This window comes from Alkalibaculum sporogenes (assembly GCF_009362815.1).
GTDB lineage: Bacteria > Bacillota > Clostridia > Eubacteriales > Alkalibacteraceae > Alkalibaculum_A > Alkalibaculum_A sporogenes.
The window spans coordinates 57,672-115,342 of record NZ_WHNX01000007.1; the positions used below are offsets into that span (position 1 = coordinate 57,672).

The 57,671-nt window shown below is 30.8% G+C and carries 63 protein-coding genes (1 of these 63 only partly in view); 46 read left to right on the forward strand and 17 right to left on the reverse strand.

Annotated features, from left to right (window positions below; translation table 11 throughout):
• From dnaA to gyrA, 6 genes are all read left to right on the forward strand, one after another.
• A protein-coding gene (gene dnaA / locus GC105_RS05940; RefSeq protein ID WP_152802709.1) for a chromosomal replication initiator protein DnaA crosses the window boundary here: on the forward strand, positions 1 to 615 show its 3' portion. It extends 729 nt beyond the left edge of the window; 615 of the gene's 1,344 nt are visible here — the last part of the coding sequence; its start codon lies beyond the left edge, outside the window; it ends in the stop codon at positions 613 to 615.
• Positions 616 to 837: 222 nt separating this feature from the next.
• The gene (gene dnaN, locus GC105_RS05945; RefSeq protein ID WP_152802711.1) at positions 838 to 1,944 is read left to right on the forward strand and encodes a DNA polymerase III subunit beta; all 1,107 of its coding nucleotides are present in this window, start codon (positions 838 to 840) and stop codon (positions 1,942 to 1,944) included.
• A gap of 37 nt (positions 1,945 to 1,981) precedes the next feature.
• Positions 1,982 to 2,197 (forward strand): RNA-binding S4 domain-containing protein, encoded by a 216-nt coding sequence (locus GC105_RS05950; RefSeq protein ID WP_152802713.1) that lies wholly within the window; start codon positions 1,982 to 1,984, stop codon positions 2,195 to 2,197.
• Positions 2,198 to 2,404: 207 nt separating this feature from the next.
• A complete protein-coding gene (gene recF / locus GC105_RS05955; RefSeq protein ID WP_193708301.1) occupies positions 2,405 to 3,517 on the forward strand; it encodes a DNA replication/repair protein RecF in 1,113 nt (370 codons plus the stop codon).
• A gap of 61 nt (positions 3,518 to 3,578) precedes the next feature.
• The gene (gyrB, locus tag GC105_RS05960; RefSeq protein WP_152802717.1) at positions 3,579 to 5,483 is read left to right on the forward strand and encodes a DNA topoisomerase (ATP-hydrolyzing) subunit B; all 1,905 of its coding nucleotides are present in this window, start codon (positions 3,579 to 3,581) and stop codon (positions 5,481 to 5,483) included.
• Positions 5,484 to 5,494: 11 nt separating this feature from the next.
• Complete coding sequence (gene gyrA, locus GC105_RS05965) at positions 5,495 to 7,945, forward strand: DNA gyrase subunit A (RefSeq protein WP_152802719.1); 2,451 nt, start codon at positions 5,495 to 5,497, stop codon at positions 7,943 to 7,945.
• Between the two features lie 131 nt (positions 7,946 to 8,076).
• Here the strand turns inward: gyrA and GC105_RS05970 are convergent, their stop codons facing one another.
• Positions 8,077 to 8,550: a cupin domain-containing protein gene (locus tag GC105_RS05970; protein ID WP_193708302.1), complete on the reverse strand. Its 474-nt coding sequence runs from the start codon at positions 8,548 to 8,550 to the stop codon at positions 8,077 to 8,079.
• Positions 8,551 to 8,891: 341 nt separating this feature from the next.
• Between GC105_RS05970 and GC105_RS05975 the strand changes: the two genes are divergently transcribed.
• The 13 genes from GC105_RS05975 (at position 8,892) to GC105_RS06035 (ending at position 18,527) form a co-directional block, all read left to right on the forward strand.
• On the forward strand, positions 8,892 to 9,371 hold the full coding sequence (locus tag GC105_RS05975; protein ID WP_152802723.1) for a PTS sugar transporter subunit IIA: 480 nt from the start codon (positions 8,892 to 8,894) through the stop codon (positions 9,369 to 9,371).
• Positions 9,372 to 9,385: 14 nt separating this feature from the next.
• Positions 9,386 to 9,802: a hypothetical protein gene (locus GC105_RS05980; protein ID WP_152802725.1), complete on the forward strand. Its 417-nt coding sequence runs from the start codon at positions 9,386 to 9,388 to the stop codon at positions 9,800 to 9,802.
• Entirely contained in the window at positions 9,795 to 10,415 is a 621-nt protein-coding gene (locus tag GC105_RS05985) for an SIS domain-containing protein (protein ID WP_152802727.1), read from the forward strand. Before GC105_RS05980 ends, GC105_RS05985 begins: the two co-directional genes overlap by 8 nt.
• 14 nt (positions 10,416 to 10,429) lie before the next feature.
• Complete coding sequence (gene rpe / locus GC105_RS05990) at positions 10,430 to 11,083, forward strand: ribulose-phosphate 3-epimerase (RefSeq protein WP_152802729.1); 654 nt, start codon at positions 10,430 to 10,432, stop codon at positions 11,081 to 11,083.
• A gap of 14 nt (positions 11,084 to 11,097) precedes the next feature.
• Positions 11,098 to 12,159 (forward strand): galactitol-1-phosphate 5-dehydrogenase, encoded by a 1,062-nt coding sequence (locus tag GC105_RS05995; protein WP_152802731.1) that lies wholly within the window; start codon positions 11,098 to 11,100, stop codon positions 12,157 to 12,159.
• Positions 12,159 to 12,626, forward strand: coding sequence for an RpiB/LacA/LacB family sugar-phosphate isomerase (locus GC105_RS06000; protein WP_152802733.1), 468 nt, complete (start codon positions 12,159 to 12,161; stop codon positions 12,624 to 12,626). The genes GC105_RS05995 and GC105_RS06000 overlap by 1 nt, the downstream gene beginning before the upstream one ends.
• A complete protein-coding gene (gene rpe / locus GC105_RS06005) occupies positions 12,626 to 13,297 on the forward strand; it encodes a ribulose-phosphate 3-epimerase (RefSeq protein WP_152802734.1) in 672 nt (223 codons plus the stop codon). The genes GC105_RS06000 and rpe (GC105_RS06005) overlap by 1 nt, the downstream gene beginning before the upstream one ends.
• Before the next feature lies 1 nt (position 13,298).
• Positions 13,299 to 14,339 (forward strand): zinc-dependent alcohol dehydrogenase, encoded by a 1,041-nt coding sequence (locus GC105_RS06010; protein ID WP_152802736.1) that lies wholly within the window; start codon positions 13,299 to 13,301, stop codon positions 14,337 to 14,339.
• Positions 14,340 to 14,493: 154 nt separating this feature from the next.
• Entirely contained in the window at positions 14,494 to 14,781 is a 288-nt protein-coding gene (locus tag GC105_RS06015; RefSeq protein WP_152802738.1) for a hypothetical protein, read from the forward strand.
• A 186-nt stretch (positions 14,782 to 14,967) separates the two neighbouring features.
• Complete coding sequence (locus tag GC105_RS06020) at positions 14,968 to 15,255, forward strand: PTS sugar transporter subunit IIB (RefSeq protein ID WP_152802740.1); 288 nt, start codon at positions 14,968 to 14,970, stop codon at positions 15,253 to 15,255.
• A 59-nt stretch (positions 15,256 to 15,314) separates the two neighbouring features.
• Entirely contained in the window at positions 15,315 to 16,589 is a 1,275-nt protein-coding gene (locus GC105_RS06025) for a PTS galactitol transporter subunit IIC (protein WP_152802741.1), read from the forward strand.
• A 204-nt stretch (positions 16,590 to 16,793) separates the two neighbouring features.
• On the forward strand, positions 16,794 to 17,549 hold the full coding sequence (locus tag GC105_RS06030; RefSeq protein ID WP_152802743.1) for an SDR family NAD(P)-dependent oxidoreductase: 756 nt from the start codon (positions 16,794 to 16,796) through the stop codon (positions 17,547 to 17,549).
• 36 nt (positions 17,550 to 17,585) lie between these two features.
• A complete protein-coding gene (locus tag GC105_RS06035) occupies positions 17,586 to 18,527 on the forward strand; it encodes a sugar-binding transcriptional regulator (protein WP_152802745.1) in 942 nt (313 codons plus the stop codon).
• Between the two features lie 82 nt (positions 18,528 to 18,609).
• Here GC105_RS06035 and GC105_RS06040 read toward each other — a convergent pair whose 3' ends face one another.
• Positions 18,610 to 18,888 carry a hypothetical protein gene (locus GC105_RS06040; protein WP_152802747.1) on the reverse strand — a complete coding sequence of 93 codons (279 nt, stop codon included), beginning with the start codon at positions 18,886 to 18,888 and terminating at the stop codon, positions 18,610 to 18,612.
• A gap of 267 nt (positions 18,889 to 19,155) precedes the next feature.
• Here GC105_RS06040 and rd point away from each other — a divergent pair, with 267 nt between their 5' ends.
• Positions 19,156 to 19,317, forward strand: a complete 162-nt coding sequence (gene rd, locus GC105_RS06045; protein WP_152802749.1) for a rubredoxin — start codon at positions 19,156 to 19,158, stop codon at positions 19,315 to 19,317.
• Between the two features lie 94 nt (positions 19,318 to 19,411).
• Positions 19,412 to 19,912 carry a hypothetical protein gene (locus GC105_RS06050; protein ID WP_152802758.1) on the forward strand — a complete coding sequence of 167 codons (501 nt, stop codon included), beginning with the start codon at positions 19,412 to 19,414 and terminating at the stop codon, positions 19,910 to 19,912.
• A gap of 63 nt (positions 19,913 to 19,975) precedes the next feature.
• Here GC105_RS06050 and trxA read toward each other — a convergent pair whose 3' ends face one another.
• Positions 19,976 to 20,305, reverse strand: a complete 330-nt coding sequence (gene trxA / locus GC105_RS06055) for a thioredoxin (protein WP_152802760.1) — start codon at positions 20,303 to 20,305, stop codon at positions 19,976 to 19,978.
• A gap of 284 nt (positions 20,306 to 20,589) precedes the next feature.
• Between trxA and GC105_RS06060 the strand changes: the two genes are divergently transcribed.
• The 6 genes from GC105_RS06060 to GC105_RS06085 all read left to right on the forward strand — a co-directional run bounded on the left by GC105_RS06060 (position 20,590) and on the right by GC105_RS06085 (position 25,803).
• Positions 20,590 to 21,987 (forward strand): aminotransferase class I/II-fold pyridoxal phosphate-dependent enzyme, encoded by a 1,398-nt coding sequence (locus tag GC105_RS06060; protein WP_152802762.1) that lies wholly within the window; start codon positions 20,590 to 20,592, stop codon positions 21,985 to 21,987.
• Positions 21,988 to 21,998: 11 nt separating this feature from the next.
• Positions 21,999 to 22,586 (forward strand): nucleoside/nucleotide kinase family protein, encoded by a 588-nt coding sequence (locus tag GC105_RS06065; protein WP_152802764.1) that lies wholly within the window; start codon positions 21,999 to 22,001, stop codon positions 22,584 to 22,586.
• Positions 22,587 to 22,694: 108 nt separating this feature from the next.
• Positions 22,695 to 23,642, forward strand: coding sequence for a DNA polymerase III subunit (locus GC105_RS06070; protein ID WP_152802766.1), 948 nt, complete (start codon positions 22,695 to 22,697; stop codon positions 23,640 to 23,642).
• Positions 23,643 to 23,646: 4 nt separating this feature from the next.
• Positions 23,647 to 24,552 carry a PSP1 domain-containing protein gene (locus tag GC105_RS06075; protein WP_152802768.1) on the forward strand — a complete coding sequence of 302 codons (906 nt, stop codon included), beginning with the start codon at positions 23,647 to 23,649 and terminating at the stop codon, positions 24,550 to 24,552.
• An 85-nt stretch (positions 24,553 to 24,637) separates the two neighbouring features.
• The gene (locus GC105_RS06080; RefSeq protein WP_152802770.1) at positions 24,638 to 24,808 is read left to right on the forward strand and encodes a DUF362 domain-containing protein; all 171 of its coding nucleotides are present in this window, start codon (positions 24,638 to 24,640) and stop codon (positions 24,806 to 24,808) included.
• 233 nt (positions 24,809 to 25,041) lie between these two features.
• Positions 25,042 to 25,803 carry a methyltransferase gene (locus tag GC105_RS06085; protein WP_152802772.1) on the forward strand — a complete coding sequence of 254 codons (762 nt, stop codon included), beginning with the start codon at positions 25,042 to 25,044 and terminating at the stop codon, positions 25,801 to 25,803.
• A gap of 196 nt (positions 25,804 to 25,999) precedes the next feature.
• Here GC105_RS06085 and hisIE read toward each other — a convergent pair whose 3' ends face one another.
• The 8 genes from hisIE to hisZ are packed head-to-tail and all read right to left on the reverse strand — an operon-like array spanning position 26,000 to position 32,465.
• Complete coding sequence (gene hisIE / locus GC105_RS06090; RefSeq protein ID WP_343029974.1) at positions 26,000 to 26,623, reverse strand: bifunctional phosphoribosyl-AMP cyclohydrolase/phosphoribosyl-ATP diphosphatase HisIE; 624 nt, start codon at positions 26,621 to 26,623, stop codon at positions 26,000 to 26,002.
• Positions 26,623 to 27,387, reverse strand: a complete 765-nt coding sequence (gene hisF / locus GC105_RS06095; RefSeq protein ID WP_152802776.1) for an imidazole glycerol phosphate synthase subunit HisF — start codon at positions 27,385 to 27,387, stop codon at positions 26,623 to 26,625. The genes hisIE and hisF overlap by 1 nt, the downstream gene beginning before the upstream one ends.
• A gap of 1 nt (position 27,388) precedes the next feature.
• Entirely contained in the window at positions 27,389 to 28,114 is a 726-nt protein-coding gene (hisA, locus tag GC105_RS06100; RefSeq protein WP_152802778.1) for a 1-(5-phosphoribosyl)-5-[(5-phosphoribosylamino)methylideneamino]imidazole-4-carboxamide isomerase, read from the reverse strand.
• Positions 28,111 to 28,716 (reverse strand): imidazole glycerol phosphate synthase subunit HisH, encoded by a 606-nt coding sequence (hisH, locus tag GC105_RS06105; protein WP_152802780.1) that lies wholly within the window; start codon positions 28,714 to 28,716, stop codon positions 28,111 to 28,113. Before hisH ends, hisA begins: the two co-directional genes overlap by 4 nt.
• Before the next feature lie 10 nt (positions 28,717 to 28,726).
• The gene (hisB, locus tag GC105_RS06110) at positions 28,727 to 29,311 is read right to left on the reverse strand and encodes an imidazoleglycerol-phosphate dehydratase HisB (RefSeq protein ID WP_152802782.1); all 585 of its coding nucleotides are present in this window, start codon (positions 29,309 to 29,311) and stop codon (positions 28,727 to 28,729) included.
• Entirely contained in the window at positions 29,301 to 30,596 is a 1,296-nt protein-coding gene (gene hisD, locus GC105_RS06115) for a histidinol dehydrogenase (RefSeq protein WP_152802784.1), read from the reverse strand. The genes hisB and hisD overlap by 11 nt, the downstream gene beginning before the upstream one ends.
• Positions 30,577 to 31,233 (reverse strand): ATP phosphoribosyltransferase, encoded by a 657-nt coding sequence (gene hisG / locus GC105_RS06120; RefSeq protein ID WP_152802786.1) that lies wholly within the window; start codon positions 31,231 to 31,233, stop codon positions 30,577 to 30,579. Before hisG ends, hisD begins: the two co-directional genes overlap by 20 nt.
• A complete protein-coding gene (gene hisZ / locus GC105_RS06125; protein ID WP_152802788.1) occupies positions 31,230 to 32,465 on the reverse strand; it encodes an ATP phosphoribosyltransferase regulatory subunit in 1,236 nt (411 codons plus the stop codon). The genes hisG and hisZ overlap by 4 nt, the downstream gene beginning before the upstream one ends.
• A gap of 394 nt (positions 32,466 to 32,859) precedes the next feature.
• On the opposite strand from hisZ, the gene GC105_RS06130 reads away from it, so the two are divergent.
• From GC105_RS06130 to rsmA, 4 genes are read left to right on the forward strand one after another with little or no spacing between them, the layout of a single operon-like run.
• On the forward strand, positions 32,860 to 33,495 hold the full coding sequence (locus tag GC105_RS06130; RefSeq protein ID WP_152802790.1) for an HAD-IA family hydrolase: 636 nt from the start codon (positions 32,860 to 32,862) through the stop codon (positions 33,493 to 33,495).
• Positions 33,496 to 33,513: 18 nt separating this feature from the next.
• The gene (locus tag GC105_RS06135; protein WP_152802792.1) at positions 33,514 to 34,071 is read left to right on the forward strand and encodes a manganese efflux pump MntP; all 558 of its coding nucleotides are present in this window, start codon (positions 33,514 to 33,516) and stop codon (positions 34,069 to 34,071) included.
• A 58-nt stretch (positions 34,072 to 34,129) separates the two neighbouring features.
• Positions 34,130 to 34,669: a ribonuclease M5 gene (rnmV, locus tag GC105_RS06140; RefSeq protein WP_152802794.1), complete on the forward strand. Its 540-nt coding sequence runs from the start codon at positions 34,130 to 34,132 to the stop codon at positions 34,667 to 34,669.
• 2 nt (positions 34,670 to 34,671) lie between these two features.
• Positions 34,672 to 35,535 carry a 16S rRNA (adenine(1518)-N(6)/adenine(1519)-N(6))-dimethyltransferase RsmA gene (gene rsmA, locus GC105_RS06145; RefSeq protein WP_152802796.1) on the forward strand — a complete coding sequence of 288 codons (864 nt, stop codon included), beginning with the start codon at positions 34,672 to 34,674 and terminating at the stop codon, positions 35,533 to 35,535.
• Between the two features lie 159 nt (positions 35,536 to 35,694).
• On the opposite strand, the gene GC105_RS06150 is transcribed toward rsmA, so the two are convergent.
• The gene (locus GC105_RS06150) at positions 35,695 to 36,600 is read right to left on the reverse strand and encodes a fumarylacetoacetate hydrolase family protein (protein ID WP_246169741.1); all 906 of its coding nucleotides are present in this window, start codon (positions 36,598 to 36,600) and stop codon (positions 35,695 to 35,697) included.
• A gap of 323 nt (positions 36,601 to 36,923) precedes the next feature.
• Between GC105_RS06150 and asnS the strand changes: the two genes are divergently transcribed.
• From asnS to GC105_RS06190, 8 genes are all read left to right on the forward strand, one after another.
• Entirely contained in the window at positions 36,924 to 38,315 is a 1,392-nt protein-coding gene (gene asnS, locus GC105_RS06155; RefSeq protein WP_343029975.1) for an asparagine--tRNA ligase, read from the forward strand.
• A gap of 199 nt (positions 38,316 to 38,514) precedes the next feature.
• Positions 38,515 to 40,614 carry a BglG family transcription antiterminator gene (locus GC105_RS06160; RefSeq protein WP_152802801.1) on the forward strand — a complete coding sequence of 700 codons (2,100 nt, stop codon included), beginning with the start codon at positions 38,515 to 38,517 and terminating at the stop codon, positions 40,612 to 40,614.
• Positions 40,586 to 41,035 carry a PTS sugar transporter subunit IIA gene (locus GC105_RS06165; protein ID WP_207706947.1) on the forward strand — a complete coding sequence of 150 codons (450 nt, stop codon included), beginning with the start codon at positions 40,586 to 40,588 and terminating at the stop codon, positions 41,033 to 41,035. Before GC105_RS06160 ends, GC105_RS06165 begins: the two co-directional genes overlap by 29 nt.
• Before the next feature lie 85 nt (positions 41,036 to 41,120).
• Entirely contained in the window at positions 41,121 to 41,426 is a 306-nt protein-coding gene (locus tag GC105_RS06170; RefSeq protein ID WP_152802803.1) for a PTS sugar transporter subunit IIB, read from the forward strand.
• Positions 41,427 to 41,447: 21 nt separating this feature from the next.
• On the forward strand, positions 41,448 to 42,854 hold the full coding sequence (locus GC105_RS06175) for a PTS galactitol transporter subunit IIC (protein ID WP_152802804.1): 1,407 nt from the start codon (positions 41,448 to 41,450) through the stop codon (positions 42,852 to 42,854).
• A gap of 33 nt (positions 42,855 to 42,887) precedes the next feature.
• Entirely contained in the window at positions 42,888 to 43,955 is a 1,068-nt protein-coding gene (locus GC105_RS06180; protein WP_152802806.1) for a galactitol-1-phosphate 5-dehydrogenase, read from the forward strand.
• 13 nt (positions 43,956 to 43,968) lie between these two features.
• Positions 43,969 to 44,676, forward strand: coding sequence for an L-ribulose-5-phosphate 4-epimerase (locus tag GC105_RS06185; protein WP_152802809.1), 708 nt, complete (start codon positions 43,969 to 43,971; stop codon positions 44,674 to 44,676).
• Between the two features lie 67 nt (positions 44,677 to 44,743).
• Positions 44,744 to 44,950 (forward strand): hypothetical protein, encoded by a 207-nt coding sequence (locus tag GC105_RS06190; RefSeq protein ID WP_152802811.1) that lies wholly within the window; start codon positions 44,744 to 44,746, stop codon positions 44,948 to 44,950.
• Between the two features lie 112 nt (positions 44,951 to 45,062).
• On the opposite strand, the gene GC105_RS06195 is transcribed toward GC105_RS06190, so the two are convergent.
• Entirely contained in the window at positions 45,063 to 45,548 is a 486-nt protein-coding gene (locus tag GC105_RS06195; RefSeq protein ID WP_152802813.1) for an ECF transporter S component, read from the reverse strand.
• Between the two features lie 98 nt (positions 45,549 to 45,646).
• On the opposite strand from GC105_RS06195, the gene pdxR reads away from it, so the two are divergent.
• The 4 genes from pdxR (at position 45,647) to GC105_RS06215 (ending at position 52,934) form a co-directional block, all read left to right on the forward strand.
• Positions 45,647 to 47,020, forward strand: a complete 1,374-nt coding sequence (gene pdxR, locus GC105_RS06200; protein ID WP_152802815.1) for a MocR-like pyridoxine biosynthesis transcription factor PdxR — start codon at positions 45,647 to 45,649, stop codon at positions 47,018 to 47,020.
• Positions 47,021 to 47,176: 156 nt separating this feature from the next.
• Positions 47,177 to 47,764 (forward strand): flavodoxin family protein, encoded by a 588-nt coding sequence (locus GC105_RS06205; protein ID WP_152802817.1) that lies wholly within the window; start codon positions 47,177 to 47,179, stop codon positions 47,762 to 47,764.
• Positions 47,765 to 48,347: 583 nt separating this feature from the next.
• Positions 48,348 to 51,443: an isoleucine--tRNA ligase gene (gene ileS, locus GC105_RS06210; protein WP_152802819.1), complete on the forward strand. Its 3,096-nt coding sequence runs from the start codon at positions 48,348 to 48,350 to the stop codon at positions 51,441 to 51,443.
• A gap of 12 nt (positions 51,444 to 51,455) precedes the next feature.
• A complete protein-coding gene (locus GC105_RS06215) occupies positions 51,456 to 52,934 on the forward strand; it encodes a phosphohexomutase domain-containing protein (RefSeq protein WP_343029968.1) in 1,479 nt (492 codons plus the stop codon).
• 85 nt (positions 52,935 to 53,019) lie between these two features.
• On the opposite strand, the gene GC105_RS06220 is transcribed toward GC105_RS06215, so the two are convergent.
• The 3 genes from GC105_RS06220 to deoD form a co-directional block, all read right to left on the reverse strand.
• Positions 53,020 to 53,790 (reverse strand): MBL fold metallo-hydrolase, encoded by a 771-nt coding sequence (locus GC105_RS06220; protein ID WP_193708305.1) that lies wholly within the window; start codon positions 53,788 to 53,790, stop codon positions 53,020 to 53,022.
• Between the two features lie 84 nt (positions 53,791 to 53,874).
• On the reverse strand, positions 53,875 to 54,096 hold the full coding sequence (locus GC105_RS06225; protein ID WP_152802823.1) for a PspC domain-containing protein: 222 nt from the start codon (positions 54,094 to 54,096) through the stop codon (positions 53,875 to 53,877).
• A gap of 103 nt (positions 54,097 to 54,199) precedes the next feature.
• On the reverse strand, positions 54,200 to 54,898 hold the full coding sequence (gene deoD, locus GC105_RS06230; RefSeq protein ID WP_152802825.1) for a purine-nucleoside phosphorylase: 699 nt from the start codon (positions 54,896 to 54,898) through the stop codon (positions 54,200 to 54,202).
• A 294-nt stretch (positions 54,899 to 55,192) separates the two neighbouring features.
• Between deoD and GC105_RS06235 the strand changes: the two genes are divergently transcribed.
• Both GC105_RS06235 and GC105_RS06240 read left to right on the forward strand, forming a co-directional pair.
• Positions 55,193 to 55,636, forward strand: coding sequence for a cell wall hydrolase (locus GC105_RS06235; protein ID WP_152802827.1), 444 nt, complete (start codon positions 55,193 to 55,195; stop codon positions 55,634 to 55,636).
• Between the two features lie 18 nt (positions 55,637 to 55,654).
• Positions 55,655 to 56,125: a hypothetical protein gene (locus GC105_RS06240; protein ID WP_152802829.1), complete on the forward strand. Its 471-nt coding sequence runs from the start codon at positions 55,655 to 55,657 to the stop codon at positions 56,123 to 56,125.
• 24 nt (positions 56,126 to 56,149) lie between these two features.
• Here the strand turns inward: GC105_RS06240 and GC105_RS06245 are convergent, their stop codons facing one another.
• A complete protein-coding gene (locus GC105_RS06245) occupies positions 56,150 to 56,719 on the reverse strand; it encodes a hypothetical protein (protein ID WP_152802831.1) in 570 nt (189 codons plus the stop codon).
• Between the two features lie 196 nt (positions 56,720 to 56,915).
• Between GC105_RS06245 and rbr the strand changes: the two genes are divergently transcribed.
• Positions 56,916 to 57,497 (forward strand): rubrerythrin, encoded by a 582-nt coding sequence (gene rbr / locus GC105_RS06250; protein ID WP_152802833.1) that lies wholly within the window; start codon positions 56,916 to 56,918, stop codon positions 57,495 to 57,497.
• Positions 57,498 to 57,671: the final 174 nt, after the last annotated feature.

Genomic DNA, 57,671 nt, shown 5'->3' on the forward strand with positions numbered 1-57,671 from the left:
TCTAGTGATCGTCCACCAAAAGAAATACCAACTCTTGAAGATCGACTGCGTTCTCGATTTGAATGGGGCTTAATCACAGACATTCAGGCGCCAAATTTAGAAACTAGAATTGCAATTCTGAAAAAGAAAGCAAATACAGAAGGAATTGATATACCAAATGATGTCTTAGAATTTATTGCAAGTAAAATTCACTCAAATATTAGAGAATTAGAAGGTGCTTTAATCCGTGTAAATGCTTTTTCAAGATTGACTAATCAAACAATGTCACTTGATTTAGCAAATGAGGCATTAAAAGATATTCTCTCTAATAATAAACCAGAAATTATTACTGTAGATCTTATTAAAGAAATTACTGCAAAATACTATAATATTGAAATTGAAGATTTTAATCTTAAAAAAAGGACAAAATCTATTTCATATCCTCGGCAAGTAGCAATGTATCTGAGTAGAGAGCTCACTGACTTGTCATTGCCTAAGATTGGAGAAGAATTTGGTGGAAGAGACCATTCAACTGTGATCCATGGATATGATAAAATTGCTAAAGATATTGATAATAATTTTGATTTCAAAAACCTTATTCAAAGAATTAGCAAAGAAATTCAAGGAAATAAGTAATTAACTACATATTTTTTATCTTTACTTTAGCACTTCACTTATTTAAACCTGTTGATAAATACTAATAACTTCACTTAATCATCTCTATTTATCCACAGGTTGTTACCATAGAATCTTTTTGCACTTAAAGTATTACTTTAACTTATCAACAAATCCACAGCACCTACTACTATTATTACTATATAAATAACAATATATATATATTATAGGGAGGCCCTAATTATGAATTTTATAACTACTAAAGATGATCTGCTTCACTCAGTAAATATTGTTCAAAAAGCAGTATCAAACAAAACTACTTTGCCTATACTTGAAGGAATTCTTTTCAAAGTTATGGATAATACTATATATCTAATGGGCACTGATTTAGAAATTGGAATTAAAACAGAACTACCAGGTAAAATAAATAGTCAAGGCAGTGTCGTAATATCTGCAAAACTTATATCGGAACTTGTAAGAAAATTACCAGATGATGATGTCTTTCTAGAACTAAATGAAAACTATATTCTTAACATTAAGTGTCTTAATTCAGAATTTAATATCCAAGGTCAAAATGGCAACGAGTTTCCTCAACTACCTGAAGTACACTCAGATAAAGAAATATCAATTAATAAAGAATTATTTAAGAGCATGATTAAAGAAACTATATTTTCTGTAGCGAAAAATGAAAATATACCAATACTTACAGGAGAATTGATTGAAATTAATGATGGTATAATAAAGTTTGTTGCATTAGATGGATATAGATTAGCATTAAGACAAGGCAAAATTAATGACAATATTGAATTAAGTGAAGTTGTACCAGAGAGAACATTATCAGAATTATACAGAATTGCATCTTTAAGTACTTTAGATAGTGTACAAATTTCTCATACTAAAAACCAAATTCTTTTTAGATTAGGTCAAACACATATAGTATCTAGGCTATTAGAGGGTGAATTTATGAATTATAATCAGATAATTCCTCAAAATAGTACTACAAAAGTAAAAGTCAACGTAGCAGAACTATTGTCTAGTTGTGAAAGAGCATCGTTGATGGTTAGAGACGGTAAAAGTAATTTAATTAAGATGAACTTTATTAATAATATATTAGAAATAAAATCTAACTCAGAAATGGGTACAGTAAATGAACAAATAGATGTGGAGATTGAAGGAGAATCTATAAAAATAGCTTTTAACTCTACCTACTTTATTGATGTACTTAAAATTATAAGTGATGAAGAAATACTACTTGAATTTACTACTTCAGTTAGTCCTTGTGTAATAAAACCAAATCAAGGAAGTAATTATACCTACTTAATACTTCCAGTACGTTATATTGATCATTAATAAATAATGTTTTAGTACTAAAATTGGAGGAAAAAAATTGGAGATAATAATAATTAATACGGATTATATTAAACTTGATCAACTTCTAAAATTTGCAGGAGTTGTTGAAAGTGGTGCTGTAGCAAAACATACGATACTAGAGGGACTTGTTAAAGTAAATGACGAATTATGTTTACAAAGAGGAAAGAAAGTATACCCAGATGATACGGTATTTTTAAAAGATTATGGTTCTTTTATAGTTAAAAAAGAATAACTTGTATAGCTAAAATACAGGTTTAATTTTAGTAATTGAAGAAATACTTCATCCTCATCAAAAATTAAAAGGTAGACAGTATGCAATCAATATTAATTGAGTTCTTAAATTTATATATTCAAAATGCCTTGTGCTTTTAGTAGAGGTTCGTCTTTAAATATCTAATTATATAGTAACTATATTAATATGCATGAAAAAGGTGAATTAATGTTCGTATCGAATATAAAGTTAAGTAACTTTAGAAATTACAATGATTTAGAACTGAATTTAAATAAAAATATAAATATACTGGTAGGAGATAATGCACAAGGTAAGACTAGTTTACTAGAATCAGTATACGTATTAGCACGGGGAAATTCATACAAAAATAGCAATAGCGAACTTATTTTATGGGGTAAAGAAACTAGTGCAATAGAGGGTACTTTTCACAAGAAAAATATTGATGACAATATAAAGATCACTTTAAATAAACCCAATAAGACTAATATTTATATAAATAACAAAAAAACTAATAAAAAAAGCACATTATTGGAAAAAATCCATATTGTTCTTTTTAGTCCAGAAGACCTAAAAATGATAAAAGAGGGTCCAGATCTAAGGAGAAGATTTATTGATAATGAATTAAATAATATAAGACCTAGTTATGGTAAACTTCTAAAAGACTATACAAGGGTATTATATCAAAGAAATAATCTTTTAAAGGTATTAAGATATGATAATAAAAATATAAATACTCTTGAAATATGGGATGAACAATTAATTGCATTAGGTAAGAAAATTATAATATCAAGAATTAATTTTTTAAAAAAAGTTAATAGTATTACAAAAATAATTCACAGTAAATTAACAAATGATCAAGAAGAGATTAAACTATTTTACATATCTAATATTGTTAAAAATAATGATGATCTAGAAAAAATAGAATCTATTTATAGAAATTTATTAAACATAAATATCAAAGAAGATATACAGAAAGGTTATACTAGTATAGGACCTCATATCGATGATATCAGAGTAATCATAAACGATTTTGATGCAAAATTGTACGGATCTCAAGGTCAACAAAGAACAGCTGCACTTTCACTGAAACTTTCAGAAATTGAAATTATAAAATCTCATATTGAAGAAAATCCAATCATTTTATTAGATGATGTAATGTCAGAACTCGATAGTAAAAGACAGGAAAAAATTATAGAGTTTTTCCATGATTCACAGGTATTTATAACATGTACAGAAATAAATTTTGAAAATTTCTTACAAAATTTTAATAAAAAAATATATAATATAGAACGAGGAACTATTACAGATATGAAAAGATAATTGTTTTAATATAAAAACTATATTATAATATATGTTTGATAGATGAACAGGAGGATTATAAATGCCACAAAATATATATGGTGCAGAGCAAATACAAGTACTTGAAGGTTTAGAAGCTGTTAGAAAAAGGCCTGGAATGTACATTGGTAGCACAGGAAGTAGTGGTCTTCATCATTTAGTTTATGAAATTGTAGATAATAGTATTGATGAAGCATTACAAGGTCACTGTGACAAAATCAATGTTTTTATTCATGAGGATAATTCAATAACAGTAGTGGATAATGGTAGAGGAATTCCTACAGGAATACACCCTAAATTAAAAAAATCTGCTGTTGAAGTAGCTTTAACTATCCTACATGCTGGAGGTAAATTTGGCGGTGGCGGTTATAAGGTATCTGGTGGTCTTCACGGAGTAGGGGTTTCTGTAGTTAATGCTTTATCTGAATTGCTAATAGTTGAAGTTAAACAAAATGGACAAATCTATAATCAGACTTACTCAAGAGGTAAAGCCAAAACAGAGCTAGAAGTAGTTGGAAATACAAATAGAAGTGGTACAAAAATTACTTTTAAACCTGATCATGAGATATTTGAAGAATTAGAATTTGAATTTGATATTTTAGAGAATAGATTAAGGGAACTTGCATTTTTAAATAAGGGATTAACGATTGTACTAGAGGATCAACGTGAAGAAAAGCAAACTGTAAAGTATTATTACGAAGGTGGTATTACTTCTTTTGTTGAATATTTAAATAAAAACAAAGATGCTTTACATGAAAAAGTAATTGGTTTTGAGAAAAGCAAAGAGGATGTAATTATAGATGTTGCTATGCAGTATACAGATAACTATACAGAGAGTATTCATGCCTTTGCAAATAACATCAATACTATTGAGGGAGGAACCCATCTCAATGGTTTTAAATCTGCGCTTACAAGGTGTATAAATAATTATGTAAGAAAATATAATTTTATAAAAGATAGTGATAAAAATTTATCTGGTGAAGATGTTCGTGAAGGGTTAACTGCAATCATTAGTGTTAAACTAACTGATCCTCAATTTGAAGGTCAAACTAAGACTAAATTAGGTAACACTGAGATTAAAGGTATTGTAGAAACAATAACAAATGATACCGTATCTGCATTTCTGGAAGAAAACCCTAGTGTATCTAAAATTATTGTAGAAAAAGGCTTAACAGCTGCTAGAGCAAGACAAGCTGCTAAAAAAGCTAGAGAATTAACCAGAAGAAAAAGTGTTTTAGATAGCACTGCATTGCCAGGAAAATTAGCAGATTGCAGAGAAAAGGATCCAGCTCTATCTGAAATATATATAGTAGAGGGCGATTCTGCCGGCGGTTCAGCAAAGCAAGGTAGGGACTCAAAAACACAGGCAATTCTTCCCTTAAGAGGTAAGATTCTTAATGTGGAAAAGGCAAGACTAGATAGAATTTTAAATACTGATACTATACGTTCTATGATTACGGCATTTGGAACAAATATTAGTGAAGAATTTAATTTAGAATCTGCAAGATATCATAAAGTAGTAATCATGACCGATGCAGATGTAGATGGTGCTCATATAAGAACTCTCTTACTTACCTTCTTCTTTAGGTATATGAGAGGACTCATTGATGCAGGTTATGTTTATATAGCACAACCACCTTTATACAAAGTTCAAAAAGGAAAACGAATAGAATACTGTTATAGCGATAAAGAATTGAATGAAATTATGGAAGATATGGGAAAAGATAATACTATTAACCTTCAAAGGTATAAAGGTTTAGGAGAAATGAATCCAGAACAATTATGGGAAACAACAATGGATCCTAATACTAGAACACTTCTTAAAGTAACGATTGACGATGCAATAAAGGCTGATGAAATCTTTAATATACTTATGGGTGATAAGGTTCAACCTAGAAAAGAATTTATTGAAAAAAATGCAAAAAAAGTTAAAAATTTAGATATATAGGGGGTGCTTGAATGGACACTGAAAAGAAAGATCACGTATTACCGATTGATATTGCATATGAAATGAAAAAATCATATATAGATTATGCTATGAGTGTAATAGTGGGAAGGGCACTTCCCGATGTTAGAGATGGATTAAAACCAGTTCATAGAAGAATTATATATGCTATGAGTGAACTAGGATTAAATCCAGAAAAATCATTTAGAAAATGTGCTAGGATCGTCGGGGACGTACTAGGTAAGTATCATCCTCATGGAGATACTTCCGTTTACGACGCATTAGTTAGACTAGCACAAGAGTTCTCTACTAGATATCTACTTGTTAATGGTCATGGTAACTTTGGATCAATTGATGGTGATAGTGCTGCTGCAATGAGATATACAGAAGCAAAAATGGCGAGAATAACAGTTGAATTACTTAGAGATATTAATAAAGATACTGTTGACTATATGCCTAACTTTGATGAAACTCTGAAGGAGCCTATAGTATTACCTTCTAAATACCCAAATCTTTTAGTAAATGGTTCATCGGGTATAGCAGTGGGCATGGCGACAAATATTCCTCCACATAATTTAAGAGAAGTTGTTGATGCAACAGTTCATATGATTGATAATCCCGATTGTAGCGTTTATGATTTACTTAATCACATAAAAGGTCCAGACTTTCCTACTGGTGCTACTATTTTAGGGAAAGAGGGTATCCATAGTGCTTATACTACAGGTCGAGGAAGAATTAAAGTAAGAGCTAAAACCCATATTGAAGAAATAACAAATACGAGACAGAGAATAGTTATAACTGAAATACCTTATATGGTAAATAAGGCTAGATTAGTTGAAAAAATTGCTGATCTGGTTAAAGATAAAAAGATAGATGGTATTTCTGATTTAAGAGACGAGTCAGATAGAAAAGGGATACGTGTTGTAATAGATTTAAAAAGAGATTTTAATGCAGAAATTATATTAAATCAATTATATAAACATACCCAGCTTCAAGAAACATTTGGAGTAATTATGTTAGCTTTAGTTGACAATCAGCCTAAGGTAATGAACTTACAAGAGATATTATTTCACTATCTAAATCATCAAAAAGAGGTTATAATTCGTAGAACTCAGTTTGATTTAAAAAAGGCTGAAGATAGAGCACATATTTTAGAAGGTTTAAAAATAGCATTAGATAATATTGATAGGGTTATTGTCATTATTAGAGGATCAAAAAATGGAGAAATAGCAAAAAACAGTCTTATTGAAGAGTTTGGTCTTTCTGAAAAACAAGCCCAAGCTATATTGGATATGCGTTTACAAAGGCTTACTGGACTAGAAAGAGAAAAGATAGACATAGAGTTTAATGAGCTTATGATAAAAATTGAGGAATTCAAGAGATTACTAGCCGATGAGAATTTAATCATGCAAGTTATTAAAGAAGAATTGACAGAGATTAAAGAAAAATATGGAGATAATAGAAGAACTGCTTTTGAAGTAGATTATGAAGATATTAGTATGGAAGACCTAATAGAAGAACATGATGTAGTTATTACTATGACACATGTTGGGTATATCAAACGGTTAGCTGCTGACACATATACTGCTCAAAAACGAGGTGGCAAAGGAATTAGTGCATTAAGTACTAGAGATAATGATTTTGTAAGTAAATTATTCACTACTACTACCCACCATTACATCTTATTCTTTACCAATAAAGGAAAAGTGTATAGATTAAAAACTTATGAAATCCCTGAAGCATCTAGAACTGCAAGGGGAACAGCGATAGTAAATATACTTCAATTAGAACCTGATGAAAAAGTGACTACTATTATACCTATAAAAGAATTTACAGATAATAACTTTTTAGTTATGGCAACTAAGAAAGGAATTATAAAAAAGACAAGTCTATCTCAATACGATTCTTCTAGAAAAAATGGCCTTATCGCAATTTCTTTAAATGACAATGATGAATTAATTTCAGTGGAGATGACTAATGGAACTAGTGATATCATCATGGGAACAAAAAAAGGTTATGCAATAAGATTCTTAGAATCTGATGTTCGCTCTGTTGGAAGAACAGCTATAGGTGTAAGAGGTATAAGTCTGAGAGACGATGACGAAGTTGTGAGTATGGATCTACCACAGGATGATATGTTTATTTTATCAGTTAGTGAGAATGGATATGGTAAGTTGACTGACATAAATGAATACAGAGTTCAAAATAGAGGTGGTAAGGGAATTCAAACTTATAAAATTACAACTAAAACTGGTGACCTTAGTGGAATTACAGTGTGTAGCAAAGAAGAACAAATCATTCTTATTAATAATCAAGGAATAATAATAAGATTAGAGATAAGTGGTATATCTATAATGGGAAGAAGTACTCAAGGCGTAAGATTAATGAAATTAGATAAATCTGAGAAGATTGTCACTATTGCAATGATGATTAAAGAAGAGGATATAGAAGAGATATTAGAATAATATAAAAAAAACACAAGGTATGTATCGATACATACCTTGTGTTTTTTTTACTACTATTTTTCTAATAACTGATTAACAAATTAACGAGATTATTTGTTTAGTAAGATACTAGTATATAATAGTTAATTAGATTAGTTAAAATATTTGTCCGGAACTTGAATAAATTTTTTAATCTCAGTGTTTTCGGATATATTTTGAATTTCTGTTTGAGTAAGCAAAGAAAACTTATCCCTTTGAGCATCGACTATACAGAAAAATCCAAAAGGTTCTTCGCCAATATTTATAAGTTGATGAGGCGAATTATTTGGGATTATAATAAGATCCATAGGTTTTACATTATGAATGGTATCATCAACGATAACTTTCCCTTTTCCTCTTGCAATAACAACTACATGGACATGCTCATGTTTTTCTAAGGTTGAGAACCCACCCATTTCACATTCAAAATAACGTAAGTGAAAATTAGTTCCATAACCATGTTCTACTAGATTTTGTCGTGTAGTCTCGTTAAAGGTTACAGGACCATCAACAGTGGGTTTATAGTCTATTTTAGTAATACCATTCCATATATAATCTTTAAACTCAAAATAAATATTTTTTGCCATATTTGTACACTCCATTTTAATATTATAGTAATTATTTACATATATTTAATTATTATATTGTATAAAAATAATTAATCTGTATAAACCGATTACATTTGTAACATTTGTGTACAAATGTTCAATTAAGACTTTAACTTTATTAAAATATAAATTATAATTGTATTATCTAAAATAGTATACCCAAAAAAGTACAGTAGATGTTATGCTTGTTTATAATTTTGGAATACTAATTTAGTAAATAATAAAAAATGATATTTTAACTGAATTTTAAATAGACTCTTTAAAAATGAATTTATAGGGTATATTACTGTTAAGATGATCAAAAGAAAGGAAGATATTAGATGAAAGATTTAGGTTTAGAATTTGATAAAGATCTTGTTTTAATTGATGTAGATGCAAGTAGTGATGGAGAAGCTATAGAAAAAGTTGCAACACATCTACTTAATAAAGGTTTAGTAAAAGAAAGTTATATAAAGGCAATTATGGAAAGAGAAAAAGTTTTTCCAACAGGTTTACCAACAGAAGGTTATGGAGTAGCAGTACCTCATACTGATGTAGAGCATGTAATAGAGCAAGCAATTTGTATAGCTACACTAAAAAATCCAGTACCATTTAAAGTAATGGGTAGTATAGATGAAATGGTTGATGTGAAAGTATTATTTATGTTAGCTTTAAAAGAGCCACATTCACAACTTGAAATGTTACAGGCAGTAATAGGAATTGTTCAAAAACCAGACATTTTAGAAAAGATTTGCACAGAAAAAGATACTCAAACAATTTTTGACATAGTAAAATACGAGTTTGAAAATATAGAAGAGTAAACTGGAGGAGTATAATGTTTGATTTATGGCAACAGTTAACTTTTGGTAAATATTTAAAATTCTTAACAGATTTTGTAGGTAGAAATGCTAGTATGTTAGGTCTAATACTATTTTCATATGTAATAGTAATATTTGTTGGGAGGTATGGAGGTCTTAAATATATTAGAAATAGATTTGACGAATTTGTAATTACTAAATCGAGAGATTATTTGAAAGACAATAATAATATAGAGTCTAGTGAATTAGTAGATAAAATATATGAAGATTGGAAAAAAGAGATTGATAATTTTCCATCTTATGTCTTCATACAATCTAAAAGAGATTATTGGATAGAAAAACCTAACCTAGAGGCCATTGAACAAAGATTGTTTATAGACAAAGATAAAGCAAGTGAAATCTTAGTTAAAAATGGAGTGATAATAGGTGAGTGAAATATCTAATAAAAATATTATTGAAATAGGTAAGAATATAATATCAATTGAGATAGATGCACTAAAAAAATTGGAACAAAGTGTAGATGAAAACTTTATAAGAGCTGTTGAGATGATAAATAGTTGTAAAGGAAAAGTTATTGTTACAGGAACAGGTAAGTCAGGCCTTATAGGTAGGAAAATTTCTGCAACTATGAGTTGTTGCAATATTCCTTCGATATACCTAAATGCATATGAATGTGAAAATGGTGATTTAGGTGTGGTTAGGGAAAACGATCTCTTAATAACAATTTCTAATAGTGGAGAAACAGGTGTTTTAAAACATCTTGTGGTTCCTTCATGTAAGACACTTGGGTGTAAAGTGATTGCTTTAACAGGAAATTTACAATCATGGTTAGCAAAAGAGAGTGATATCGCTATATATATAGGAGTAGAAAAAGAAGCTTGTTATTTAAATATTAATGCATCTGCTAGCACTACTACTACTTTAGCAATGGGAGATGCGTTAGCTTTAACTGCTATGGAACTAAGAGGAACAACCCGTGAAAAAACGTATTTTTTACATCAAGGTGGTGCTTGGGGAAAAGCACTTAAAGAAGAGTTTAATAAATAAAAGGAGGTATATATATGACAGTAAAAATTGCACCATCATTATTTGGAGCTGATTTAGGAAATTTAGAAAATCAAATTAAAGCAGTAGAAGATTGTAAAGTAGAAATGCTTCATATTGATGTTATGGATGGAAATTTTGTACCAAATATAGCATTTGGACCAGATCAAGTAAAAATGTTAAGAGGCAAAACAGACTTATTTTTTGATGTTCATATGATGGTAGTAGAACCGGATAGATTTATTCCACGTTTTGTTGAAGCAGGAGCTGATATGATTACAGTTCATCAAGAAGCTACAACACATTTGCATAGAACACTGCAATTAATTAAATCATTTGGTATAAAAGCAGGTGTAGTACTTTCACCTGGTACATCAATTAAAACATTAGAATACGTTTTAGATGATATAGATATGGTTTTATTAATGACAGTAAACCCTGGATATGGGGGTCAATCATTTATAGAGAGTAGCATAAATAAGATAAAAGATTTATCAGAAATGATAAAAGGTTACAATATAGATATTCAGATTGATGGTGGAATTAATTTAGAAACAGCGCCTAAGGTAGTAGAAGCAGGTGCAAATGTATTAGTAGCAGGCTCATTTACGTTTAAAGGTGATATAGCTAAAAATATATCTGCTTTAATTAGTGCAGTTAATTTTAAATAGGAGGAATTTAAATAATGAGAGCAATTAAATTATATGGCATCCAAGATTTAAGATTAGAAGAAGTATTACAACCTGAAATAAAAAAAGAAGATGAAGTATTAATAAAAGTTAAGGCTGTTGGTATATGCGGTTCAGATTTATCAAGATATGGAAAATTTGGTCCTAAAAAAGAAGTAGGTTTAACTTTTGGGCATGAATTTTCAGGTGTTATTGAAGAAATAGGAAAAAGTGTAACAAAATTTAATGTAGGGGATCGAGTAACCGTAAGTCCAGGATTTCCTTGTATGAAATGCGAATACTGTAAAAAATCTGACTATTCAAAATGTGATGAACTAGAAGTAATAGGTGCAGTAGCTGATGGTGCATTTGCTGATTATATTATAATGCCTGAAGATAATGTGATCCACATCCCAAACGAAATAGAATATGATCAAGCAGCTATGATAGAACCTTCAGCAGTTTGTGTACATGGTTTATATCAATCAGGTATCAAAGCTGGAGACACTGTTACGGTAATGGGATGCGGACCTATAGGTCTTATGACTATTCAATGGGCTAAAGTATTCGGTGCTACAAAAGTTATTGCAATTGACGTAATGCCAGAAAAACTTGAATGGGCGAAGAGTATGGGTGCTGATGAAATCGTCAATGGTAAAGAAGAAGATGCTGAAGACGCAGTTAAAAGACTTACTAATGGCAGGGGTACTGATATGGTATTCGAAGCAGCAGGATCAGCTTTTACTTGTGGACAAGTTCTTGCATTAGCAAGAAAAGGTGGAACTATTACTTATTTAGGTATTCCTTATGGAGATGTTAATATTAAAAGAGAGTGGTTTGAAAAAATTATGAGGAATGAACTTCATTTAGTTGGCTCATGGAACTCAATACAGGGGCCATTTCCAGGACCTGCATGGGATACAACTATACATTTTATGAAGACTGGACAAGTTGATTTTACTCCTATTATTACTCATAGATATGATTTAGGAGAAGCACCTGATGTATTTACTAAAGTTCATAAAAGAGATACCTTATTTGGAAAAATTATTTTTTTCCCTGAAGGGGTAGAGAAATAATGAAAAGAATAGCAATCGGTTCAGATCATGCAGGCTTTTTAGCAAAGCAAAACTTAATAAAAGAATTGAAATCTTGGGGGATAGAAGTAGTAGATGTAGGTCCATCTTCAGATGAAAAACCGGTAGAATACGTACCTATTGCTGAATTAGTATCTGTGAAAGTAGCTGAAAATGAAGTGGACGGCGGAATACTTATTTGTGGTACAGGAGTAGGTATGTCTATTGCAGCGAATAAAATTCCTGGAATAAGAGCTGCTGTAGTAAATGACTTATTTTCTGCTCAATACGCAAAATCAGACGTTAATCTAAATGTACTTTGTATGGGTGCACGAGTAATAAGTGAGAGAATAATAATGGAGATTACCAAAAAATGGGTAGATACTAATTTTACTGGTGGGAGATTTATACCTAGAATTGCTCAACTACATGAAATGGAATCTAAATATTTTACTAAAGGTGGAAAATAATGATTAAAGTATCGGCATCAATTATGTGTGGAAATCCTATGAAATTTGGAGAAGAACTCAGAAGGTTAGAAGATGCAAATGTTGAGATGATACATTTTGATATGATGGATGGATCTTTCGTTCCTAATATAGCAATGGGATTGTATTTACTTGAAGATATGAAAAAGAATACAAAAATACCATTTGATGTACACTTAGCTGCATGGGAGCCTTCACAGTATTATGAAAGAATTGCTGCTGCTGGCGTTGAATATTTAAGCATTCATACAGAAGCAGTTAAGCATATTCATAGAGATATTCAAAAGATAAATGAATTAGGAATATCTGCTGGTGTAGTTTTAAATCCTGCGACTACCGTAAATGCATTACAATACATTATTGAAGATATAAAGATGGTTACGATAATGACAGTAGATCCAGGTTTTGCTGGACAAAAGTTTATAAAATCACAGCTGAAAAAAATTAGAGAAGTAAAAGAAATGGCGCAAAAATATAATAAAGATTTATTAATTTCGGTAGATGGAAATATTAATAAAGATACTATTCCAGACTGTGTTAAAAATGGTGCGAATGTATTAGTTGCAGGAACATCATCTATATTTAAAGGTGATAATGCAAATTATAAAGAGCTAGTAAAAGAAATGAAAAATTCTATTAATGGAGGTAAGTGACTTGAAAGATACTATGAAAGGTTTATGTCTTAATGAAGAGCAAAAACTAGAATTAAAACAATTTCCTATACCAGAGCCTAAAAAAGGTTTTGTAAGAGTAAAAGTTAAGCGAGCAGGAATATGTGCAACAGATATTGGGTACTGGAAACACGGAAGCGACAGGCTAAAATTACCAGTAATATTAGGTCATGAAGCATCAGGAGTAGTTGAAAAGCTTGGAGAGGGTACCTCGAAATTTAAAGAAGGTGATAGGGTAATTGTAATGACTACCTACGAAGTTTGTGGAGAATGTAGATTTTGTCGTATTGAAGCAACAAACCTTTGTATAAGCCGTAGAGGAATTGGTTCAAAAGAAAATGGTGCATTCGCTGAATACATTGTAGTTCCTGAAAAAAGCTTAATAGCTATGCCAGATACAATGACTTATGACGAAGGTGCAATGGTTGAGGTACTAGCGTGTGGAGTTCATGCTGTAGCCGAACAAACACCAGTGACTCTAAATAGCGTTACACTAATATTAGGGCCAGGACCTATAGGAGTGTTGGCGGCTCAAGTAGCAAAAGCTGCAGGTTCAAAAGTTGTAATTGCAGGACTAACACAAGATAAGCCAAGATTAGAATTAGCAAAGGAACTAGGTGTTGATGTAGTTGTAAATTTACAAGAAGAAGATTTGAAAAAGATTATTTTAGACATGACAGATGGATATGGTGCTGACTTTGTAGTAGAAGCTTCAGGTTCAATTCCTGCAGTACGAACAGCTTTAGATTTAGTTGCAAAACGAGGAACACTATGTCAAATGGGAGTACATCACTCTCTAGTGGAAGTAGATTGGTCATTAATATTACACAAGGAATTAAATGTTATAGGATCCCTTAGCCAGAAACCTACAGCTTGGCATATAGCGAAAGATTTAATTGTAGATGGTAAAGTTAAAGTAGATCCATTAGTATCTGATGTTATGCCGATTGAAGAGTATGAAGATGCATTTGAAAAAGCGGCTAATGTATCAGGATTTAAAGTGTTATTTGATTTAGAAAAATAACATAATTGAATTTATTTAATATAATCCAGCACATAAACAAATATTTTACTGATATTAAAGAGTTTTATGTGCTGAATTAAACTTAATATATCTAAGAATAATTAAAATTACTATAAACTAATGATTAAAGAGTAGAAAGTATAGGTAATAATATATGAATGAAAACAAAGAAAAAAGACAGGAGATTTTTAACAACTATAAGGAAAGTATCAAGAGGGCTAAGTTTGCTCCATTGACAAAGTATGCTTTAAATGTAGGTAATCCTTCTAAAAGCAATGAACAAAAATCAAGTAACGACAAAGATAATAAAAATATCGATGAGATTTATTTAGAATATAAAATAAAAAAATTAGAAGAAAAGCTTTCAAAAATATTATTGATAAGCATGACTGCCTTGGTACTTGCAATTATTTCCTTAATAATTATAATGTATAATGTATAAAATATATACAATGTTGAAAAATATGTTATACATGAAAAACAAGCTACTGTTACACAAAACGCTTGCAATTACATTTGTAACGTGAGATAATTTACTAGGTAACAAAATGTAATCGTTACATGAAGGGCGATTAGTGAATATGTTTATTACTCACTAAATTATAGGTTCATTAAGGAGGTGAAGAGAATGGCTAAGAAAATTTTAGTTGCATGTGGAACTGCTATTGCTACATCAACAGTAGTAGCAAAAAAAATTGAAAAAGTTTGTAAAGAACAAGGTATAGCGTGTATGACAGTACAGTGTAAAGCTTCTGAAGCTGTATCAAAGGCAAAAACATTGAAACCTGATGTAATCGTTGGTACGTGTCAAATATCTGGTGATACTGGAGTACCAGTAATCAACGGAAGATCGTTCCTAACAGGAGTAAACCTCCAAGCCACAATTGATGAATTAATGGAAGTATTAAAGAAATAGTTTAATATTTCTAGAATTTAGTGAGATGATAATAAAAAAATGAATAGGGGGAAACACAAATGGATTTTATTTTAGCTGGATTTACATGGATTATTAATGCAGGAGCCTCTGTAATGATGCCAATTATTCTTTTAATTTTAGGACTGGCTCTTGGACAAAAATTTAGCGAAGTATTCAGAGCTGCAATTACGTTTGGTATTGCATTTATTGGTCTGAATTTAGTTATTGGACTTATGGTTAGTACGATAACTCCTGTAATCAACACATTAGTTGAAGTGTATGGACTTAGAAACAATGCTGTAGATATCGGATGGCCAGCAGGTGCCGCAGTAGCTTGGGGTACGGGAGTAGTACCTATTATATTTATAACCATTATAGCCACAAATGTTATTATGTTGATGCTTGGTTGGACTAAAACTATGGATATAGATATTTGGAATTACTGGCATGCATTATTTATTGGTAGCTCAATTGTATTAGTAGGTGGCGGAACTACATTAAGTTATATTTTAGCTGCTGTATCTGCTGCAATTAATATGGCAATTGTATTTAAAATTGCTGACTGGGTTCAACCAGATTGTGCTGAGATTTTAGGATTAGAAGGTATTTCTTTACCACATACACAAGCAGTAGCTTTTGCAATTATAGCATACCCGTTAAATGCATTAATGGACAAAATACCAGGATTTAATAAAATAGTATGGACATCTGATACGATGACTGAAAAGTTAGGATTACTAGGTGAACCTATGATCTTAGGATTAGGTATTGGATTTATTTTAGCAATTGCTGCAAGAATGGACGTTGCTACTATACTTAATACAGGTATGGGTGTAGCTGCAGTACTAGTATTACTTCCAAGAATGATTGCATTATTAATGGAAGGACTAATGGTTATTTCCGAAGGTGCACATGAATTTATGGAAAAAAGATTTCCAGGAAGAGAACTATATATTGGTTTGGATGCTGCAGTTGCTATAGGACATCCTTTCGTAGTATCTATTGCACTTATTATGATTCCAATAACTTTAATTTTAGCATTTATATTACCAGGAGTTACAGTATTACCATTAGCTGATTTATCAGTGTTAACATTCTTTAATATTTGTTCAGTACTTCCAAATAGAGGTAACTTATTTAGAGGTATAATTTTAGGAACAATTAATAGTATAATAATACTTTATATAGCTACTTTTGCAGCTCCTATCATGACTGAATTATTATCAGTAGTTGATCCAGGCATGGTATTAGAAGGATCACAAGTTACTAGCTTAGCAGTTGGAGCACAATGGTATACTTGGATTCCATACTGGATAGCACAATTGTTTATTTAGTAGCAATTAATTACTTTTTACTAAACCCTCAATGCTAGAGCATTGAGGGTTTGTTTTAGGATTTAAATAAAGCAAACACTTAATAATTAGAGTTGAGAACTTTGCTATTATACATAAAATTTTTATTGTGATGGTAAAGTTAAAAATTTTTATTGTTAAGTGTAAGTAATAATTAATCAAACAAGGATGATTTAGGAGGAGAATATGTTATTATTAAATAAGGTTGCGATTGTTACCGGTGGTGCAAAGGGAATAGGAAAAGCTATTGTTGAGGAGTTTGCTAGTAATGGAGCAAACATAATGATAAATTATAATACAAGTCATAAGGAGGCAATAGATTTAAAAGAAAAACTTGAATTAAAATATCATGTCGAAATATGTATAAAACAAGGAGATATATCAATACCACAAGAATCAATAGATTTAGTAGAAACTACTATAAAACACTTTGGGAAAATCGACATCCTTATAAATAATGCTGGTGCTGGTTTATCATTACCTTCTGCATTTGATGTTAAAGATGTTGATTTTTGTAGGGTAATAGATGTGAATTTAAAGGCGACATTTAACTGTTCAATGGAAGTAATTAAACACATGGTAAAACAAGGATCAGGCAAGATTATTAGTATCTCAACTTCAGCTGTTAATCAGCCTAGAGGTGGTACTGTGGCATATACAGCTTCAAAAGCAGGTATTGAATTGATTATGAACTCACTGGCTCAAGAATTCGGTCCAAGTGGAATTAATTTAAATATCGTAGCACCGGGACCAACGGAAACTGAGATGCTCAATCAATTCTTTACATTAGAGAGAAAGAAACAAGTTGAAAATGAAATACCACTTCGTAGAATGGCGAAACCAGAAGATATTGCAAAAGCAACATTATTTCTTTCTTCATCAATGGCGGATTATATAACTGGGCAAAAAATCGTAGTTGATGGTGGGAGAACAATCCGTTAAATTAATATAATTTAAATATAAGGGGTAAGATGTAGTATGGACGATATTAAAAAAATATTAGTGAAAGTTTCGTATTATTATTACAAGATGGGCTTGACTCAAGGCGAAATCGCAGAAAGACTAAAAATGTCTAGACAAAGAGTAAATAGACTATTAAAAAGAGTTCGAGATGAAGGTATAGTAACTATCAATATAAACGGGTTTAATGAGAACTACGTAGATTTAGAAAGTAAAATTGAGGAAAAGTACAATCTTAACCGAGCTATAATTGTACCTGCCATAAGAGATTTTCATGAAGTTAATCTGGCACTAGGAATAGCAGGAGCAGATTATATAACATCACTATTACATGATAACTTAAATATTGGAATGGCCTGGGGCAATACACTTTTTAATATTGCTAACAGTCTAGCAGATAACACAAATCACTTCAAAAATATTTCAGTAATTCAAGTAGTAGGTAGCTTAAACGAAGATGACGGGCTTAGACAGTCAGATGAAATTACTAGAATAACTTCTAATAAACTCAATGCAACGCCATATTTTTTATTTGCACCTACCTATGTAGATAATATAAATGTAAAGATGGAGTTAATGAAGGAAGAAAGTATAAATAATGTTTTTCAAAAAATGAGTCATTGCGATGTCATGCTTTATAGTGTAGGCGAAGTGAATGCATATTATAGTGCAATAAGTAGGGTTATAAAAATTGAAAACTACGATGAGATTATTAGAAGTGGTGGCGTTGGAAATATTGGTTTAAGATTTTTTGATAAAAACGGAAATTTTTTAGATTCAAAAATAAATGAAAAAGTAATGGGTATTGATATAGATACAATAAAAAAAATACCAGATGTTATTTGCGTAGCAGGACATAAAAGAAAAGTACCAGCTATAGTAGCGGCGCTTAAAGGTGGTTTAATGACCACATTAATAACAGATAATATTACAGCTAAAGATATTGTAGACTATAAATAATGACCCGCTTAAGTTAAACGATTTCATTAAATTTACATACAATAGGAATCCTAGTGAAGGATCCCTATTAGATACCGTATTATTATTTTAACTTTAAAATAGAGTCAAGTACTTTTTTTTGCCCCATTTGAGGGTAAATGAGACCTAATCCATCTATGACATTTGGTGCTTTAAAATCAATGCTTTGTTTATTAAGCATAACTATTACATCTGGATTCTCTTCTTTCTCTACTTCTAATGGTTTTTGGCTGAATATATTTACATTTATGATGTCTATATCTTGTCCACAGCTTATTTTGATTAATTTAACGATTTTTGCCGCTTTGCTATCATTAATACCGCCAACTAACATAATTTTCATTGATGGTTTCCTCCTACTAATCTATTAATTTTCTACAATTATAGTATATCATTAAAATGTTAATCTATTAATGTTGTATACTATTATTAATTAATTGTTAATTCATAAGTGAGCAATTGTACTAGTCTTAAAAATATAATGGATTAACTATTCACTTATTTTTAATAATACCTATAGAACTTGATTAAGAATATTTCGATAGGGTATCATATTACTGTTGAATTAATGATATAATGAAGCAAGAAATTATTTAAGGAGGTAAGTTATATGCAAAAATATGAATGTGTATTATGTGGTTACATTTATGACCCAACTGAAGGAGATCCTGATGGTGGCATAAATCCTGGAACAGCTTTTGAGGATATCCCAGAAGATTGGGTATGCCCACTTTGTGGAGCTGCAAAATCTGATTTTATTCCAGTAGAGTAATAAAGAAAAAAATATGTGAATTGCTTAAAGGTGGTTTCTAGGAGCCATCCTTTACTTTGCGTTATTTCAAATTTACATCATCTGGAGGGATCACATGTCAGTTAAGGCACGAGAGACAATTAAAATTAAGTCTTTTACATATAAACAACTATTGATTATATTTGCTATTTTAATAGGATTAGAGTTGTTTTTTCGTTATGTGAGAGATAGGATATCAGAAGACATGCAATTTATAATAAATATTTCTAGTACGATTATAGTTATAGCGCTTTTAACGATGCTTATTGTTAAAGTGCTACCTCGATACGAGCTTATGGTTCTAGAAAAAGATTTTGCAATTTATAAATCATTTATATTAAAAAATAAGTTAGTCTTTGCTGTACCATTAGTGGAGATAACTAGTATTAATAAAAAATATGTAAATAAAAGAATAGAAGGTAAGAAACACAATTTTACACTTTGGGGAGTTAAAGATAGGCTGATATATATTATTACATTCGTAAAGGATGAAAAAAAACATAATGTTCACTTTCACGCATCAAAAAAATTTATAGAAAAGCTAGAAAAAACTATTAATAAAAGGTTACAGACTTAAAAATAGGTTCTTAATTCATATGAATTAAGAACCTATTTTTAAGTAATGATTATAATAGCGGAACTATAAGAGTGAATTAATGATTGTGGTATAATCAGGCTTCGTTTTTGCACCAACTTCACGTCGTACTTCTTCACCATTATTAAAGAATAATACAGTTGGGATACTCATAACTCGATATTTCATTGCAATAGTTCTATTTTCATCTACATTTACTTTTCCTATTTTTGCTTTTCCTTTGAAATCAGTAGAAAGTTCATCTACTATAGGTAATACCATTTGACATGGACCACACCATTCAGCCCAGAAATCTACTAAAACAGGAACACTGGAATTAATTACTTCATCCTCAAAATTACTTTCATCTAAGATAATTACATTTGAATTTGACATCAAACAAACTCCCTTCATAATAATAGTTTATATCTACCCAATGAGTATGGGCGTTAACCAATACAAAATATACCTATAAGTAATATTAGAGTACAATGGTAAGCATAGGTAAGGTATAATATATCATATGAGTACTTTTATTAAAAGATTATTATAATTATTATTTTCAAAAACATCAATAAAAATAACTAAACTTAATTAGAATAATTTAAAACTAAATAAATTATTTTATAACATAAAAACTAAAAATCAGTAAATCAACATTAGTTGAAGAGAGGTATTTAATGAGGAGCACTATATATAATACAGTAGAGAAGATAATTAATAAAGATGGATACACAAGATTACACATGCCTGGGCATAAAGGGATATCAGAGATAGCAATAGATTGGCATAAATTCGATATTACAGAGGTACCTGGATGTGACAACTTAAGTAACCCTAACGATTTATTACTTCATGTTATGGATCAAATATCGCATATCTTTGAGACTAAAAAGTCATTTATGTTAGTAAATGGAAGCACAGTTGGGATAATAGCTTCTATACTAGCGATATGTAGATCAGGTGATTCATTTATAATACCGAGGAATTCTCATAGATCCGTTTATTCTGCTTTTATGCTCCAAGATATTGAACCAATATATATATACCCGTCAATATATTTAGATAAAATATTTGGTTGTATTCAAGCAGATGAAGTAGAAATAGCATTTAAAGAAAACCCTAATTGTAAAGGTATCATTATTACTTCCCCTAGTTATCATGGAGTTTGTAGTAATATTAGCAAAATAAGTGAAGTTTCTAAGAAATATGGTAAAATATTAATAGTTGATGAAGCTCATGGTGCTCATTTAAAATTTAATAAGAGTCTGCCTTTATCTAGTGTAGATTTAGGTGCTGATATAGTCGTGCAAAGCACACATAAGACATTAAGTTCATTTAATCAAGGAGCACTATTACATGTATGTAGTGACAAAGTAAATTTAAATATTATTAGACAGTATTTGAATATGTTGCAAACTAGTAGCCCTTCTTACCCAATAATGATGTCCATTGAAAGCGCTGTAAAATATGCCTTTAAGAATGGGCAGTTGATATTTGATAAGATTATTGGCTATCACAATTATATAGAAAAAGAATTACTAAATAGTGAATTTATAATTAAAGGAACAGGCTTAACGAGTTGCTGTAAAGTATTTGATTATGATAGAAGTAAGATATGGATCGAGTCTAATAGCATATCTGGCCACTTACTTAGTAAATTGCTTAGAGAAAAATATAATATACAAATCGAAATGTGGGACCAATATAGTATATTAGCTATGATGGGTATAGGAACTCAAGAGATTGATATTAAACGCCTCGTAATTGCGTTAAAAGAAATTGCATTACTTGAAGAATATAAAGAGCAAGTACGATTACCTAAGAATTATATATATCCAAAAGTTGATAAGAGTATGAATTTTGGTGAGGTAATAAGAAAAGATAAAGAACTGGTATCACTAAAGAGGAGTGTAGGTAGAATATCATCTGATTTTATAATACCTTATCCTCCTGGTATACCGATAATTGTACCAGGTGAAATTATCAGTTGGAAAATTATAGAACGGATAAGTGACTGGTCTGTAGAAGAAATTGTAGGATTAACAAGAGATAGAGAAGTATATGTCACAATATAGAGGGAGATAATATGGGTAAGATTTTTGTGTTAATGGGAAAAAGCAGCACTGGTAAAGATAGTATATTTAAAGTACTAAAAGAGGATTCAGATTTGAACCTAATACCAATTATTACTACTACAACTAGACCAATAAGGAACGATGAAACCGATGGAGATCAGTACTTCTTTATTAAATATGAAAAACTTATAGAGTATGAAAGTAAAGGAAAAATAATAGAAAAGAGAAAGTACGATACTACTCAAGGTACTTGGTATTATGCTACTATCGATGATGGTCAGATAGATCTATCTTTAGGAAATTACGTTTTAATTTCAACATTAGAAGCTTATAAGAAGATACAAAGTTACTTTGGATCTGAAAATGTCATTCCAATATATATAGATATCAAAGATGATATAAGATTAGAGAGAGCAATTATTAGAGAGCGGCAAGAAACAAATCCCAATTATAACGAGTTATGTAGAAGGTTTTTAGCAGATAACGTAGATTTTAGTATTGAGAACTTAAAAGATAATAATATTATTAGACATTATAGAAATTATAGTTTAAATGAAACGATTACAGAAATAAAGAAAGATATGTTAAGCTTTATATAGTAATTTGATAATATGTTATATAACAGAATTGATTTATTTTAGTAGAAGCAATATAATGTTAACTATCAACAAATTACTTATAAATATTTGAATTGAAGAGGAAAATTATTGTTTAAAAATATTACTATTGATGAAAAAAATAAGGACATATTAATAAAAGCTATTAGCAAAGATAGAATCAATCATTGCTACATTTTTGTAGGACCAACAGGGACTAACAAAAGGGAGAGTGCTATTGAATTTATTAAGGCTATACTTTGTACGGAGGAAGAAAAACCGTGTAACAAATGTATTTCTTGTGTTAAAATTAATAATAATAATCATCCAGATTTTATTGATATATTACCTACAGAAAATTCTATTAAAATATCTCAACTGCGAGAAATGCAAAGAAAAATGAATATAAAACCTTATGAAAGTAATTATAAGGTGTTTCTAATAAATAATAGTGAAACAATGGGAATACCTGCTCAAAACTCACTCCTAAAGTCATTAGAAGAGCCAAATAGTAGGGTGGTAATGATTTTAATAAGCAAAAGTAGTCAAAGTTTGTTGCCTACGATATTATCTAGAGGACAGATATTACATTTTAATCCTTTAGGTAGAATTAAGTTTGAAGAGGAAGTAAGTAATTATAATCTCAATACTAAGGGAATTGAAGATTTATATAATCTTAGCCAAGGATGTATAGCTAAAGCAAAATATATTTTAGATAATCCAGAAGAAATACTCAAGTTTGATAAATTTAGAGATTATATATATAACATTATAAAAAGAGATTATAATAAAGTATTTCAATTCTCAAAATGGATTAAAGATAATAGTATACCTAATGAAGATGTTTTAAATAATATGTTGATTATATTTAAGAACATTCTTTATGCAAGAATACAAGTTGATATAAATGAAGGCAAGGAAGTATCAGATTATTTAACTTATGAATCAATTCATGATATAATACAAGATATTATAGATCTGCAGTCTTCACTAAAGTATAATATAAATTTTCAATTGCAAATTGAAAGACTGTTACTGAAGATACAGGAGGAAAAATAACTAAATGATAAAAGTTGTAGGAATACGGTTCAAAAAGGCCGGTAAGATATATTATTTTGATCCACGAGAAGTTGAAATTAGTGTGGGTGATAGCGTGATTGTAGAAACAGCCCGAGGACTAGAATACGGAAAAACTGTGACTCCAATCAAATTTATACCAGAGGAAGAAGTAGTATCTCCAATTAAGCCTGTCCTAAGAATAGCTACTAGTAAGGATGAAAAAACTTATGAAAAAAATAAAGAAAAAGAATTAAAAGCTATAGAAATTTGTAAACAAAAGGTAGAAAAGCATAAGTTAGATATGAAACTTATTGATGTTGAATATACCTTTGACAATAATAAAGTAATATTCTATTTTACAGCAGAAGGAAGAGTTGACTTTAGAGAATTAGTGAAAGATTTAGCTTCTATTTTTAAAATTAGAATAGAGTTAAGGCAGATTGGGGTTAGAGACGAAGCTAAAATGCTTGGTGGACTTGGACCATGTGGAATACCATTATGCTGTTCAAAATGGCTTGGAGATTTCGAACCTGTATCCATTAAAATGGCAAAAGAGCAAAATCTATCTTTAAATCCAACAAAAATATCTGGTATATGTGGTAGGTTATTGTGTTGTTTAAAATATGAACAGGATTTTTATGAAGAAGTAGGTAAAAGACTACCTTCAGAAGGTCAAAGAGTAACTACGCCAGAGGGTAAAGGTATAATAATAAAAATAAATATATTAGCAGAATCAATTGTCGTTAAATTAGACGGCGAAGACACAATAGTTAAGGAATATAAACTTGAACAGATCAAAGTAGAAAAAAGTTGTAAAGGATCTTGTTGTAAAAAAAATCAACTTAAAAATAAACAATCCAATGATTTAACAAATGAAGAAAAGCAAGAATTAAAAAAATTAGAAGGATAATCATTTAATTATAATATTATTTATTATATAATGTATTTGTAGTTAGGTGAAGAAGTTTGACCTTAAGGACTAGGGGGTGAAAAATATGGCGTATGCAATAAATAGTGATTGTATTTCTTGTGGATCTTGTGAAGCTGAATGTCCAGTAAGTGCAATTACAGAAGGTGATTCAATATACATAATTGATGCTGAAACATGTACAGACTGTGGTGCTTGTGCAGATGTATGTCCAGTTGATGCTTGTGTAGCTCAATAAGATTTGCGTAAAAATGACTTCTAACAAGAGGTCATTTTTTATATTACAAACAGTTTATGAACAGTTTTGTGGATAACATAAGATGTAATCTGCGAAATTCTACAAAATATACATAGACTTATCCACATAATGTTAACAATACACTTGTAAATGTGGATAGATCACCATATTTGGTATAGAACATACGTTATATACTAAATACATATAATTATACAAAGGACAGGACAATAATTGTGGAGAACTTACTAATTAATGAACATGAAAGAGTGGATAACTTACATCTAGACGGATATAAAATAATTCAAAATACGCAACATTTTAGATATGGTGTTGATGCAGTTTTACTATCATGGTTTGCAGGACAAAGAGTATTTAAGAATGCTAAAATAATAGACCTTGGGACAGGTACAGGAATAATACCGATACTTTTAGTAGCAAATGAAAAATGTATACACGTAGATGCGATAGAAATTCAAGATTATTATGCAGATTTAGCTAGTAGAAATATAAAGCTAAACAATTTACAAAATTATATAAATGTTACTCAAGGAGATATAAGAAATTTAAGTGAGGTATCTATAAACCCAAAATACGATATAGTCGTATCAAATCCACCATACATGAAAGGTAGCATTCATAATGAAAAGCTGCCTCATGCTATAGCAAGACACGAAATAACATGGTCAATGGAAGCACTAATGGTAACTGCAAGAAAGATATTAAAAGACAGAGGGAAACTTATTTTTATTCATAGAGCATCTCGCTTGGTAGATATTATTTATAATATGAGAGCAAATGGCATAGAACCTAAAGTGATGCGTTTAGTTACACCAAAATTAAGTAAAGATCCGAATTTAGTTTTAATTGAAGGGCATAAAAATGGGAAAGCGCAACTTACTGTAGAAAAACCTATAGTGATATACAACGAAAATGGAGATTATACAGATGAATTAAAAGATATATATTATAATTCAAAGAAGCCTATTTCTCTATGATTACTCGTGACAATCGCCAATTGCCTGCAAAGCATTCCTGTGGCTCGTTATATAAGCGAAAAACCACAAGAAACACCCTTGGCTTATTTTCTATGTGGTTACGCTGATAGTGGTCAAATTTTTGGTAAGTATTCAAGTGGATTATTGTCTTAGCTATGAGTAAAACAGGGATTACAATTTAATAAAAAATACCACTTTATTTATGTCTTTTTTGCAATTCTAAGTAGATATCTTCTAAAGTGACACCTTGGTTTACGAGTAGTACTAGTAAATGATAAAACAAGTCTGATGTTTCGTAAATTAGTTCTTCTTTTGAGTTATTTTTTGCAGCTATTATAGTTTCTGCATTTTCTTCTCCAACTTTTTTAAGTATTTTATCAATTCCGCTATTAAATAGATAATTTGTATAAGATCCTTCCTGTGGTTCTTCTTTTCTCTGGACTATGATTTTATAGAGGTCGTCTAAAATTTGACTGGAATTTGTAGTGATACCATCAGATGATTCGAGAATACTTGTATAAAAGCATGAATTTTCTCCAGTATGGCAACTAGGCCCAGTAGGCTTCACTTTAATCAATAAAGTATCTGCATCACAATCGTATTTAATAGATTTAACTTGTTGAAAATTGCCTGATGTTTCACCTTTATTCCATAATTTTTTTCTACTTCTACTATAAAACCAAGTTTTCTTTGTACTAATAGTTTTTTGTAAGGACTCTTCGTTCATATATGCCAACATTAGGACCTCATTAGTGAAATCATCTTGTATTATAGCAGGCAATAATCCATTTTCATTATATTTTAATTTTGAAAGTTCTATCAATAGTTACATCTCCTAACAGGTATATTTTTAGTGTGTAAATAATTTTTTAAATCCGATATGATAATTTCTTTATAATGAAAAACTGAAGCAGCTAATGCAGCATCTGCTCCACATTTTAATACATCTTCGAAGTGACTTAATTTACCAGCTCCACCTGATGCAATTATTGGTATGTTTAGAAGCTTAGATAGCTTTTCATTTAAAACAGTATCATATCCACCTTTTACACCATCGGTATCTATTGAATTGATACAAATTTCTCCTGCACCTAAACTTTCGCCTTGTTTAGCCCATGCAATAGCGTCAATGCCTGTATTTTCTCTGCCACCCTTAATATAGACGTCCCAAGAGCCTTTAGTATTTTTTTTGGCATCTATTGATAAAACTACACATTGGCTTCCAAATTTTAACGCAGCTTCTTTTATTAAATCTGGATTAGATACAGCGGCGGAATTAATAGACACTTTATCAGCTCCTGCAAGTAGAACCTTCCTAAAGTCTTCTACACTGCGAATACCGCCTCCAATCGTAAAAGGGATACAAATAGTCTCTGCTACTCTCTCTATAATATTTAAGAAGATATTTCGCTCCTCATGGGACGCGGTTATATCATAAAAAACCAGTTCATCTGCACATTGATCCGAGTAATACTTGCCTAATGCAACAGGATCTGCTACATCTTGTATATTTTCAAACTTTTTTCCTTTAACGACTCTGCCTTTGTCTACATCTAAGCAGGGAATTATTCTCTTTGTAAGCATATTAAATCCTGCCTTTCTCTTCTAGTCGGTTAACTTCTTCCATAGTAAGTGTTTCTTCATATAATGCCTTACCTGTTATAGCTCCATATAAATTTAATGAAATTAAATCTCGAATATTATCAATATTAGCTATACCACCAGATGCAATTATATCTATGCCTAATGTTGTGTGTAATGTACTTAGCATCTCTAGATTAGGACCACTTAACATGCCATCTCGTGAGATATCAGTATATACAATAGTTGAAACTCCACATTCAATTATTGTTTTACAGAATGGAATAACTTGCGTATTACTAGTTTCCACCCATCCTTTAATAGCTACGTAGTCACCTTTTGCATCTACAGAAACACAGATTTTGTTAGGATATAGTTCACATACTTCCTTAATAAAATCAATATTCTCAACTGCTTTTGTGCCAAGTATGACTCTATTTACGCCTAGAGATAAATACTTTCCAATAGTCTCTTTTGTTCTAATTCCTCCTCCAATTTGGACGGGAATATCAACACTATCTACGATAGCTTTTACAATAGTAAAATTCATTTCACTACCGTTAAAGGCACCATCTAAATCTACAACATGTAGGTACTTTGCACCTTTATCTTGCCACATCTTTGCAACAAAAACAGGATCATCATAATATGAAGTTACTTGATCCATAAGTCCTTGTTTTAACCGCACACATTTTCCTCCTTTAATATCAATAGCAGGAAATACAATCATATTATCAGCTCCTTAAAATTCTGTAGTAGTTTTATACCTGTATCGCTACTTTTTTCTGGATGAAATTGCATACCAAATACATTATCTTTTGCGATGACAGCTGGTACTTTTACACCATAGTCAGCATAAAGTAGTACATCGTCATAGTTTTTAGTTTTGAGATAATATGAGTGTACAAAATATACGTATTCACCATCTGCAACATTTTTTATTAAATTGTGATTTTTATTCCTGTGAAGGCTATTCCAGCCCATATGAGGTACTTTTAGTTCATTAGAGAATCTAACAATGTCACCTTCAATAAATTCTAGTCCACCACATAATCCATCCTCATAACTCTTATCAAAAAGAAGTTGCATACCAAGGCAAATGCCTAGTAGTGGTTTGCCTTTTTTTACATTAGCACTAAGACACGAAATTAAATTATGTGACTCTAAGTTTTCCATTGCATCTTTAAATGCACCAACTCCAGGGAGTACTATGGCTTTTGCATCGTTTATTTTATTTAGATTAGATGTTATAATTACATCTAAATCTAATCTTTTTAATGCTGTATATACATTTTTAAGATTTCCAACTCCATAATCGACAATAGCTATCATTTTGTCCTCCTCATAAGATACCTTTTGTAGAAGGGATTTCACCATTAATGTCTATTATTTCAGTAGCTTCTCTTAATGCTCTTCCGAGACCCTTGAATATTGATTCTACAATATGGTGGGTATTTTCTCCGTACAAATTATTAATGTGTAAATTTATTTGAGAATTACTTGCAAAAGCATAAAAAAATTCTCTTAGTGAATCTGTCTCTAGTTCACCAACCATATCTCTTAAAAGAGTTACATCATATACGAGATAGTTTCTACCGCTTAAATCCACGCATATCCTAGATAAAGCTTCATCCATTGGACAATAGAATGTACCATAGCGTTTTATTCCGATTTTTGTTCCTAAGGCCTTGTTAAATGCAGTACCCATGACTATACCGATGTCTTCTATTGTATGATGATTGTCAACTTGTAGATCACCGCTACAAGTAAGGTTTATATCAAAATTACCATGTTTACAGAATAAAACTAGCATATGATCAAAAAAACCTATTCCTGAATCTACATTACATATTCCATGGCCATCTAAATTTAATGTAATAGATATTTCTGTTTCAGTAGTTTTTCTATTAATTGTACTAACTCTCATGATTGAACCGCCTCCTTATAGCGTTTGCGTGTGCATCGAAACCTTCTATTTCTGCGAAATGCATTACTTTATCTTTAATAATTTCTAAGCTTTCCTTTTGGTAGGATATAATGCTAGACTTCTTAACAAAATCATAAACACCAAGAGGTGAAGAGAATTTAGCAGTACCTGATGTAGGTAAAGTATGATTAGGTCCTGCAAAGTAATCTCCTACGGGTTCAGGGCTATAATTACCTAAAAAGATGGCACCCGCATTAATTATTTTATCTAATTGATCAAATGGTTTTTCAACCATAATTTCTAAATGTTCTGGTGCAATTAAATTACTAAGATCTATTGCATTCTCTAAAGTATCTACAATACATAATAAAGCATTAGATTCTAATGACTTAGATATTAAATCTTTACGAGAAAGAGACTGCATTTGAGATTGCAACTGTTTAGTTACTCGTTCTACTAAAGATTCATCTGTAGATATTAATATGGATGTTGCCATTTCATCGTGTTCGGCTTGAGACAGCATATCAGATGCGATAAATGAAGCATTACTAGACTTATCAGCAATAATACAAATTTCACTAGGTCCAGCAATCATATCAATATCAACTTTGCCGAAGACGAGTTTTTTAGCGGTAGCCACGTAAACATTACCTGGACCGACAATTTTATTTACAGCTTTTATACTGTCAGTTCCATATGCTAAAGCAGCAATACCTTGGGCTCCACCAACTTTATAAATTTCAGATATTCCTGCAATATAGGCAGCAGCAAGTATATAGGGATTAATACTACCATCAGCAGCAGGTGGTGTTATTAAGGCTATAGAGTTTACACCAGCAACTAAAGCTGGAATAGCATCCATTAGTACTGTAGACGGATATCCGCCCTTACCACCAGGTACATATAATCCTACACGAGGTATAGGAGTTACTTTTTGACCTAATACAACACCTGGAGAAAATTCCTTAGTCCAAGTATTTTGGATTTGATGTTTATGGAATTCAGTAATATTTTTCTTAGCTTCTAGTAAGACATCAATAAAATCAGAATCCATTTGATTATAAGCGCTTTTAATTTCCGATTCAGTTACTTTAAAATCTGAGAGAGATACATTATCAAATTTTTCAGTATAATCTCTTAAAGCATAGTCTCCACGGACTTTAACATCTTCTATAATTTGTTTTACAGTACTAACTACATCTTGGTTGTTATCGTCTATTCTATTTAATAATATAGCTACAGAGGATTCAGTTATATCTGAATCTCTAAGATAATACTTTCTCATCAGGTCCACCTCTTTCTACAATAGATTCTAATGATTGTATTATATTTTGGATTTTATGATACTTAGTTTTTAGAGTTACTTTATTGGCAATAAGCCTAGCGCTGATTTCCAATATGTTTTCATGTACAACTAAGCCATTTTCTTTTAATGTATTGCCACTCTCAACAATATCTACGATAATATCAGATAAACCAACAATAGGTGCTAGTTCGACAGACCCATTCAATTTAACAATATCGGTTAAAATATTAAGTTGGCTAAAATGGTTTTTAGTAATATTAGGGTACTTTGTTCCAACTACAACTTTTTTTGAGTAGTCAGGGATTTTATCCTTAAAACCCGCTATACACATATTGCATTTACCTACATTTAGATTTAATAATTCATATACATTGTATTTATTCTCTAGTAAAATATCCTTACCTACGATACCAATATCTGCAGCACCATTTTCAACATAAACGGGAACATCTGGAGATTTTACTAAGGTAATCTTAATATTGTTTATTTCATCTTCGAATATTAATTTTCTGCTTTCTTTGCAATAATCCTTAAAAGAATACCCACATGAAATTAATAATTCAATAGCCTTGCTTGCTAATCTACCTTTAGCTAATGCTATATTCAAGTAATTCATATACATCTCTCCTCATATAATCCATGCAACTCATCTTGAGTGACAGAGCTTAGACCTTCTTTAGTTAATATAAAGAAATTTTTATTTATCACCTTAACTACATATTTATAGTTTTCTTTTTTAATACAATTAGAGTATTTTTCATTAATACAATTAACAGTATATCTCTTAGATCGAAATACTTGAGATGTGCTTATAGCTACGGATGTTGAAGGATCATCATACATCAATAACATATCAAAATAGTGTTTTGTTTCAAAAGAATTATGGAGTACATCTATTAAAAGGCTTATGTTAATTCCAAATCCACTAGCAGGCCTATCTACTCCGAATGTTGAGGATAATGTATCATATCTGCCACCGGAAAGGATTGATTCACCTATTCCATTGACATAACCTTTAAAAATAAGACCTGAGTAATAATTAAATTGATTTGTAAACCCAAGATCGGCAAAAACATATTTTTCATATCCATAGTTTTTTATTATTTCGTAGGTCTGTTCCATATTATCAATAGCATTTTTCATACTTTCATTTATACACAATCCCTTAGCTCTATAAATAGTATCTTCAAATTGACCAAAAAGCATAGGTATTTCACATAATATTTCTTTTATATTTAAAGGCAAATCGATTGAAATGAGATAATTTCTAAGTTCGCCAATGTTTTTATTTTCTATATAATTAAGTATTTTTACTTTTTCAGTAGGATTAATACTTGTATCGTTAAAGAGTGAATTTAGATAGGATACTTCACCTATATCGATATGAAGTTTTTCTAGCCCAAGGTTTACCAGTATATTACTTGCAAGTGAAATAATTTCAGCATCACAATCAGCTGATTCATTACCTAAATATTCTACACCTGCTTGCATAAATTCTTTTCTAAAACTAGTGGTAGAAGAAATATGTTTAAAAATAGTTGTAATATATCCAAACTTTAAACAATCTTCCTTACATTTATAACCAGTTGCAGCCATTCTTGCAATAGGGATAGTTGCATCTGGCCTAAGAACTAATACCTTCCCATCATTGTCTACTAATTTAAACATTTTTTGGCGAGGAAAGGCACCATCAATATCATACATATCGTATGATTCAAAGGTTGGAGTCAGAACTTGTGTATATCCATAGGTATGCATAAGTTCTTCTATAATTTTTGTTACAGCATCATACCCCTGCAATTCTTCAAAGTGTATATCATTAAATCCCTCTATGTTATAATTATTCATAATTAAAACCTCGCTTTATCACTTTAGTGTAGTAAAGTAATTATAGTGTTTTATTTAAAAAAAGTCAATAAAATTTAGGTAAAACATTATTTTTTATAAGATAGTAAGTATACTAGTACAATGAGTGAGTTAAATCTGCTCTGTTTAGCAGGTTATTCAAAATTTCACCCCAATATATGATATAATATTCGAACTAGCAGATTGGTTCGCAGAAGTCATATGATTTTCCGTGCTTGCACGAGAAAAACAAATGACTTCTATGAGCAAGTGCCAACGACGGTCACAACACAACAAAGCAGTTGAGGTGAAATCTGCGGAGGATAAAGTAGACAATAAATACCGCTACTTCAATATATGATATACTATTATCATAAAAAAAAACAAAGGAGACAAAATGCATTATAAATGTATAATATTCGATTTTGATGGTACATTAGCAGATACTGAAAATCAAGCTTTTACTATATATAACGATTTGGCAGATAAATATAAATATAAAAAAATTACGAGAGAAGATTTACATAGTATTAAGCATTTAAATTTTTTAGAAATAATAAAATTAATTGAAGTACCATATACTAAAATACCTAAGTTGGTTAAAGAGGGACAACGTTTATTAAAAGCAAGTATGGAAACTATAATGCCATTTCAGACTGATATAAAAGAAAGTTTACTAAAAATAAGAGATCAAGTAAACTACATGGGTATTATTACTTCAAATACTAAAAAAAATGTAAATAAGTTTGTAAAAAACCAAAATATAGATTTCTTCGACTTTGTAGAATCCTCTCCATTACTAGGTAAAGAAAAAAAAATTAATTATATACGTAAGAAATATGGGCTAGAAAAACATGAAGTTATTTACATAGGCGATGAGACAAGGGACATAATTGCCTGTAGATGTGCAGAAATAGAGTGCATTGCTGTAACTTGGGGCTATAACTATCTCGAAGCATTGGAAAAGGAAAATCCTGATTTTACTGTAGATAATTTTAGTGATATTCTTGAAATCCTTAAATCTAATAAATAGAAAGTAAGGAGTTTTATTATGATTTACATTATAATTACTACTGCTATAGCATTGTCAATGGATGCATTTGCAGTGGCAGTTTCATGTGGAGTTTCTAAAAGAGCAAATACGACATATATGCAGTTAAAGATAGGTATATTTTTTGGGTTATTTCAAGGAATAATGCCTATAATAGGATGGCTTTTAGCATCAAGATTTGCAGTGTATATTCAAAAGTATGATCACTGGATAGCCTTTGTACTACTTTCATTCATTGGAATTAAAATGATTAAAGAATCTAGAGAAAAAAGTTGTGACGATGTTGGAAATTTGACTACAAAGCATATTATAACACTAGCAATAGCTACTAGTATAGATGCTTTAGCGGCAGGTATAAGTTTTGCTATTTTGCACATTAATATATTAATTACATCGTTAATAATAGCGCTAATCACATTTGTTGTATCATTTTTAGGTGCAAAATTTGGTCAAAAATTGGGATGTTCATTCCAAAAAGGAGCAGAGGTGCTAGGCGGTGTCATATTAATCGCAATTGGTACAAAGATACTTTTAGAACATTTATTCATTTTCCATTAGTCAAAGTATTTTAAATAAGTAATGAACCGTAAACAAATTATATATTTAGGGGAAACAAATGATAAAAGAATTAATCGTAGTAGAAGGTAAAGATGATATATCGGCTGTAAAAAGAGCTGTCGAAGCAGATTTAGTCTGTACACATGGGTATGGTATAACAAAAGAAGTGATATCAGTAATACAAAAAGCTGCTAAAACAAGAGGAGTTATTGTATTTACAGACCCTGATTTTGCTGGAGATAAAATAAGGAGATATATTGTTAAGAGAGTACCTAATTGTAAACATGCCTACTTACCAAAGCATCTAGGTAAAAAAAATAACAATATTGGGATAGAAAATGCCAAGCCAGAAGATATTATAGAAGCTTTATCAAAAGTAAAGACAATAGTAGAATTCAATAATACATTTGAGTTATTTGATATGTTTAAATTAGGGCTTATATCAGGGCCACTTAGCTCCGAGAAAAGGCGTTTTGTAGGAGAAAAGCTTGGGATAGGGTATAGTAATAGTAAACAATTTATAAATCGATTAAATAACTATGGGATTACTATAGATGAATTGTTAATAGCTATAGATGAATATAAGCAAGGAGTTTAGAAATGGATAGATTAACATCACCAAGTACAATTAATGCAATAAAAAAACGCTATAATTTTTATTTTAATAAAAGATATGGGCAAAATTTCCTTACAGATGTAAATATAATTGAAAAGATATTAGAAGGGTCAAATATCACGAAGGAAGATTATATCTTAGAAATTGGTCCAGGTATTGGAACCCTTACTCAATTTTTATGTGAACGTTCAGCTCATGTGTTAGCTATAGAGATTGATAAAAATTTGATGCCTATCCTAGGTGAGACTCTTGCAGATTTTTCAAATAAGACAATTATAAATGCAGATGTACTGCGGATCGATATTAGTGAGGAATTATCAAAGATCTCTGGCAAACAGTTTAAGGTAATTGCGAACTTACCGTATTATATAACATCAGAAATTGTAATGACTTTATTAGAGAATAAATTGCCGATTGAAAGTATAACAGTTATGGTTCAAAAAGAAGTTGCTCACAGGATGGTTGCTACACCCGGAACAAAAGATTATGGTTCACTTTCAGTAGCCGTACAATACTATTCAAGACCAGAAATTATTACTATTGTACCTAAAACAGTATTTATTCCACAACCTAAGGTTGAGTCATGCGTAATTAAACTTAATGTATTGGACAATCCACCTGTGAAATCAGACAAAGACGAATTTTTCAAAGTTGTAAAGGCATCTTTTTCTATGAGGAGAAAGACTTTACTAAATTGTTTATCTTCTGGTCTAGAGTTGGATAAAGAACAAGTTACAGAGATCCTTCAAAAAAGCCATGTAGATCCTGTGAGAAGAGGAGAAACTCTGTCATTAGAAGAGTTTGCTACTGTAGCAAATAACTATATAAGTTTTAAGTCTAAAATTTAATTAAGATACGTCAGTACTAAAACAAGTACAATTTCATTCAATCTTTACTTATAGAATATTGTGAACAGTTATAATTGGGTATTAAAAGGCTCAAGCAATACGTATAGCTTCAAGGAATGTAAATAGCTTGTGCTCATACAACTTCAGCCTCTTGTTGGATTATTCTAAATAATTTATAAGGGTGCCTATACCTTCTATTTCACATTCTATTATATCTCCTGAATTTAGTGTTTTAGGAGGATTAAAACCAAAACCAACGCCAGAAGGGGTTCCCGTTAATATAATGTCTCCTGGATATAAGGTCATACCTTGAGATAAATCATGTAAAATAGTGGGTATATCAAATATTAATTTTGACGTATTAGAATTTTGACGTATCTCACCATTTATTATGCATTTTATATCTAAATTTGGTGGGAATGAAATTTCCTCGTCAGTTACGATATAAGGGCCGATAGAGCAACAAGAATCTAAACTTTTACCTTTAAACCACTGTATGTGTTTTAATTGGATATTTCGCACAGAAATATCATTTCCTATAGTGTATCCAAAAATATAATCTCGAGCATTTTCTTGTGGAATATTTTTTCCTTTCTTTCCAATAATAATAGCTAGTTCTACTTCATAATCCATTTCATTCGTAATTTCAATATGATTTAATATGATATCCTCAGTACCCATACATGGATAAGCTACTTTAGAAAAATATATTGGGTTTTTGGGAATGCTATTCCCACCACCTGGAATAGATTGAATTTCATTTGCATGATCTATATAGTTTTTACCCAAACAAAAAACATTACGTCTTGGATAAGGTATAGGAGAAAGAAATTTGATTGATTCAAAAGGGATCAAGTTAAATTTATTGTTGTTTATTGTTTCTGTTATAGAGTCCAAAAGACCTTTATTAAAGCCTTCAATAAAGGTTATCATATTAGAAGGACATGATAGGTCTAAAAAACTATATACATCTTTTAATTTTATTACATTATTCTCTGCAGTATTGACAATTGCCAAGCAATCTTCTTCATATGGATTATCTGTAGAAATATTTGCGAATTTCAATATATCAACTCCTCTTTTAAAGTATAACATTAGTATATCATAAACTTGAGTAATCGTACGTAGAGTCTACTTTATCCTCTATAGATTATCGTCAATCCTTTTGGGGCGTGCTGTCGGCTACCTTGAGAAGTAAGATCAGTGGTTAGACTTTATATCGTATTTACAATTAATAATTTAAATAGAATAAGGGATAGTAGCAAATACTGTAAAAGTAGCGATAAAACCACGAGGGTGTTTAAAGAAAGAGTAGTTATAAAAATACAATTCTATAGATTGACACCATTTGCCTTAAATATTATGATTAAAAGGAAATAGGAGGCAAGATTATGAATGTTATAATAAAAAAGTTATTTGAAGATAAAAATCTGTATACAGAAAAAACTATTTCAGTAAATGGTTGGGTTAGGACTATTCGTGGTTCAAAACACTTCGGATTTATTGAATTAAATGATGGTACCTATTTTAAAGGAGTTCAAATTGTTTATGATGATAGTTTATCAAACTTCCAAGAGATTAATAAACTCAGTATAGCTTCGGCAATAACAGTGATAGGTGTACTTATACTTACTCCAGATAGTAAACAACCATTTGAAATCAAATCTGCTAAAATTGTTGTGGAAGCGACTTCTAATTCAGATTATCCGCTTCAAAAAAAGAGACATACTCTAGAGTATCTTAGAACAATAGCTCATCTAAGACCAAGAAGTAACACGTTTTCAGCAGTTTTCAGAGTAAGAAGTCTAGTTGCCTATGCAGTGCATAAGTTTTTTCAAGAAAGGGCTTTTATATACACACACACACCAATCATTACAGGAAGCGACGCTGAAGGTGCTGGAGAAATGTTTAAAGTTACTACATTAGATTTACTACACCTTCCTAAAACGGAAGATGGTAAAATTAATTACAGTAAAGATTTCTTCGCAAAAGATACTAATCTAACAGTAAGTGGACAATTAGAAGGAGAAGCCTTTGCTTTAGCTTTTAAAAATATATATACCTTTGGGCCGACGTTTAGAGCAGAAAATTCTAACACGGCACGCCATGCAGCTGAATTCTGGATGATAGAACCAGAAATTGCATTTTCAGATTTAAATGATGACATGAAACTAGCTGAAGATATGATTAAATACATAATAAAATATGTATTAGAGCATGCTCCAGAAGAAATTAATTTTTTTAATTCGTTTATAGACAAAGAGTTATTAGAGCGATTAAATAATATTCTAAATGCTGATTTTTCAAGAATATCTTACACCGAAGCAATAGATATATTATTAAAATCTAAAAAGGAATTTCAATATCCAATAAAATGGGGAGCAGATCTTCAGACCGAACATGAACGTTATATTACTGAAGAAGTCTATAAAAAGCCTGTATTCGTAACAGATTATCCCAAAGAGATAAAAGCTTTTTATATGAGGTTAAATGATGATAAAAGAACAGTTGCAGCTATGGATTTACTAGTTCCTGGAGTAGGAGAGATTATAGGTGGCAGCCAAAGAGAAGAAAGATATGATGTGTTAGTAGAAAGGATAAAAGATTTAGGTTTAGATCCAGAGGATTACTGGTGGTATCTAGAACTTAGAAAATATGGAGGAGTAAAACATGCAGGCTTTGGACTAGGCTTTGAAAGGGTTATTATGTATCTTACAGGTATGGGAAACATTAGAGATGTAATACCATTTCCAAGAACTACAGGGTCAGCAGAATTTTAATTTGATTACATTGGTAAAAGATAAAGGAATAGAATTATCAATATTAGTACAATGAAACTCTATCAATTCTAAATTTGATAGGGTTTTTTTATAATCATTAATCACCATGTTCCTTAAAAAAGTGATTTATTTTGAAACCTAAATAGACTTTGTTTGAAAAAGTTTTAGACCTATAATATATATAAGGGAGGAGTTAAAGTTGAACCTAGATGAACGGAGTATAGAAATTATTACTACCATAATTAATCAATCAGATATTACATCTAAAGAATTATCTAAAAAGCTCAATTTAAGTAGAAATCAAATTGATTATGGTCTTCGAAAGATTAACGATTTTTTAGAAGTAGAAAGTTATACAAAGGTTACTAGATCACAAAAGGGATATTTTATTATAGATGAAAGAATAAAAAGATTATTTTTACAAGATAGAAGAGATCAATGTGTAAGAGTAGATTATATTTCTTCTCCTCAAGATAGAGTTCAGTTAATACTATTAATGCTACTTACAAATAGGGAAGATCTATCTTTGTACCACTTTACAGATTTATTAGATGTCAGTAAAAATACTATTCTGAGAGATTTCTCAAATGTGAGAGAGTATATCACTCAATATAATCTTACTATTCACTATTCCAGAGTCAATGGTTACTCAATTAAAGGAAAAGAATGGGACATTAGAAAAGTAATTTATAGTGTTGTAGAAAAAATACATGACCTTTTCCAGGGAGAAGAGGCTCTTATGAAGTATGGAAAAATAACTAGGCATGAAATTGAATGGTATAAAAAGGTATTAGAGCTAGTTGAAGGTAAATTAAATATTAAGTATAGCGATAAGAGAATTTGGACAGCACCCTATGAGTTTGCCATTGTAATAAACAGAATAAAAAATGGAAAGCGTATAGAAAACGAATTTGGAATTCTATTTAATGATTTATCAGATACAAGAGAGTATACAGTTATAAATTTATTATTTGATAAAGATTTTTATATTGAATTACCAAGCGATGAGAGACTGTATATGACTCTACGTATACTTACGATGAATGTTGCAGAAGAGAGTCAAGAAATAAATGTTGATCTATTAAACGATAAGGTTTATCAGTTTTTAGAATTGTTAGAAAAAAAATCTGCAATCGCCTTATCTAATAAACAAGAGCTTCATCAAAAGCTGTATTTACACTTAAAATCTGCAGTTTATAGAATTAAATATAAATTAACTATTGATTATCCCTTTATAAATTCATTAGAAAATGAATATGTGGCGTTATACAATTTAATAGAAAATTCTTTAAGTCCTTTGGAAGAATTTGTGGGCAGTAAATTTCCTAAACAAGAAATTTTATTTATTTCTATCTTTATAGGAAGCTATATTTTAGACAAAGAAAATGTAACCCAAGATATAAAGGCGACATTAGTATGCCCCAATGGTGTAATTTTCTCTAATTTACTAAAAAATCAATTAAATGAGATGTTTCCTTTTATATACTTTTCAAAACCCATATCAATTAGGGAGTATCAACAACGAGAAATGGAACTAGATGTGGATATTGTATTTTCATCAGTACCCATTAATTCGAGACATTATGTCATAGTTGTGGAAGATACTATTGATGAAACTGAGAAAAAAAGAATTGAAAATGAAGTATTCAAAAGAGTACATAACTTTAATAATAGCAGTGTTTTACAAAACAAAGTAATGCAGATCATAAAAAAATATATAGATTTAGATACTCAAGTAGAGTGTAAAATTGTCAAAGAAATTGAATATGCACTTCGATCACCACAGCAATCAATAAAGAAACATATTCAAAGAGAAAAAAACTTATTAGGCATTATTAATTGTGAACTAATACAGATTACAGAAGACAACTTACCATGGAGTGCTGCATTAGAAAAGGCATGTGAACCATTACTTAGTCAAGGATATATCTCTGAAAATTATATAAAAGTACTACATGATTTGTACAAAGATATTGTACCCAATATAATTTTAGGAACTAGTATGATTATACCTCATGCTAGACCTGAAGACGGTAGTAAAAAGCTTGGAGTAAGCTTGCTAAAATTATCAAATGGTATCAAATATAAAAAAGGGATAATTAATTATATTGCGGTAGTCTCTACACTAGACTATAAAAATCACACAGGTGCTATGTATCAGTTATTAAAAATTGCTACAAATAAAGAAGTATTGAGCAAGTTAAATGCAGCAAAAAACAGTCAACAAATTTATGAAGTTTTAAAAAACTCAATAGAAGTGAGGGAAAAAGGTGATAGAAAAAGACCTGTTATTTTGTAATTTAAGTGCATCAAATTTCTCTGAAGCTATAATAAAAATGGGAAATATAATGGAGAAGAAAGGAAAAATAAGAAAAAGTTATATAGATGCTGTCATTGAGAGAGAAAAAACCTTTCCAACAGGTTTAGAAGTAGGTACATTTGGTATTGCGATTCCTCATACTGATCGACAGCATGTAAATATATCTGCCGTCGCTATAGCAAAATTAGATAAACCATTAAAAGTTTATTCAATGATTGAACCTCAAAAAAAAATTGACATAAATCTAATGTTCTTAATGGCTATTGAAGATCCTGACGGTCAAGTGAAAATTTTACAAAAGCTTATGTCAATAATTCAAGATACGAGTTTATTAAAAAAGATCGAAATGACAAATACCAAAGATGAAATGTATACCCTTATTAAATCAACGGGTTTATAGAGCAATAGAGGGAGGAGATGAGGATATGTAGGTAAATAAATATTAAAGTTAAGATATAAAATAAAGAGAAAAGGTGGTTATTATAATGGCAGCATCATTTAATGTATTGTCTGTTTGTGGTTCAGGAACTGTTACATCTTCCATGGTGGCCGCAAGTTTAAAAGAAAACCTGGAAGAGAAAAACATCAGAATTTCTACTACAGAGGCAAGACCAATGGAAGCCCTACAGCTAGTAGAAGGAGGAAATTTTGACTTTATTATTTTCACCAGTCCTCTTCCCGCAGGAGATTATAGTATTCCTGTTATAAATGCAACAGGTCTCTTAACAGGTATTGGTGAGGAAGAATTTATGGAAGAAGTATTAGAAACTATATCTAAAATAAAAAAATAATTTAAGAAAGCGGTGATCTTAATGTTAAGTATTTTTAAAAGTATATTTGATACATTTGGTTCTGCAATTTTTGTGCCTGTAATGATATTTATAGTTGCTAAAGCGCTTAAGATAAAAACACAAAAGGCATTTTCATCTGCGCTGTATGCAGGTGTTGGTTTAACTGGATTTACCCTATTACTTAATTCATATACACCAATTATTTCAAATGTCGTGCAAAAAATGATTGATCAAACAGGGATAAACTTACCTGTGTTTGATATGGGTTGGCAATCATCGTCAATAGTTGCATATGCAACTGATATTGGTATGATGTATATAGTTATTGCCTTAGTACTGCAAACTGTTCTGTTTTTTCTTAAATGGACAGATGTTTTCCAACCTTCAGATTTATGGAATAATTACTCGTATATGGTTTGGGGGTCAATGGTATATTTAGCAACTAGTAGCATTATATTAGGTATAGGAATTATGATTCTATTAAATCTTTATAGTTTATTGCTATCAGATTTATTAGCAAGAAGGTGGTCAACTTATTATAAATATCCTAGAAGTACAATTATAGCCATGCACAATATAGAACCAACAATTTTTGGGGTTATCATTGATCCATTATGGAATAAGTTAGGCTTACATAAAATTAAATTAAATCCACAAACATTGCAAGGAAAATTCGGTTTCTTAGGGGAACCTATATCATTAGGTTTATTCTTAGGACTATTCTTAGGCGTTCTTGGAAATTTATCTCAATTAGGTACACTTGAAGCATGGGGAGAGATTACTAGTGTAGCAATTGCAACTAGTGCTGTTATGGCTATTTTTCCAAAAATTGCAGGTATTTTTGCTCAAGCATTTGCTCCAATATCTCAAGCAGCTAGTAAATCTGCACGTAAAAGTGATACTGAAGGCAGAGAATGGTATCTTGGTGTAAATGATGCAACTGGTTATGGAGAACCTGCCACATTAATTTCTGGAATCATACTCATCCCTATTATGGTTGCTATGGCAATGATTCTACCTGGAAATAAAACATTACCAATAATTGATTTATTGGCATTACCTTATATGGTACAAGGATTAATTGCAACTTCTAACGGCAATATAGTTAAAACAGTATTAAATGGAGTAATATGGTTTAGTTTAGGCCTATATATGTGTTCTTGGACAGCTCCATTATTTACTGAAATTGCGGGAACTGTTGGAGTAACCCTGCCAGCAGGTGCTTTAATGATAACAAGTTTCAATATACTGGGAAAACCATTAGTAGGTCTTGTGTTTTTTGCTTTTTTAACGAAAAATCCATTATGGATTGGGCTAACAATTGGGGTATATCTAATAGCATATTTTGTATTTAGGAAAAATAAAGAGAGTATTAGAGATTATCTTGATAGAGCAGCTGAGAAAAATGAAGTATTTCAAGAAGCATAAAAGACAACAACTTAGGGATCAAGAGGTGAAAATATGAACGATAAAAAAATGCTGGCTAGTATTTTATATGGGCCAGGAGATATTAGATGTGAAGAAACATGTATCCCCGAAATAGGGAGTACAGATGTGCTAATTAAAGTGGCGTATGCAGCAATATGTGGTTCGGATCTACCTAGAAGTCAAAATGAAAATGGTGCCAGACGGTATCCGTTGATCTTAGGGCATGAGTTTAGCGGGAATATTGCTGAAATTGGTAAAGATGTGACTAAAGTGAAAATAGGAGATAAAGTTGCTGTAGCACCGCTTATACCTGATCCAAAGTCAGAATATAGCAAGGCTGGAGAATATGGATTAAGTGATAATTACAATATTATCGGAACAGGAAGTAATGGAGCGTTTGCACAGTATGTCAAGGTGCCAGAGGAACATGTAGTTTTGGTTCCGGATTCATTAGATTTAGAGACAGCAGCTGGAATTGAGGCTGCAGCAATTGCATTTCATGGATTAAGGCGTTCTGAAATTGAAGTTGGAGACACTGTAGCAGTTTTAGGGTGTGGATCTATTGGGCAACTGACAATACAGTGTGCAAAAATATTCGGAGCTAGTAAGATAATAGCTGTAGATATTTTTGATGATAAGTTGAAACTTGCTAAAGAGTTAGGGGCAGATGTAACAATAAATAGTAAAAGTGAAAATCTGATGGAAAAGATTCTTGAAGAGACAGAATTAGGAGTACACGTAGTACTTGAAACTGCAGGTAGTAGTATTACACAAGAGCAAGCATTAATGATTACACGAAAACATGGAAAGATAGTATATATAGGAATATCCCACAATGAGTTATCTTTATCAGAAAAAACAGTAGAACGAATATTGAGGGCAGAGCTTACTATTAAGGGGTCATGGAATTCTTATACTGCACCTTATCCAGGTAGAGATTGGGAAGCGACTATGAATTTTATGAAGACCGGACATATTGTGTTTAAGCCAATGATTTCTCATCGAATTCAATTAAGTGAAATTGGTCAATATCTAAAAGATATGTACAATCATAATATTGAATTTAACAAGGTAATTGTTGAAGTAAACAGACAAAAATAAAGGAGTGATGACATTGCTAGACGAATTAAAAGAAGAAGTATACTTAGCAAATTTAGAATTACCTAAGCATGGTTTGATTAAATATACGTGGGGAAATGTTAGTGGACTTGATTCTAATAAAGAATTGTTTGTAATAAAACCTAGTGGAGTTAATTATGATAGCCTAAAACCATCAGATATGATAGTTGTTGATCTTAATGGTAAAATTATAGAGGGGAGTTTAAATCCGTCTTCAGATACCCCAACCCATGCAGTGTTATATCGTAAGTTATCTGAGGTAAGAGGAATAGTTCATACACATTCACCATGGGCTACTGTTTGGGCTCAAGCTGGTCAAGATGTTCACGCTATGGGAACTACTCATGCTGATACATTCTATGGAACAGTGCCTTGTACACGCTTATTAACACAAGCAGAAATTAATAAATCCTATGAAGAAGAAACAGGTAACGTAATTGTAGATACCTTCATTGATAGGAATATTAATCCTAATGAGATTACAGGAGTTCTCGTCCATAGCCATGGTCCGTTCACATGGGGTAAATCTGCATCATCAGCTGTAATGAATGCTGTTGTATTGGAAGAAGTGTGTAAAATGAATTTGTATACAAAGATGCTCAATGCTAACTCAATAGATCTACCCAAAAATCTTTTAGATAAGCATTTCTTACGGAAACATGGTTCTAACGCTTATTATGGTCAGGGTACACATAATATTTAAAAAAGATGTGATACCAATTATATACATATATTAGCATTAGTTTTATAAATAATTTAGGAGTGAAATTATGATAGTTGATTTGTTAACTCTTATAGGTTTAGCTTTTTTTATAAAAATATTTTTTAATAGTATAGTATATTGTAGAAAGAAAGACAAAGATGTACAAAAACAAGAACCATATAATAGCGATAAGCATAGAAATAGACTTATTATTCACAGCTTTCTTGGTGTATTATTTATTGTTCTAGGTCGCTTATATGTGGTGATGATATAAACAGAAAATATAATTGTATTATAAAACCATAAGAAGAAAGTAACAACTAAAAGGTAGCTCTACTTTATAGAGCTACCTTTTAGTGTCCAAAAAGTAAATAAAAAGTATCAAATTACATATTATTTGTAATCTTACTTCTATTTAATCCACGAATTATTAGATAAGCTACCATAGATCCAATAGATCCTTGAATAAGGTTGAAAGGGACATTTGCGAGAGGAGATAAAAAATTGTAAAATATAATAACTTCAGCTCCATAATATCCAAATACCATAATAAATAGTCCGGATAGTACACCTAGTAAGTATTTATGCTTTTTAAAGAAATAACCAGATACGGCTCCCATAGACCCTTTTATCAATAATGTTGGAATCATATAAATAAAATAACTTAATGAGAAATCTCCTAACATAGAACCCAAGCCACCAGCTAAGAAACCTAGAGTTGGACCGAGTATGAAAGAAGAAATATATATTGCTGCATCTCCTAAATTAATATACCCACCTAAAGGACTAGGGATGGGAATTAAAACAGTGCTAAGAAAAACAAGGGCAATCATAAGTGAGGTATATGTTATTTTTTTTGTATTTGTTTTCATATTATCTTTCCTTTTATTATATTTTTTATTATAATACACTGTAAATAACCTTGTGAAAATATACAGAATAAAATAAAACTATAAGGACAGATGGTAAGATGGAACAAATAATTTTAGATTATAATATTGATGAACCATTTTATATACAAATTTATAACCACTTCAAAACAGAAATAATTATAGGTAATTTAATAAAAGGAGCAAAGTTGCCTTCTATTAGAGGGCTTTCCATGGATATTAAAGTAAGTAAGACAACGATTGAGTCAGCATACAATCAATTAGTAGTTGAAGGATATGTAAATAATATTCCTAAGAAAGGTTATTTTGTAGTAGCTTTGAAAGATTATGAATTTACTACAGACAAAAAAAAGATATTAAATCCAGCCAAAGATAAATTTCTAGATTATATAAATAATGGAGTTGATAAGGCGAGTTTTGACATGAAAATATGGAGAAAATTGTACGGAAATATATTAAGTGAAAAGGATAACAAGCTATATACTGTAGGAGATTATCAAGGAGAAGAAGTTCTGCGCCAAAAAATCTGTGAATTCGTTCAGAAAACTCGTGGTGTAAAATGCTCTAGCGATCAGATAGTAGTAGGTGCAGGGATACAATATTTACTAGGTATTTTGTGTTCGCTAACACTAGAGGATCAGTATAGTGTAGCAGTAGAATATCCTGGTTTTAATCAAGCGAAGAATGTTTTTGAAGATTACCATATGAAGATTATACCAGTGCCTGTATATGATGAAGGAATAGATATAGAAGAACTAAAACAATCACAAGCAAAAATGGTTTACCTAAGTCCTTCACATCAATATCCTACAGGTTCAGTAATGCCCATAGATAAAAGACTAGATATCTTGAACTGGGCAAGTAATAACGATTCAATAATTATTGAAGATGATTACGATTGCTTAATAAGGTATGAATCTAGACCCATACCAGCACTACAAGGTTTGGATAAGGGCGGGCACGTTATATATTTAGGTTCATTTTCTAAAATTTTATTGCCATCAATAAGAATTAGTTATATGATACTACCTCAAAAAATATTAGACAGATATAAAAGTAAAATAGGTCGTTATTCCCAAACATCATCAAAAATTGAACAGTTAACATTAGCTCAATTTATGAAAGAAGGATATTTAGAGAAACATCTAAGGAAAATTAGAAAAGTGTATCACCGTAAAAATGAGATTATAGTAAATTATATTAACAAATACGCTAAAGAGAAGATAAATATACTAGGCCATGATTCAGGTCTTCATATGATGTTTGAACTAAAAACTAACAAGATAAGTAAAGAGATTATAGCGGAAGCTGAAAAACTTAATATCTATTTAGAAGTTGTAGAAGGTTATCACGAAGGTAAATTAGTAGTGGTGTTTACCTACAGCGGATTAGAGGAAGAAGATATAGAAGGAATTTTGCAACTATTAATAAAGAATATATTTTATCCGCATTAACAGGCACTTTATTGATATTAGTATAGGAAGTGATGCTATATATTATATAAATTTAGAGTAGAACAAGAAAACAAAGGGTATAATCAATTAACAAATATTTAAATTTTATAAATAAATACTAATGTTTATAATACAGACGAATTCAGGGGGGTAATTATGAAAATTTTTGCTTTAATGTGCAGTCATAGAAAGAAGAAAAATACTGAACACGTATTAGATTATTTTTTGGATGGTTTTAGTGGAGAACATCAAATTGTAAAGAAGAGATTAGTAGATCAAAACATAAAAGTGTGTATAGCTTGTGAGTATTGTAAAAAAAATCTAGGCAAGTGCATTCACGATGATGATATGAATGAGATTATTCAAGATATGTTAGGTAGTGATCTAATAGTGATAGCATCACCACTATACTTTAATAGTGTAACTAGCTTGTATAAAATTATGATTGATAGGACACAGACATTATACAACGCGTGGTATCACCTTAAAGAGCCTTTGTTCAAATCTAAAAAGCCAGTTGTATTCCTTTCTGTTGGAGGGTCAAGAAGTTATAAAAATCAATTCCAAGGAATAATAGTAGAGACAGAACATTTTCTTACTAATATTAATGGAAAGGTGTTAGACTTTATTAAGTATAACAATTCAGATCGAGTAAGTCTTATAAATAATGAAGAAGCAAAAATGGAATTAATAGCAAAGGCTAAGACGATTGAGGAAATGGTAATCGACAATAGCTGGCAGTAAGTAGGCTATATTCCAAATGAGTATTAATTAAATCCTTGACAGTTAAGCGGTTTATGGTTAAAATTTATACGTACAAATCTATATTGAAAGAACGATGATGAGAACAGTAGTAATAGTTGTAACTTAACAGAGAATTAACCCTAGGTTGAAAGGTTAAAAGTGAGACGATTACGAATATCACCTTTGAGTTTTGATTTAAGCGCAAATAATATGCTAAGAGAAAATTAATTTTTATTTAGCTACTGTCGCAAAATCACGGTTATTCCGTTAAATTATAAGACATTAATATAATGTAAAGTAAGATGGTACCACGAAGATGATGCTTTCGTTCTTATATAAGAACGAAAGCTTTTTTGTTATCGTGAAGACAATGAGCCAAGCGAAAAGGAACTTTTCGCTTATAGTTCTTTTGAGGAAGCAGACAAACGGCTTGCCGATTTGTCTGGTTTAACAAAATAACAAATGAAAACAATTTTTCATTTGACCAATGACCGGGTAAAGAGCATCGCTTTGAGAGTTATCGTAGATACCATTAGAGTTCTTATATAGATCAAAAAGGGATTATTTAAGAGGAGGAAAAACAATGTCAATATTCAAAGAATTAACGCATTTATCTATTTCTGATAATGAAAAGAACATTTCAGATAGGTGGAGTGAAATAGATATATTGAAATTATCTATTCAAAATAGAGCTGATTGTGAGAATTACGTATTTTATGAGGGACCACCTACTGCAAATGGTAAACCAGGCATTCATCATGTCTTGGCTAGAACGTTAAAAGATTCAGTATGTAAATACAAAGCAATGAGTGGATATAAAGTTGAAAGGAAAGCAGGGTGGGATACACATGGTTTGCCTGTAGAAATTGAAGTAGAAAAATTGTTAAACCTATCTAGTAAAAACGATATTGAAGACTATGGAATAGACAAATTTAACAAGAAATGTAAGGAATCGGTTTTTACTTATGAGGCTCAATGGCGCGAAATGAGCAAAAGAATGGCTTACTTTATCGACCTAGAAAATCCGTATATTACTTTAGATAATAATTATATTGAAAGTGAGTGGTGGATACTAAAGAAGTTTTTTGATGAAGGATATATTTACGAAGGACATAAAATTCTTCCTTATTGTCCACGGTGTGGGACGGGCCTAGCATCCCACGAAGTAGCTCAAGGATATCAGGAAATAAAAAGTAATACAGTTATAGTGCCTATGAAGAGAAAAGACATAGATGAATATTTTCTTGTTTGGACAACTACACCTTGGACATTAGCATCTAATGTAGCTCTTGCTGTACAGCCAAAGGCTGATTATTATAGAGTGAAAAGTCAAGGAAATACTTTTATAGTTGCAAAAGCCTTAGCAGACAAGGTTTTTGATGGAGATTATACAGTAGTGGATGAATTTAAAGGAAAAGAACTAGAGTTTATAGAGTACGAGCAATTAATGCCTTTTCTAGAAGTAGATAAGAAAGGATTTTACATTACATTAGCAGATTATGTTACTACTGATGATGGTACAGGCATTGTCCATATTGCCCCTGCCTTTGGAGAGGACGATTATCAAATAGGAAGAAGATATCAATTGCCTGTATTAAACCCTGTAGATGAAGAAGGTAAATACACTGATACACCTTGGAAAGGCACATTTGTAATGGACGCGGATATTGATATTATCAAATGGCTAAAAGCAGAAGGAAAATTATTCAAAAAGGAAAAAGTAGCACATAATTATCCTCATTGCTGGAGGTGTAAGACTCCTTTAATATACTATGCAAAGCCAAGTTGGTATATCGAAATGACTAAAATTAAAGATAGATTAATTGAAAATAACAAGTGTGTAGAGTGGTATCCAGATTATGTAGGCGAAAAGCGATTTGGAAATTGGCTTGAAAACTTAAATGACTGGGCAGTTTCTCGTTCTAGGTATTGGGGTACACCGTTAAATATATGGAAATGTGAATGTAATAATCTTGAATCAATTGGGTCAAGACAAGAGTTAGTACAGAGGTCAGTTGAAGATATAGATGAAACCATAGAACTACACCGACCATATGTAGATGATGTCCATATTAATTGTTCTAAATGCGGAAAATTAATGACTCGAGTAAAAGATGTTATAGATTGCTGGTTTGATTCAGGTTCTATGCCTTTTGCACAATACCATTATCCATTTGAGAATAAAGAAAAATTTGAAGAACAATTTCCAGCAGATTTTATATGCGAGGGAATAGATCAGACAAGAGGGTGGTTTTATTCATTATTAGCCATATCTTCATTCGTAATGGGCAAATCACCGTACAAAAAAGTATTAGTTAACGATTTGATACTTGACTCAGAAGGAAGAAAGATGTCAAAAACCAGGGGTAATACTGTAGATCCGTTTGAGCTGTTCGATGAGTATGGTGCAGATGCACTTAGATGGTATTTATTATATGTATCACCTGCATGGACTCCCACTAAGTTTGATGTAGAGGGTTTAAAGGAAGTACAAAGTAAATTCTTTAATACGATTAAGAACGTATACAACTTCTTTACCCTATATGCCAATACAGATGATGTAGATCCAAAGACATTTTTTGTAGAATACAAGGATAGACCTGAAATAGATAATTGGATGTTATCAAGATATAATAGCTTAGTAAGAGAGGTAAATAAAGAATTAGCGATCTTCGATTTAACGAAGGCAGTTAGAAAGATACAAGACTTTGTAAATGAAGATTTATCTAACTGGTACATCAGACGCAATAGAAGAAGATTCTGGACAAAGGAATTAACTGAAGATAAAAAAGCTGTCTATAATACTACCTATGAGATTCTCATAGGTGTATGTAAACTAGTAGCACCATTTGCACCATTTATTTCCGAGGAAATATATAAAAATCTCACAAATAAAGAATCAGTACATTTAGCTGATTATCCTCAATCAAATGAAGATCTAATAGATATTGATTTAGAGGAAAGGATGGATTTAGTAAGAAATTTAGTAAGTTTAGGGAGAGGTGCTAGAGAAGAAGCGCAAATAAAGGTAAGACAACCACTACAGAAAATAATAGTAGATGGCAAATATAAAGATACAATGAACTATTTAGTGCCTCTAATTATGGAAGAGTTAAACCTTAAAAATGTCGAGTTTGAAGAAGATTTAAGTGCGTTCTTAAATTTTTCATTAAAACCAGATTTCAAAACAGCTGGACCAATACTAGGAGCAAAGGTAAAACTTCTAGGGAAGGCGTTATCACAAGCAAATCCAGAAAGTATTGTACCTAAATTAGAGTCAGGGGAAAAAGTGATTCTATCAATAGATGGTGAAGAGCTTGAAGTGACAAATGAATTTGTAGATATAAGAATATCTTCTAAAGAAGGATTCAACGTACAAATGGAGAATAATGTGTTTGTTATTTTAGATACTACTATTAATGATACATTAAAAACAGAGGGTTATGCTCGTGAAATTATCTCAAAAGTACAGCAGATGAGAAAAACAAAAGGTTTTGAAATGATGGATAATATCAATATATTAATTAATGGTGATGAAGAGATAAAGAAAGCAATTATAGACTACGGACAATATATTAAAGATGAAACATTAGGGGTAATTTTAGATACTACTGAACAAGATCTTGAAAAACAAAATATTAATGGTCATAATACGGGAATAGACATAAAAAGAGTTTGAAAGGGTGATATTGTGAGTTTGTTAAAATTACAAAATGGGTCTGATATTAGAGGTGTTGCTGTTGAAGGGGTACAGGGCGAAGAAGTTAATCTTACAGTTGATGCAGTTAGTAAGATAACTTTTGCCTTTAAACAATGGTTAGAAAATAAAATGCCAAGTAAAGACCTGAAAATTGCAATTGGGAGAGATAGCAGAATATCTGGAGAAATGTTAATAGATGCCGCAATTAAAGGGATGAGTAGTAAAAATGTTACAATCTACGATTGTGGAATGGCTTCTACACCTGCAATGTTTATGACTACAATAGACGATGAAATAGATGCTGATGCTGCTATTATGGTAACTGCAAGTCATTTGCCATTTAATAGGAATGGATTAAAATTATTCACCAAAAAAGGTGGAGCAGACAGTAAAGATATTAAAGAAATATTAGATATAGCAGATAACTTAGAAGATAATAATTATACTGTAAATGGTAGAGTAGAAAATATTGACTTTATAAGTAAATACTCTAAAGGTTTAGTAAATATCATTAGGGAAACTACAAATGAAGAAAAACCTTTTAATAATTGCAAAATTATTGTAGATGCAGGGAATGGAGCAGGTGGATTTTTTGCAGCTAAGGTTTTAAAACCTCTAGGTGCAAATATAGAAGGAAGTTTATATCTAGAGCCAGATGGGTATTTTCCAAATCATGAACCAAATCCCGAAAATAAAGAAGCAATGGAATCTATACAGCAAGCCGTTATAGATAGCAAGGCAGAGTTAGGTATAATATTTGATACAGATGTTGACAGAGCTGCCGTTGTAGATGGAAAAGGAAACGCTATTAATAGAAACCCATTAGTTGCGTTAATGTCTGCTATCGTTTTAAATGATTATCCTAATACCACAATAGTTACAGATTCTGTAACATCAGTTGGTTTAAAGACATTCATTGAAGGTAAAGGTGGAAAACAACATCGATTTAAAAGAGGTTACAAAAATGTAATAAACGAAGCAATACGTTTAAATGAAGAAGGAATACAGTCACACCTTGCAATAGAAACAAGTGGACACTGTGCTTTTAAAGAAAACTATTTTTTGGACGATGGTGCGTATTTAGTAACTAAAGTATTAATTACATTTGCTAACTTAAGAAAATCTGGAAAAGATTTAGGAGATTTAATTAATAAATTACAAGAACCATTTGAAGTAAGGGAGTTCAGGGCTAAAATAACGAATTCGGAATTTAAACAGTATGGACTACAACTCCTAGATGAATTTGGATCATATATAAACACAGTGCCAGGATGGTGCTTGGAAGAACCAAACTTTGAAGGAGTTAGAGTAAATTGCGCAGATCAATCTGGATGGTGCCTAGTACGAATGTCACTACATGACCCGGTACTAGCAATCAATATGGAATCAGATATACCAGGAGGTTGTGAGAAAATAGAAAAACTATTAATGAGCTTCTTAAACAAATACGAAGGCTTAGCTTTCTCATAGCATTGATCAAAAAAGAACTTCTCATTTATGAGAAGTTCTTTTTTGATTTGAGACACGTTACTTACGGCATATATGGATATTAGAATTATTGTGGAAAATCAACTACTGTAGTATTTAGATCTTCACATAGGATTATTTCAGGAAGCTCATGTCCATATCTATCTATAATCTTATTAGTTGTGCTAATCCAATTATAGATATCTTTCTTTTCATTCGGTAGATGCATTAACAATATCTTTTGAGGGGTTATAAAGGTGTTTATCACTTTTCTACCAGGGATTAAAGATACATAGGGAAAATCTAGTAAGGCGATACTAATATTTTGTTTATATAAAGAAAAACTTTCATAATTACTTTGGTCAGGTTTTGCATCGCCACAATGGAAAACAGTAATGCCATCCATTTTTACTATGTAAGAAAAATTAACTACATTTGAAAACTTTGCACCATCATGAATCATTGAGGCAACGGAGAAGTTAATTCCATTGACATTAAACTCTTTAATATCTTTAATATCAACATCTCCGTATTCTATTTGATTATCTAATGAAGTATTGTAGTTAGATAGTGTTTTTAAGTACTGTACAGTTTGTTTACTAGAAAATAACTTTAATTTAGGTTGATTTATTAGAACTTCTAGAGAAGTTTCACCATCAAAATGATCCCAGTGGTAATGAGTAAATAAAAGAAGGTCTAAATCGTTAAATGGAGGAGCTCCTGCAATTATTTTATTAATAGTATCTGGATCTACACTATGATATGGATCTACTTGTTTTGTATGTATTGCATCAATCAATACCTTTTTATCATTATGCTCTAATAAAAATCCAGTATTTGCAATATAATAAATTTTCATCAATATACCTCTATTCTTAGTAAATATTAATAAGACAACCATAGGCTGCCTTATTAATTATTGCAATTACGCTATTCTTAACGATTATTCATCTGATACTGAATAATCATTAAATTCTAATTCGCTTTTGTCGGGTAAAATTATAGCGCATATAATATAAAGAAAGAAACCTATGCCGAAAGAGGGTATTGAAACAACAGCCCAGACAATTCGAACTAGTGATGGATCTATATCAAAATATTCAGCTATGCCTTGACATACTCCACTAATCTTTGCTTTTGCTCTGTTTTTATATAATTTCTTCATGAATTGTTCCTCCATTTAGTTAGTATTTTATATAATATATTATAATGTAATATAATTAAATTAAAGTTATTAAATAATTAGAAATGCATTAGTTTATATATATCTATGAAACTTCAAGAGCTATTTCTATCATATCTGTTAGTGTTTTTTCTCTCTCTTCAGAGGTGGTAGCTTCCAAGGTTACTAGGCTATCACTTACAGTTAATATGGCTAATGCATTTTTACCTAGTCTCGCTGCATTCATATATAGTGCTGCAGCTTCCATTTCTACTGCTAGAACACCCATTTTAGCCCAAGACTTCCATGAATCTTCTTGATCATCATAAAATATATCGCTAGAGAGGACGTTACCTACTTTTACATCAAGTTTTTTATTAGAAGCTATAGAATGTGCTTTACTCAATAATTCAAAATTTGCAATAGGAGCGAAATTACCTGGTAAATTATACTGGCTAGCATAACTAGAATTAGTACATGTACCTAGAGCTAATATTATATCTCTAATATTTACATTTTCTTGAAAAGATCCACATGACCCTATTCTTATAATATTATCGCAATCAAATACTGTAAATAATTCATAAGAGTATATCCCTATAGAGGCCATTCCCATACCTGAACCCATAACAGAGACTTTTCTACCTTTATAAGTGCCACTATACCCTAACATCCCACGTACTTTATTAAAACAAGTTGGATTATCTAAATACTTTTGTGCTATAAATTTAGCCCTAAGGGGATCACCTGGCATTAGAACTGTTTTAGCGATATCTCCTTTACTTGCATCAATATGAACTGTCATATATACATTCACCTCTTACTTTAAATTTTATCAATAATAATATCTCTTGTAAATAAAATATTTAGTAATTATTATACCCTAAATAATAATTACTAAATATTCAATTATAAAGTTGAAACTTTATTCAGTAGGGGTTTTCTTTATCTTCGGTAGTCTTAGTGCCTGTTGATGCGGGATATACTCATTATGATGTACATTTTAGATATGTAATAATATATAAAAACATTATAATAATTGTAGCAAAAAAGTCTCTTTAAAATATAATAAATAAAGATTAAATTTTAGGAGGAAACCATGGCATACCCAGCTAGAGAGTTATTAGCAAGACTCATTAAATGTGAGGCTGAAGGAGAAGGAGAAACTGGTATGAAAGCTGTAGCTACGGTAGTAATGAATAGAGTACATGTAGCTTATGGAGAATACCAAAGGGTTAATCAGGGTGATCTAAGAAAAGTAGTATTCCAACCAGGACAATTTGATTGTGTAATGGAAACAATCGGTGGAATGCCGAACCACCAAGTAATATATAATGCACATCCAGATCAGATACACTATGATATCGCTGATTGGGCATTAGCAGGAAACAAACTCTATAATATAGGTGAGTCACTATGGTATATGAACCCATTTATACCAGATTGTCCAATTTATTTCCCATATAATCAAAGTGGTGTGCATAACTCTAGGATTAGGCTTCATTGTTTCTATGACCCTACTCCCAGATATGCGCAAACATAATTTAGAAGGAGCTTAGAAATGAAAAAGAATATAATTCCAGATAGTTCAAAGATACTTTCAACTTATGAGAATAATTACGCAGTTGTTCCAGGAGGAGGAGGTGGAATGCCACCATTTAGTATGCAACCAGCTATGCCGCCAACAGGGATGCAGCCAGGTATGCAACCAGCTATGCCGCCAATGGGTATGCAACCAGGAATGCAACCAGCGATGCCACCAATGGGTATGGAACCAAGAGTGCCAGGACCACCAGTTCTAGGACCAAACTATATACAAGGATATTTAAGAAGATTTATTGGTCAATATGTTAGGATTGATTTCATTGTTGGAACAGGTATGTTTATCGATAGAGATGGAATTTTAAGAGAAGTTGGAATAGATTTTGTACAGATGGAAGAGGTGCAAACAGGTAATATACTTATTGGAGACTTATACTCAATTAAATTCGTTACTGTCTATTCAAGTGCACCCAGTATACCTGCTTATTAGCAGGTATCTTGGGTATATATAATTTTAATTAGTACTTAATTGTTGTGTATCTGGTGTAGGTACATTAATATAACCAAGATTATTAATTTCGCCTCTATAAATAACCTTACCTTGCATTGATGCAAAATTCATAGGTCGTACAAGATTTTTAGGCACATTAAAATCGATGATATCACTTTCTTTTAATATATGGTATACAAATTCTGAACATAAAAAACGATTGTTAAAGGTAGCTTTGTTTAAGAGGTTAAAAATTAATCCCATGTAATTGTATTTATATATTTTGTCGTTAGTTATAAAATGATCAACAAGGGCACAGGCTTTTTCGTACTGTTCTTTAGTGACTTCAATTTCTATTATTTTACATGGTGATGTATCGTAGATTTTGTACAATCCAGTATGTATACTTTCTTTTCTAAAGCATCCTACAAAAGGATTATAGACTTTCTTCCTACCAAAACTATACATTTGATCCAAATTTCTATCTAAAGCTATAGCAGCATGAGTATAGGGATCTTTTTTAATATAATGTATTAAATTTGATAAGACTGTATTTGTGCGTACTAATAATATGTATAAATGATATTTATCCATCTGTTATCTCCTATATATAGTATTCATTATTTAATTTTCACTGCAGTATAATTATAAAAAAGAAAAAAGAACAAACATAAATCTAAAAATTAGAAAAAATCATTATACTCATATTCTATATCAAATCGTGAAATAAAAAAAGTATTATGTTATTTTTTTTTTTTCAAGGACATAATATCCTAAAGAGGTGATGTCAATGGAAAATAGATTAAAAGGATCTAAAACAGCAGAAAACTTGATGAAAGCTTTTGCAGGTGAATCTCAAGCTAGAAATAGGTATACTTTTTACGCAGAAAAAGCACAACAAGAAAAACAAATACAGATTTCTAATGTTTTTAATGAGACAGCTCACAATGAAAAATATCATGCAGAAAGATTTTTTAGATTCTTAAATACAGAGTTTAAAGGAGAACAAGTAGCAATAACAGATGTAGGATTTCCAGTAGATCTAGGTACAACTTTAGAAAACCTTGAAGCTGCTGCAAGAGGAGAACATGAAGAACATGCTATTTTATATCCTGCTTGGGCTAAAGAAGCTGAAGAGGAAGGTTTTAGTCAGATAGCGACTGTCTTTGAATTAGTATCAAAGGTAGAGAAGAAACATGAAGAACGATTCAACCAATACGCTCAAAGAGTGTTGAATAATGAAATTTTTAGACAAACTGGTAAAGTGAAATGGGTGTGCTTGGAATGTGGTCATGTCCACGAAGGTATAGAGGCTCCAGATGCATGTCCTATATGCTCAAGACCTAAAGGTTTTTTTAAATTGCAACTGTGACAACACGTAAGAATAACAATAGATATATACTCTTGAAAATGACTTTTCTAATATTAATAGAGAAGTCATTTTCTTTAATTTATAAATAAAAGTGCTGAGAAAGTATAAAAACTAATCCTTTGTTGGATTGTAATCAAATTACTTAAACTGTATAATAGAGTAATCAGAGCGTAA

What these genes read in the sequence shown, in the direction of transcription:
- dnaN (WP_152802711.1), top strand. Translation starts at nt 838, where the DNA reads ATGAATTTTATAACTACTAAAGATGATCTGCTTCACTCAGTAAATATT.
- recF (WP_193708301.1), top strand. Translation starts at nt 2,405, where the DNA reads ATGTTCGTATCGAATATAAAGTTAAGTAACTTTAGAAATTACAATGAT.
- gyrB (WP_152802717.1), top strand. Translation starts at nt 3,579, where the DNA reads ATGCCACAAAATATATATGGTGCAGAGCAAATACAAGTACTTGAAGGT.
- gyrA (WP_152802719.1), top strand. Translation starts at nt 5,495, where the DNA reads ATGGACACTGAAAAGAAAGATCACGTATTACCGATTGATATTGCATAT.
- GC105_RS05970 (WP_193708302.1), bottom strand. Translation starts at nt 8,550, where the DNA reads ATGGCAAAAAATATTTATTTTGAGTTTAAAGATTATATATGGAATGGT.
- GC105_RS05975 (WP_152802723.1), top strand. Translation starts at nt 8,892, where the DNA reads ATGAAAGATTTAGGTTTAGAATTTGATAAAGATCTTGTTTTAATTGAT.
- GC105_RS05980 (WP_152802725.1), top strand. Translation starts at nt 9,386, where the DNA reads ATGTTTGATTTATGGCAACAGTTAACTTTTGGTAAATATTTAAAATTC.
- rpe (WP_152802729.1), top strand. Translation starts at nt 10,430, where the DNA reads ATGACAGTAAAAATTGCACCATCATTATTTGGAGCTGATTTAGGAAAT.
- GC105_RS05995 (WP_152802731.1), top strand. Translation starts at nt 11,098, where the DNA reads ATGAGAGCAATTAAATTATATGGCATCCAAGATTTAAGATTAGAAGAA.
- GC105_RS06000 (WP_152802733.1), top strand. Translation starts at nt 12,159, where the DNA reads ATGAAAAGAATAGCAATCGGTTCAGATCATGCAGGCTTTTTAGCAAAG.
- rpe (WP_152802734.1), top strand. Translation starts at nt 12,626, where the DNA reads ATGATTAAAGTATCGGCATCAATTATGTGTGGAAATCCTATGAAATTT.
- GC105_RS06015 (WP_152802738.1), top strand. Translation starts at nt 14,494, where the DNA reads ATGAATGAAAACAAAGAAAAAAGACAGGAGATTTTTAACAACTATAAG.
- GC105_RS06020 (WP_152802740.1), top strand. Translation starts at nt 14,968, where the DNA reads ATGGCTAAGAAAATTTTAGTTGCATGTGGAACTGCTATTGCTACATCA.
- GC105_RS06025 (WP_152802741.1), top strand. Translation starts at nt 15,315, where the DNA reads ATGGATTTTATTTTAGCTGGATTTACATGGATTATTAATGCAGGAGCC.
- GC105_RS06030 (WP_152802743.1), top strand. Translation starts at nt 16,794, where the DNA reads ATGTTATTATTAAATAAGGTTGCGATTGTTACCGGTGGTGCAAAGGGA.
- GC105_RS06035 (WP_152802745.1), top strand. Translation starts at nt 17,586, where the DNA reads ATGGACGATATTAAAAAAATATTAGTGAAAGTTTCGTATTATTATTAC.
- GC105_RS06040 (WP_152802747.1), bottom strand. Translation starts at nt 18,888, where the DNA reads ATGAAAATTATGTTAGTTGGCGGTATTAATGATAGCAAAGCGGCAAAA.
- rd (WP_152802749.1), top strand. Translation starts at nt 19,156, where the DNA reads ATGCAAAAATATGAATGTGTATTATGTGGTTACATTTATGACCCAACT.
- GC105_RS06050 (WP_152802758.1), top strand. Translation starts at nt 19,412, where the DNA reads ATGTCAGTTAAGGCACGAGAGACAATTAAAATTAAGTCTTTTACATAT.
- trxA (WP_152802760.1), bottom strand. Translation starts at nt 20,305, where the DNA reads ATGTCAAATTCAAATGTAATTATCTTAGATGAAAGTAATTTTGAGGAT.
- GC105_RS06060 (WP_152802762.1), top strand. Translation starts at nt 20,590, where the DNA reads ATGAGGAGCACTATATATAATACAGTAGAGAAGATAATTAATAAAGAT.
- GC105_RS06065 (WP_152802764.1), top strand. Translation starts at nt 21,999, where the DNA reads ATGGGTAAGATTTTTGTGTTAATGGGAAAAAGCAGCACTGGTAAAGAT.
- GC105_RS06075 (WP_152802768.1), top strand. Translation starts at nt 23,647, where the DNA reads ATGATAAAAGTTGTAGGAATACGGTTCAAAAAGGCCGGTAAGATATAT.
- GC105_RS06080 (WP_152802770.1), top strand. Translation starts at nt 24,638, where the DNA reads ATGGCGTATGCAATAAATAGTGATTGTATTTCTTGTGGATCTTGTGAA.
- hisF (WP_152802776.1), bottom strand. Translation starts at nt 27,387, where the DNA reads ATGCTTACAAAGAGAATAATTCCCTGCTTAGATGTAGACAAAGGCAGA.
- hisA (WP_152802778.1), bottom strand. Translation starts at nt 28,114, where the DNA reads ATGATTGTATTTCCTGCTATTGATATTAAAGGAGGAAAATGTGTGCGG.
- hisH (WP_152802780.1), bottom strand. Translation starts at nt 28,716, where the DNA reads ATGATAGCTATTGTCGATTATGGAGTTGGAAATCTTAAAAATGTATAT.
- hisB (WP_152802782.1), bottom strand. Translation starts at nt 29,311, where the DNA reads ATGAGAGTTAGTACAATTAATAGAAAAACTACTGAAACAGAAATATCT.
- hisD (WP_152802784.1), bottom strand. Translation starts at nt 30,596, where the DNA reads ATGAGAAAGTATTATCTTAGAGATTCAGATATAACTGAATCCTCTGTA.
- hisG (WP_152802786.1), bottom strand. Translation starts at nt 31,233, where the DNA reads ATGAATTACTTGAATATAGCATTAGCTAAAGGTAGATTAGCAAGCAAG.
- hisZ (WP_152802788.1), bottom strand. Translation starts at nt 32,465, where the DNA reads ATGAATAATTATAACATAGAGGGATTTAATGATATACACTTTGAAGAA.
- GC105_RS06130 (WP_152802790.1), top strand. Translation starts at nt 32,860, where the DNA reads ATGCATTATAAATGTATAATATTCGATTTTGATGGTACATTAGCAGAT.
- GC105_RS06135 (WP_152802792.1), top strand. Translation starts at nt 33,514, where the DNA reads ATGATTTACATTATAATTACTACTGCTATAGCATTGTCAATGGATGCA.
- rnmV (WP_152802794.1), top strand. Translation starts at nt 34,130, where the DNA reads ATGATAAAAGAATTAATCGTAGTAGAAGGTAAAGATGATATATCGGCT.
- rsmA (WP_152802796.1), top strand. Translation starts at nt 34,672, where the DNA reads ATGGATAGATTAACATCACCAAGTACAATTAATGCAATAAAAAAACGC.
- GC105_RS06170 (WP_152802803.1), top strand. Translation starts at nt 41,121, where the DNA reads ATGGCAGCATCATTTAATGTATTGTCTGTTTGTGGTTCAGGAACTGTT.
- GC105_RS06175 (WP_152802804.1), top strand. Translation starts at nt 41,448, where the DNA reads ATGTTAAGTATTTTTAAAAGTATATTTGATACATTTGGTTCTGCAATT.
- GC105_RS06180 (WP_152802806.1), top strand. Translation starts at nt 42,888, where the DNA reads ATGAACGATAAAAAAATGCTGGCTAGTATTTTATATGGGCCAGGAGAT.
- GC105_RS06190 (WP_152802811.1), top strand. Translation starts at nt 44,744, where the DNA reads ATGATAGTTGATTTGTTAACTCTTATAGGTTTAGCTTTTTTTATAAAA.
- GC105_RS06195 (WP_152802813.1), bottom strand. Translation starts at nt 45,548, where the DNA reads ATGAAAACAAATACAAAAAAAATAACATATACCTCACTTATGATTGCC.
- pdxR (WP_152802815.1), top strand. Translation starts at nt 45,647, where the DNA reads ATGGAACAAATAATTTTAGATTATAATATTGATGAACCATTTTATATA.
- GC105_RS06205 (WP_152802817.1), top strand. Translation starts at nt 47,177, where the DNA reads ATGAAAATTTTTGCTTTAATGTGCAGTCATAGAAAGAAGAAAAATACT.
- ileS (WP_152802819.1), top strand. Translation starts at nt 48,348, where the DNA reads ATGTCAATATTCAAAGAATTAACGCATTTATCTATTTCTGATAATGAA.
- GC105_RS06220 (WP_193708305.1), bottom strand. Translation starts at nt 53,790, where the DNA reads ATGAAAATTTATTATATTGCAAATACTGGATTTTTATTAGAGCATAAT.
- GC105_RS06225 (WP_152802823.1), bottom strand. Translation starts at nt 54,096, where the DNA reads ATGAAGAAATTATATAAAAACAGAGCAAAAGCAAAGATTAGTGGAGTA.
- deoD (WP_152802825.1), bottom strand. Translation starts at nt 54,898, where the DNA reads ATGACAGTTCATATTGATGCAAGTAAAGGAGATATCGCTAAAACAGTT.
- GC105_RS06235 (WP_152802827.1), top strand. Translation starts at nt 55,193, where the DNA reads ATGGCATACCCAGCTAGAGAGTTATTAGCAAGACTCATTAAATGTGAG.
- GC105_RS06240 (WP_152802829.1), top strand. Translation starts at nt 55,655, where the DNA reads ATGAAAAAGAATATAATTCCAGATAGTTCAAAGATACTTTCAACTTAT.
- GC105_RS06245 (WP_152802831.1), bottom strand. Translation starts at nt 56,719, where the DNA reads ATGGATAAATATCATTTATACATATTATTAGTACGCACAAATACAGTC.
- rbr (WP_152802833.1), top strand. Translation starts at nt 56,916, where the DNA reads ATGGAAAATAGATTAAAAGGATCTAAAACAGCAGAAAACTTGATGAAA.